Source organism: Pseudomonas sp. LB-090624 (assembly GCF_003205205.1).
Taxonomy (GTDB): Bacteria; Pseudomonadota; Gammaproteobacteria; order Pseudomonadales; family Pseudomonadaceae; genus Aquipseudomonas.
Map to the genome: position 1 here is coordinate 1 of NZ_QJRL01000015.1, position 57,671 is coordinate 57,671.

Genomic DNA, 57,671 nt, shown 5'->3' on the forward strand with positions numbered 1-57,671 from the left:
CGTTGAAGTCAACCAGCACCCGCTGGCGTTCTTCAGCCGGCAACACCGGCAAGCGCTGCACTGGCAGGTCCGGTTCGTGCTCCAGGGCCTCGACCATGGCTTGCAGCAACCGCGCCATCTGCCCGCAAATACGCGCTGCGCCCACTGTTGCCGGGGTCATGGCGACCAGGCGGAAGCCGTCCCCCAAGTCATCCACGTTCAGGCTCAACGGGTAGTTGGTGCGCTCCTGCCCTTCCAGCACTTCGATGCCTTCCCAGCCCCGACGCTGCGTGGCATCGGGCTCGGCGCCGTGGCGGTAGTTGAGCATGGCGCTGAACAGCGGCAACGGTGCAGCAACGCCACTGCAACGCTGGGCCAAGGCCAGCGAGGCATGCTCGTGGACCAGCAGTGCGCTCAGGCGCTGGTGCACGTCCCGAGCCGCGCTGCGCAGGCCACAGTTCGCGAGGTCGACGCGCAGCGGCAAGGTGTTGATGAACATACCCAATGCCCGCTCCGCACCCTCACCGCCCTGGAGGCGGCCGAGCAGCACGGTGCCGAACACCACCCGCTCCTGGCCGCTGGCAGCCGCCAGCAAACGCGCCCAGGCCAAGTGGAACAGGCTGGCGACGCTGATGCCCAACTGCCTGGCCTGCTGCCGCAGGCGCGTGGCAAGTTCGCCCGAGAGCGGCCGCTTGGCCTCTTGCAGGTCGCGGCCGTCGCCTTGTACGTCACCCAGGCCGAACGGCAGGGTGGGTTCGTCGATATCCGCCAGTTGCGCGCGGAAAAACGCCTCGTGATCGGCCTGGCTGATGCCCAGCCGGGCCTGGGCCACGTAGTTGCGGTATGGCACCGGCTTATGGATGGGTGCCGGGCCGCCTTGCAGATAGGCGCTCAGCTCCTCGCCGACCACTTCCAGGGCGGTGTGGTCGAGAACGATGTGGTGGAACTGCAGGGTGGCCTCGATCGGGCCGTCCGCGTCAGTGTACAGCAGGCGGATCAGCGGGGCCTGGGTCAGATCGAGACCTGTATCGGACTCCGCGCGAGCACGGGGCGCTTGCACAACCGGTGCGACTCCGCGCAGGACCACCTGCACAGGTTGCGGCAGGCCTTCCCAGAGCACGGCAGTGCGCAGCACATCGTGGCGGGCGATGACGTGGTCCAGCGCGTCAGCAAACGCTTGCAGGCGCTCACGGCTGGCGAAACGTAGCCGGGAGTACAGCACGTAAGGGTCATGCTCGGCGCTCAGGTGGTGATAGAGGATGCCCTCCTGTAGCGGCGCCAGTGGATAAATGTCTTGTACGTTGGTAACACCGCCCGGTATCTGGGCGACGATGCGCTCAATGGCAGGCTGGTCGAGCTCGATCAGGCTGAGCAACTGCGGGGTAATTTGCGTGCACCCTGGCGGGATTCGGTTTTCGGGTACATCTACCGGCTGGTCGGCGCCCAGGGTGGCGGCAAGCGCAGCAATGGTCGGCTGGCCGAACAGGGTCCGCACATCGGCCTGCAGGCCTTCAAGGCGCAAGCGTGCGGTCAGGCTCACGGCCAGCAGGGAATGACCGCCCAGTTCGAAAAAGTTATCGTGCCGGCCGACCTGCCCGATACCCAGCAACTCGCTCCACAGCCGGGCCAGCAAGGTTTCGGTCGGGCCCGACGGCGCCTCGTAGGGCCGCCCGTGCAGGGCCGCATCCGGTGCTGGCAGCGCCTTGCGGTCGAGCTTGCCATTCGGCGTAAGGGGCAATTGCTCGAGGTGGATGTACAGGGCCGGCACCATGTATTCGGGCAGGTGAGCCTGCAATGCCTGGCGCAGATCGTCTGCGGGCTGCGCAGTGCCGGTGTAGTAGGCCACCAGCCGGGCGTCCTCGACCGCCAGCACAACCGCCTGGCGTACACCCGCCACCCGGCTGAGACAGGCTTCGATTTCACCCGGCTCGATACGCAAGCCACGCAGCTTGATCTGCTGGTCGATACGGCCAAGGAACATCAGGTCGCCGTCCTGGGTCAGGCGCACCAGGTCGCCGCTGCGGTACAACCGTTCGCCTGCGACAAAGGGGCTGGCAATGAAACGCTCGGCCTGTAGCTCGGGCAGGCCCAGGTAACCCCGTGTCACCCCCGCGCCGCCAATGTGCAGTTGCCCGGCGACACCCCACGGCACGAGCTGGTCGTAGGCATCCAGCACATAAAGCCGGGTATTGTCGATTGCCTGGCCGATCGGCAACGCACCTTGGGCCAGGGGGGCGCCGGGCTCAAGTGTCCATACGCTGCAATCCACCGTGGCCTCGGTAGGGCCGTAGACGTTGTGCAAGCGCACCTGCGGCAACTGTTGGCGCACCTGGGCGGCCAAGGCTGCGCTCAGCTCGCCGCCGCCGCACACGATGTCGGTCAGCGACGTGCAGTGGCTGCTCTGGGGCTGTTCGATGAATTGCTGGAGCAACGCCGGCACGAACTGCACCACGCCTACCTGCTGCGCCTGGATCAACTGTGCCAGGTAGGCAGGGTCGTGCTGGCCGTTCGGCCGCGCCAGTACCAGGCGCAACCCGCTGCACAGCGGCCAGAACAGCTCCCAGACCGAGGCGTCGAAACTGATCGGCGTCTTGTGCAGCACGCCGCCCGCGGCCGCTGCCGCTGCCGGGCACAGCCGGCGGCTCCACTGCACCAGGTTGACCACGTTGCGGTGCTCGACCATCACCCCCTTGGGCAGGCCGGTGGAACCGGAGGTGTAGATCACATAGGCCAGGTGCTGTGCGCCGAGCCCGGCAATACCCGGGTTGCTGACTGGCTGTCGCTGCCAGCACGGCTGGTCCAGGTCGATCCGCGGCAGCGCTGCGACAGCTACCACATCACGGGTGGCCGCCTGGACCAGCACTGCCCGCGGGGCACTGTCGGCCAGCATATGGCGCACGCGTTCGGCCGGATAGCCCGGGTCCACCGGCACATAGGCAGCCCCTGCCTTGAGGGTCGCCAGCAGGCCGACCACCAGGTCCAAACCTCGCTCGACGCAGATCGCCACACGATCGTCAGGTTTGACGCCCATGCCGATCAAGTGGTGTGCCAGGCGGTTGGCCTGGTCGTTCAGCTGGCGGTAGCTCAACTGGCCGTCTTCGGCCACCAGGGCAATGCTGTCTGGCGAGCGCCGTACCTGCGCCTCGAACAGGCTGTGCAACGGCTGTTCCACATGTGGCTGCGGCGGATGCCCGGCCAGCAACGCTAGACGCTCGTCGTCTGCAAGCAACGAAAGCTGCTGCACAGGCAGCTGTGGTTGCTGCTCGAGTGCGTCCAGCAGGCCTACAAGCACCTGCTGCAGCTGGCCGCACACGCGCTCGGCGCCCACTTGCGGGGTAACCTGGGCGCTGATGCGCAGGCCGTCGCCCAGGTCATCGACGTTGACGCTGACGGGGTAATTGCCATGCCCGCGTGCGGGCAGCACCTGGATGCCTGCCAGGGCTTGATCGCGCGCCTGCTGCTCGCTTGCGGTGGCGCCGTGGCGGTAGTTGAGCATGGCGCTGAACAGCGGCGCTGGTGCCGCCACCCCACTGCAACGCTGGGCCAGGGCCAGCGAAGCGTGTTCATGCACCAGCAGCGCAGCGAGGCGCTGATGGGCCTGGGTGACCCCTTCGAGCACGCTCACCCCGTGCAGGTCGAGGCGCAATGGCAAGGTATTGATGAACATGCCCAGGCCACGTTCGGCGCCGGCCCCACCTTGCAGCCGGCCAAGCAGCACCGTGCCGAAGACTACGCTGGATTTACCGCTGGTGGCGGCTACCAGCCGGGCCCATGCCAGGTGCAGCAGGCTGGCGGCACTCACACCCAGTTGCCGGGCCTGGCTGCGCAGGCGCTGGTACTGGGTAGCGGGCAACGTCATGCTGGCCAGCTCAAAGTGCTGGGCCTGGCCCTGCAGGTCGGTGAGGCCGTAGGGCAAGGTTGCTTCGTCGATATCGGCAAGTTGGGCGCGGAAGAAGGCTTCGTGCTCTGCTTCGCTGATGCCCAGGCGGGCCTGGGCCACGTAGTTGCGGTATGGCACAGGTGACCGGGCAGGCTGCAGGCCGTGCAGGTGGTCGCGGATTTCGGCCAGCACCACTTTCATTGCGGTGTGGTCCAGGACGATGTGGTGGAATTGCAGCGTGGCTTCGACAGGGCCGGCGGATTCGCTATAGCACAGGCGGATCAGAGGCGGTCGGCTGAGGTCGAGCGTGGTGCCGGGTTCTTCACGGCACAAGGTTGCCCCTGCAGCAGGCAGTGCCAGGCTCGCGTTGCGCAGTACCACCTGGACGGGCTGCGCCAGGCCCTCCCAGAGCACGGCCGTGCGCAGTACATCGTGGCGTTCGATGACGTTGTCCAAGGCAGCTGCGAAGGCCTGCAGGCGTGCCTGGCTGTCAAAAACGATGGGCCATTGCAGCAGATAGGGATCTTCACCAGCGGCACTCAGGTGGTGGTACAAAATACCTTCCTGCAGAGGTGCCAGCGGGTAGATGTCCTGCACATTGGCAGCGCCACCCGGTACCGCTGCGACGATGCGCTCGATAGCGGCCTGGTCGAGCACCAACAATGGCAGCATGTCGGCGGTGATCTGCGTGCACCCGGTTGGAATGCGGTTTTCAGGCACGAGCACTTGCCGGCCTTGGCCCATGGCAGCCGCCAGGGACGCTACCGTAGGCTGGCCGAACAGCACCCGCACGTCGGTAGGCAGGCCCTGCTGACGCAGGCGCTCGATCAGGCTGACCGCCAGCAGCGAGTGGCCGCCCAGCGCGAAGAAGTTATCGTGGCGCCCTACCCGCTCCACACCCAGCACGTCGGCCCATGTCAGGGCCATCGCGGCTTCGGTTTCACCCTGGGGTGCCTCATAGCCCTGCCCGACAAGGTCGGCCGAGGCCGGTTCGGGTAGCGCGCGGCGGTCCAGCTTGCCATGGCTGGTCAGCGGCAGTTCTTCCAGGCAGATAAAGGCTTGCGGCACCATATGCGCCGGCAGGCTGGCCTGCAGCGCCTGGCGCAGGCCCTCGGTCGCGACCGGTGCGGTTGCGGTGAACCAGGCCAGCAGGCGGTCGTCGCGCACCAGTACCACAGCGTCGCGGATGCCCGGCTGGGCAGCCACGGCGGCCTCGATCTCACCCAACTCCACGCGCGCGCCGCGGATCTTCACCTGGTCGTCGTTGCGGCCAAGGTAGTCCAGGGTGCCGTCAGCATTCCAGCGCACCAGGTCGCCGCTGCGGTACATGCGTGCGCCCGGCAGGCGGCTGAACGGGTCGGCAAGGAACCGCTGCTCGGTCAGTTCGGGGCGGTTGAAGTAGCCGCGCGCCACTTGGGCGCCGCCGATGTACAGCTCGCCAGTGACACCTGCCGGCACCGGCTGGAGCCGCTGGTCCAGTACGTAGGCACGGGTGTTGGCGATGGGTTTGCCAATGTGCAGTGCACCGCCCGGCAGCAATACGCCAGAGGTGGCGACGACGGTGGTTTCGGTCGGGCCGTAGTTGTTGACCAGGGCGAACCCGGGGTCGCGGTCAAATTGGCGCAGCCGGTCGCCTCCCACCAGCAAGGTGCGCAAGGTCGGGTGCTGCTGGGCACGGTGCAATGCCTGCTCGGCAACCGGCGTAGGCAGGAAACTGACTGTCAATGGCTGCGCCAGCCACCAGTCCAGCAGCTCTTCGACGTGTTCATTGCCGATGTGTGCGGGCGGCAGGTGCACGGTGGCACCGGCACACAAGGCCGGCCACACCTCCCAGGCCATGGCGTCGAAACCGAAGCCGGCCACGCTCGACGTGCGTGCACCGGCTTCCAGGGCAAAAGCCTGGCAATGCCAGTGCACCAGGTTGGCCAGCATATGGTGCTCGACCATGACGCCTTTGGGCTGACCCGTGGAGCCGGAGGTGTACACCAGGTAAGCCAGTTGGTGGGCATCCAGGCCGGGTACCTGTGGGTTCTCGGCCTGGCTGTGGAATGCCTCTGGCTGATCGAGGTCCAGCCGGGGGATTTCGCCTGGCAGGCCGATGATGTGCGCATCGGCCAGCACCAGTTTCGGCGCACTGTCGCTCAGCAGGTAGGCAATGCGATCGGTCGGATACGCCGGGTCGACCGGTACATACGCCGCACCTGTCTTGAGCACTGCAAGCAGGCCGATGATGCGTTCGGCGTGGCGGCCCGTGCACAGGGCAACCCGGTCACCACACTGCACACCATCGGCGATCAGCCGGTGTGCCAGCTGGTTGGCGCGTCGGTTCAGCTCGCCGTAGCTGAGCGCCCGGTCGCCCTGGGTCACGGCAGTGGCATCGGGCGTACTGGCGGCGCGGGCTTCGATCAGGGCATGTACGGTGTGCCCTTGCGGGTAAGCCTGCGCGGTTGCATTGAAGCGGCCAACCAGCTGTTGAAGGGCCTCATCACCAAGAACCGGCAGGCTGGCGAGGGAGGTAGCCTGGCCTTGTTCCAACGCCTGGACCAACTGCGCCACGGCGTTGGCCATCCACATGGCCACCCGCGCCGCGCCGATCGCCGGCAGGGCCAGCACGCTGAAGGTGAAATCGCGGCCCAGGTCGTTGACGCTGAGGGTCAACGGGTAGTTGCTGCGCTCTTCGCCTCCGAGCAGGCGTACCCCCGCCCAGATGCCCTCGCCTTCCCGCGGCGCATCGTCGGCGCTGTGGCGATAGTTCAGCAAGGCGCTGAACAGCGGTACCGAGGCCGGCACGCTGCTGCAGCGCTGGGCTAGCGCCAGCGGCGCATGTTCATGGGCCAGCAGCGCCGACAGGCTGCGGTGGGTCGCGCGCACGGCAGCCTGTACCTGCACAGTCGTGTCCACCCGCAGCGGCAAGGTGTTGATGAACATGCCCAAGGCCCGGTCAGCGCCCTCGCCGCCTTGCAGACGGCCCATCAGCACGGTGCCGAACACTACGTCATCGCGGCTGGCCAGCACGCCAAGCACACGGGCCCAGGCCAGGTGCATCAGGCTGGCGGCACTGACGCCCAGTTGCCGGGCCTGGTTGCGCAGGCGCAATGCCAGGCCCGGGTCCAGCGCCTGGCTTGCGCTTTCGATATCTCGACCCTCGCCTTGCACATCGGCGTGGCCCAGCGGCAAGGTTGGCTCCGCCACCTCAGCGAGTATTTCGCGGAAGAACGCTTCATGCCCGCCCTGGTCGCTCAGGCAGGCCTGCGCCACGTAATTGCGATACGGCACCGCAGGCGGCAGGGTGTGCCCCTCACCGAACAACAGCGCACGCATTTCCCGGGCGACCACGTCCATGGCGGTGTGGTCGAGGGTCAGATGATGGAACAGCAGAACCGCTACCACCTGGTGGTTGGCGGGGTCCATGCTGTAGTAAAGCCGCGTCAGCGGCGCCTGACCAAGGTCCATGCGGTGATGACGGGCGTCATAACGGGCGTGCAACTGCTCGATGCGGGCGACACCGGGTTGCTCGGGCAGGTCAGTGACTTCGGTGACGCTCAGGTGCGCCTTGCGCCACACCACTTGCACCGGCTGCGGCAGGCCTTCCCAGTGCACAGCGGTACGCAGGATGTCGTGGCGATCGATCACCTGTTGCAAGGCGCCCGCCCAGGCCAGCAGCCGTTCGACGCTGTCGAACGCCAGCCGGGTCTGCAGCAGGTAGGGGTCGCCCTGCCCGGCGCTCAGGTGGTGGTAGAGCACCCCCTGTTGCAGCGGTGCCAATGGGTAGATTTCCTGCACGTTGGCCGCACCACCGGGTACGCTGGCGACCACCCGGTCGATCACGGCCTGATCCAGCCGGATCAGGCTGAGCATGTCCGGGGTGATATGCGCAGCATCGGCGGGTACCCGGTTGACCGGCACTTCGACCGCCTGCCCAGCCCCCACTGCGGCGGCCAGTGCTGCCAGGGTCGGCTGGCCGAACAGTACCCGTACGTCGATGACCAGATCGGCCTTGCGCAGGCGCTCGACCAGGGTCACGGCCAGCAGCGAATGGCCGCCCAGTTCAAAGAAATTGTCGTGTCGCCCTACCCGGTCTACCCCTAGCACGTCGGCCCATACCTGCGCCATGGCTGTCTCGGTTGCACCCTGCGGCGCCTCGTACTGCTGGCCAAACAGCGCGCCCGCCGCTGGCTCAGGGAGTGCGTTACGGTCCAGTTTACCGTGGCCGGTCAGCGGCAGCTCGTCCAGGCGGGTGAACGCCAGCGGCAGCAGGTGCGCCGGCAAGCTCCGCTGCAGGGTTGCGCGCAGGGTGAGCGGGTCGACCGGCGCAGTTTCGGTGTACCAGGCCAGCAGGCGTTCGCCGCGCACCAGCACCACCGCATCGGCAATTTCCGGTTGCGCAGTCATTGCCGCTTCGATCTCGCCAAGCTCCACCCGTACACCGCGGATCTTCACCTGGTCGTCGTTGCGGCCGACGTACTCGAGGGTACCCTCCGCGTTCCAGCGCACCAGGTCACCGCTGCGGTACATGCGGGCGTTGGCCTGGGTGCTGAACGGGTCCGGCAGGAAGCGTTGTTCGGTCAGTTCCGGCCGATTGAAGTAGCCGCGTGCTACCTGCGCCCCGCCGATATACAGCTCGCCGGTAACGCCAACGGGGACGGGCTGCAGCCCTTCGTCCAGCACGTAGGCCCGGGTATTGGCAACCGGCTGGCCGATATGCAGGCTACCGCCGGGGGTGATCTGCCCTGAGGTTGCCACCACCGTGGTTTCGGTCGGGCCATAGTTGTTGACCAGGGCAAAGCCCGGATCACGGTCGAACTGGCGCAGGCGGTCGCCACCGACCAGCAAGGTGCGCAGGGTCGGGTGCTGGTGATCGCGGCGTAGCGCCTGCTCGGCGACCGGGGTAGGCAGGAAGCTCACCGTCAGGGGTTGCTGCAGCCACCAGTCGAGCAACTCTTCGACATGTTCATTGCCGATAGGCTGGGGTGGCAGGTGCAGCGTGGCGCCAGCGCACAGGGCTGGCCACACTTCCCAGGCCATGGCGTCGAAGCCAAAACCGGCGACGCTGGAGGCATGTGTGGCGGCCCCCACGGCAAAGGCCTGGCAGTGCCAATGCACCAGGTTGGCCAAGGCGTGATGTTCGATCATCACGCCCTTGGGCTGGCCGGTGGACCCGGAGGTGTAAACCAGGTAGGCCAGTTGCTGCGCATCCAGGCCAGGTATCAGCGGGTTGCTGTCGTCATCGGCAAAGGCCTCAGCCTGGTCCAGGTCCAGCCGCAGGCGTTCGTCCGGCAAGCCGTCGATGGACGTTTCCGCCAATACCAGCGCGGGGGCGCTGTCGCTCAGCAGGTAGGCGATGCGTTCCGCCGGGTAGCCCGGGTCAACCGGCACGTAGGCAGCGCCGGCCTTGAGCACGCCCAGCAAGCCGACCACCCGGCTGGCGTTGCGCGGCAGGCACAGGGCGACCCGGTCACCCGGCTGAACGCCGCGCGCGATCAACTGGTGAGCCAGCCGGTTGGCCTGGCGATTCAGCGCTGCGTAGCTCAGCGCCTGGCCGTCCTGCGTCACCGCCAGTGCTTCGGGTGCCCGGGCCACCTGGGCTTCGACCAGCGCATGCACGGTCTGGCCTTGCGGGTACTGCCGGCTGCTGTCGTTGAACCGCTGCAGCACCTGCTCGCGCTCTGCCGGCGGCAGTACCGCCAGGGCCTGCAACGGTGTGCCGGGTGCCTGCTCAAGGGCGTCGACCAGGCTGGCCAGCACGTGCTCGAACTGGTTGCACAGGCGTACTGCATTCCATTCGGGCAGGCACTGCACGGTCAGGCGCAGGTCTTCTCCCAGGTCATCGACACTGACGGTCAGTGGGTAATCGGTACGCTCCTCGGCGCCAACGATATCGATGCCGGGGGCCACGGGGATGACTTCGGCGGCATCCCCGGCGTCACTGTGGCGGTAGTTGAGCATGCTGTTGAACAGCGGCGCCGGGGCTGCCACGCCACTGCACCGCTGGGCCAGGGCCAGCGATGCCTGCTCGTGGCCGAGCAAGGCACTGAGCCGGCGATGGGTGGTCAGCAGCCCGTCGTGCACACTGTGCTGGCCCAGGTCGATGCGCAGCGGCAGGGTGTTGATGAACATGCCCAGCGCCTGCTCGCCACCGTCACCGGTGGTCATGCGCCCCAGCAGCACGCTACCGAACACGACCGCCTGGCGCGCCGAAAGCTGGCCGATCAGCCGGGCGAACCCGAGGTGCAGCACGCTGGCAGGGCTGACCCCGAGTAGCCGGGCCTGCTTGCGCAGGCGCTGGCTGAGCGCGGGTTCAAGGGTCAGACGCGCCTGCTGCAGCGGTATGTCGGGTATATCCTGCAAGCCGAAGGCAAGCGTGGGCTCATCGATATCAGCCAGCATCTCGCTGAAAAAGGCCTGGTGTGCCTGTTCGTCGAGGGCCTGGCGGGCGGCCGCGAGCACATTGCGAAACGGCATGGGGGCCGCCAGCTGTGCCGATGTGCCAGCCAGGTGCGCCTGGATTTCACGGCGGACGATATCCAGCGCAGTGTGGTCCATGATCACGTGATGGAACATCAGCAGGGCTACCCACTCGTCGCCCTCCCCTTGGGCATGCATCAACTGCATCAGCGGCGCCTGGCGCAGGTCGAGGCGGTAGTGGCGCGGATCGTAACGCCGGCACAGGCCAGCCAGTGCGCTGCGCCCGTTCAGCGGCACGGCCTCGCGCAGCAGTGCCGCTTCGCGCCAAACCACTTGTACGGGGGCATCCAGGCACTCCCAGTGCAAGGCGGTGCGCAGAATGTCGTGACGCTGAATGACCCATTGCAGCGCCTGGGCGAAGGCTTCCAGGTGGGCCTTGCTGGCAAAGTGCAGTTGCACCTGCGACAGGTACGGGTCGCCGTTGCTGGCGGACAGGTGGTGGTAGAGCATGCCCTGCTGCAACGGGGCCAGCGGGTAGATGTCCTGCACGTTGGCCGCGCCACCTGGCACGCTCTCGACGATACGATCAATGGCCTGTTGATCCAGTGTTACCAGGGGCAGCATGTCGGGTGTGATGCGAAATGCCGGGCTGAGCCAGTCGTCATCCTGTTCGGCGAGCATTTCCAGCAAAGCCGGCTTGTGCCGCGACAGTGCCTCCCACAAATGGTCGTCCAGGGTCTCGTCGTCACCCAGGACGATCAGGTCCTGGTCTTCACGCTGGAGTCGGATCGCACGGGTGGAAAGAGCAGCCATCAGTTCGCTGAAGTGCATCGGTAAGCATCCTGCTTTGCCTGAAAATGGGGATGGTGAACACGCTAATGGATCGTGACCGGGCGGTCTGACATGGGAAGCGGGGACAGGGGTGGAATTGGAAGGTAGGTCGTAAGGGTTTGTGGTGGGGCGAATACCGATGCGACCGCTGAAAGCGGCCGCACGCGAATGCCGCAGAACTGGCCCGCCCGGACCGGGTCGGGCGCGTGTTTCACTCGCGAACAGTGCGGGCGATGCGGGATGCCTGCACCGCCACGCACTCAAGCCAAACCCTTCAGATCCGCCGGCGCTTGCCCAAACTGGGAATCGTCGTTTGCGGTACCACCACTTCGACCCGCTCAAGGCGGGTGCTGGCCGCCAGCCCCGCGAGCGTCGGCTGGCTGAACAGCGTCCGGGCATCCACATGCAGGCCGGCCTGACGCATACGCGCTACCAGGCTGACAGCGAGCAGCGAATGCCCCCCCAGTTCGAAGAAGTTGTCGTCGCGGCCAACCTGCTCGATCTTCAGCACTTCGGTCCAGATCCCGGCCAGGGCTGTTTCCAGCTCACCCTGTGGTGCCTGGTACTCACGGCTGATCACGGCCTCGGCACCGGGTGCCGGCAACGCCTTGCGGTCGACCTTGCCGTTCGGGCTCAAGGGCAGTTCGACCAGGCGCACGAACGCCTGCGGCATCATGTACTCGGGCATACGTGCCAGCAGGTGGCTGCGTAGTGCCTCCAGTGCCGGCGCCTGCCGGCCATCGTTGCAGGTGAAATAGGCCACCAGGCGCTCTTCGCGCATCAGCACCACCACCTGCCCGACCGCAGGGTGCGTGGTTAGCGCGGCCTCGATTTCGCCCAGTTCGACCCGCAAGCCGCGCAACTTGACCTGGAAATCGTTGCGGCCAATGAAGTCCAGTTCACCGTCGGCGCGGTAACGTACCAAGTCGCCGGTACGGTACAAGCGGTCGCCCTCGACAAACGGGCTGGGGATAAAGCGCTCGGCCTCCAGCTGCGGCAAACCCAGGTAGCCTCGCGCCACGCCGACGCCGCCAATGTGCAGCTGCCCCACAGCCCCCAGGGGCACCGGTCGGTCATGGGCATCGAGCACATACAAACGCGTGTTGGCGATCGGCCGGCCAATCGGCGGGGCCTGCGTGGGCAGCGGTGCGTGTGGCGGCAAGGTCCAGGCGGTGCTGTCCACCGTGGCCTCGGTGGGGCCGTAGACATTGTGCAGGCGCACGTTGGGCAAGCACTGTCGCACCCGTTGCACCAGCGCCAGGGTCAGCTCGCCACCGCCACAGAAGATGTCGGTCAAGCTGGTGCAGCGTTCGGCATCTGGCTGTTCGAGAAACTGATGCAGCAACGCCGGCACGAACTTGACGATACTCACCTGCTGCGCCTGAATCAGCTGTACCAGATAGGCCGGGTCGCGGTGCCCATCCGGCCGCGCCAGTACCAGGCGCACACCGGCCGTCAAGGGCCAGAACAACTCCCACACCGAACCGTCGAAGGTAAACGGTGCCCGCTGCAGCAAGGCATCGCCCGGGCGTGGCGGGCAGACCTGCGAGCCCCAGTGCATCAGGTTGCACAACCCGCGGTGCTCGATCATCACCCCCTTCGGCGTACCGGTGGAGCCGGAGGTGTACATCACATAGGCCAACTGCCGTGGTCCCAACCCCGCCACTTGCGGATCGCTAGCCGGGCCGGCCTGCCAGTCGCTGTGGTCAAGGTCGAGCACCGGGCAATGACCGGCAGTAAACAGGCCTTGCGTGGCACCGTGCACCAGCACCATGACCGGTGCGCAATCCTGCAGCAAGTAACGCAGCCGCTCCTGCGGGTAGCCGGGGTCCAGCGGCACGTAGGCGCCGCCGGCCTTGAGCACGCCAAGCAAGGCGATCATCAGCGAGACACCGCGCTCGATGCACACCGCCACCTTGGTGTCTGGGCCTATGCCATGAGCGATCAGGCGGTGAGCCAGGCGATTGGCCTGGGCGTTCAGGGTCGCGTAATCGAGGCTGACCCCATCTGCCTGCAGCGCGATGGCCTGCGGCGAGCGGCGTACCTGCGCCTCGAACAACCCGGGCAGGGTCTGCCCGAGCGGGCTGCTCAGGTCTGCGCTGGCATTGAGGCCTAGCAACAAATGGCGCAACTCGCCCTCGGGCAGGGTGCAGAGTGTGTGCAACCCTGCATCGCTGTGGCTGGCCAGCGCTTCGCCCAGCTGCTGCAAGGCGTTCGACAGATGGTCCAGTACCCGTTGCGCACCGATTGCACGCGGTGCGCGCACAGCCAGTTGCAGCGCAGTTGCCTGCTCGTCCACGGTCAGTACCAGGCCGTGGCTCTGAACCTCGCTGGCCTCGGCCAGCGTTACGCCGGGCAACACCTGACCGAACGGCACGGCCCCCTGGCGATAATTTATCAGGCTGTCGAACAACGCCGTGCCGGCCGGCAGACCACTGCAACGCTGGGCGAGAATCAGCGGCGCATCCTCATGCCCGAGCAAGGCCGCCAGGCCGGCATGGGTTTCGCTCAAGGCCTGGCGCGGCGTGCGCTGCGCCAGCGTGATGCGCAGCGGCAAGCTGTTGATGAACATGCCCATGGCACGATCGGCCCCGAGGCCGGCCAGGCTACGCCCCAGCAGCACGGTGCCGAGGACCACCTCGTCGCGCCCGCCCAAGGTGGCCAGCACCTGCGCCCAGGCCAGGTGCAGCAAGCTGGCCAGGCTAGCCCCATGGTGCCGTGCCTGCTGGCGCAACCAGGTGACCCGTTCGGGGTCCAGGCCCAGCTCACGGCTCTCCAGGTCGATGTCGTCGAACGTAGCGCCACCACCCAGGCCGGGGATGGCTGCCTGAGGCTCGATGCCGGCCAGCTGCGCACGGAAAAACACCTCATGCCCGGCCTGACGTTCGGCACTGGCGCTGGCCGCCACGTAGTCGCGATAAGCGACTGGCCTGGGCAAGTGTTCGCCGCGCCCGGTCATGAAGGCGTCCAGCTCGCCCAAGAGTACTTGCAGGGAAACCGCGTCGTTTACCAGATGATGGAACCGCAGCAGTCCCAGCCAGCACCCGGGCCGGGTGTCTTCGGTACACACCAGCGCCATCAGCGGTGCCCGACGCAGGTCCAATGGCCTTTGCTGCGGGTCAAAATGGCTGCGCAGTTGCTCGGCCGGGCCAGGCCAGTGCTCGACCGGCAGGCGTGCATGGCGCCATACCACCTGCTGGGGTTGCTCCAGCCCCTCCCAGCAAAGGCTGGTACGCAGGATGTCGTGGCGGTCGACCACTTGCTGCAACGCTTCGGTAAAGGCGTGCAACTGCGCGCGGGTGGAAAAGGTAAACAACGCCTGCTGCTGGTAGGGGTCGCGTGCATCGGTGACATGGTGGTACAGCAGCCCTTGCTGCAACGGCGCGAGCGGGTAGATTTCCTGCACGTTGCCGGCCCCGCCCGGCACCGTGGCAACGATATGGTCGATCGCGGCCTGGTCCAGCTCGGTCAGCGCCAACAGGTCGGGGGTGATCCGCTGGCAACCCTGTGGCACACGGTTCTGCGCCACCACCCTGGTATCGACCAACGTCACGCTGGCCGCGACGGTGGCCAGGGTCGACTGGCCGAACAGCACTTGCACATTGGCCTGCAACCCCTGCTGGCGCATGCGCTCGATCAGTTGCACGGCCAGCATCGAGTGGCCACCCAGCTCGAAGAAGTGATCCTGGCGCCCAACCCGCTCGACATGCAGCAACTCGGCCCATAGCCGGGCCAACCGCTGTTCGGTTTCACCCTTGGGCGCTTCGTATTCCTGGCACACCTTGGCGCTTTCGTCGGCCGTCGGCAAGGCGCGACGATCGAGCTTGCCATTGGCCGTCAGTGGCCAGTTGCCAAGCCGCACATACGCACCAGGCAGCAAGGCAACCGGCAGGCGTTGCCGAAGGTGCTCGCGCAACGCACGCGGGGTCACCGGCGGGTCACCGAGGAACCAAGCCTGCAACTGGCCGTCGCGCAGCATTACCACGCACTCGCGTACCGCCGCATGGCTGGCCAGGGCGGCCTCGATCTCAGCCAGCTCAACCCGTACGCCGCGGATCTTCACCTGGTCGTCATTGCGCCCGAGGTACTCCAGCGTACCGTCGGCCAGCCAGCGCACCAGGTCACCGCTGCGGTACATGCGTGCGCCCGGTTCGCTGCTGAATGGGTCTGGCACAAAGCGCTCGGCGGTCAGTTCGGGACGGTTCAGGTAGCCCCTGGCAACCCCCCTGCCACCAATAAAGAGTTCACCCGCCGCACCGAGCGGCAGCGGCTTACGCTGCTCATCGAGCACGTACAGCCGGGTATTGGCCACCGGTCCACCGATATGCAACGGCCCGCCAGCCGTCACTTCCCCGGAGCTGGCCACCACAGTGGTTTCGGTCGGGCCGTAGTTATTGACTACCCGATAGCGCCGCTCGCGTGCCAGCCGGCGCAAGCGGTCACCGCCCACCAGCAGGGTTTGCAGGGTCGGGTGCAGCTCGCCCTGGGCAAACGCATGCTCGGCCACCGGCGTAGGCAGGAAGCTGACATCCAGCGGCTGCGCTCGCCACCAGTCCAGCAAGGCATCGATATCTTCGCCACCCTCGCGCAGAGGCGCCAAGTGCAAGGTTGCACCACTGCACAGGGCAGGCCAGACCTCCCAGGCCATGGCGTCGAACCCGAAGCCGGCCAGGCACGACTGATGGCGCCCAGGGCCCAGGTCGAAGGTGCTGCAGTGCCAGTCGACCAGATTGGCCAGCATGCCCTGCTCGACCATTACCCCCTTGGGCAAGCCGGTCGAGCCGGAGGTATAGATGACATAGGCAAGGTCGCCCGCGGATTGTGCCGCAAACACGAACGCCGGGGCGCAGGTGGCGTGCCAGTCGAAGCGATCCAGCTCGATCTGCGGCAGGCCGTGGGCCGGCAGGCGGTCAACCAGCTGGGAAAGGGTCAACAACACGTCAGGTGCGCTGTCTTCCAGCAGGTAGGCCAAGCGGTCGCGTGGTTGAGCCGGGTCAATTGGCACGTAGGCGGCGCCGGCCTTGAGCACCGCCAATAGCCCCACCAGGGTGTCGAGCCCGCGCTGGGCGATCAGCGCGACTCGGCATTCGGGCTTCACGCCCAGGCCTGCCAGGTGTTGTGCCAGCAGTTCGGCACGCCGCTCAAGCTCGCCATAGCTCAGTGCCTGGCCGTTGTGCAGCGCAGCCACGGCGGTTGGCCGGGCCTCGGCCTGGGCCTGGATCCGGTGCTGAATCACCCCTGTATCAGCCAAGGGTGTTCGCGTCGCATTCCACTGTTCCAGTGCCGCATGTTCACTGCGGGACAGCAGATCGAACGCGCCAAGCAGCGTCTGCGGCTGCTGCACCCCTTGCCCCAGCACGTGCAGCAGGCGATCGGCCAGCGCCCGCGCTTCATCATCGGTGAACCAAGCCCGGTTGTTCACCAGGTGCAGCGTCGCCGCGTCACTGTGGCGGTTGCAACGTAGGTGGATACTCAGCGGCGTCGGTTCGTGGCCGTTGCAGACCATAACCGTGTGGCCAGGCGCGTCAGTGAAGCACAGAGCATTGCTGTCTTCTTCGAACGACACCATCAGCTCGAACAATTGCGGCCGTTCTTCACGCAGCACCCCGAGGCTACGGTTGAGTTCGCTCAGCGCAAAGCGCTGATGGCGAAAGTCCTGTTTCAGCGCATCGCGGATACCCTGCACCAGTGCTGTGAACGAACACGCGCGGCCAAAGCCCATGCGCAGTGCGCTGACCTGGGTGAACAGCCCCAGCGTCGACTTGAAGCGAGCATTGCCGCGGTTGCGCACCGGCAGCCCTACCACCCAGTCGTCACGCTGCCAGGTGCGCGTCACGCACACATGCAACGCGGCCAGTAATACGTGGAACGGCGATGCATGCAGCTCTGCAGCGAGGTGCCGCATGCGCGCCAGCAGGGGGCGATCGAATGATTGCTCCAAGGCACCGCTGGGCAGTGCGTCGCCTGCCAGCAGGCGCTCCCGCGGCGCCAACAGAGCGTCGGGCAACTGCTGGTACCTGGCCAGCCAGTACTCACGATCACGCCCACGGCGCGAGCCCCCCTGATACTGGGCATCGTCCTCGATGAAGGCATGGTAGGAAGGCGCACCGTGTGGCAAAGGCAGGCCTTGTTGCAACAGGCGGTAAAGATCGGCGAGCTGCTTGAACCACTGGTCCACACCCCAGCCGTCAAGCACCAGATGGTGCGCCTGAAGCGCCAGCAAGTAGTGTTGTTCGGCCAGGCGAATCAGCGTTGCCCCCCACAGCGGGCCGGCCTCCAGGCTGTAAGGCGTGCGCATCTGCGCGTGCAGCAGATCCAGCGCGGCAGCGAGGGGGTCGGCGGCATGGCGCAGGTCGTGTGGTGCCAGGCGCACGTCCATCTGCGCGGCGAAATACTGGCGGGCAAGCGCACCTTCAGTCACCACCACTGTGCGCAGGCCATCATGCTCGGTGACCAGGTGCTGCATCGCTTGGCTGATCTGCTCGGCATCCACCCTGCCCCGCAGTTCGACATAGGCGCCGATGTTGTACAGCGGCGAGTTGCCGTGGCTGATCTGGTCCAGCCAGATGTCACGCTGGGCAACGGTCAGGGCAAAGGTTTCGACGGCAGGCATGATTCGACAGGTCCTTCTGGTTGATCATCCGCGGATTCAAGCATTGCTGCCCATGGCCGTATGCCCCATTAAACCCGGACAATCCTCGCCGGGGGCATGCTGCTTAAAAACGTGTAGGACATTTGCCACAGCGTGCTACCCCCGATGGCCTACGGCACACGGTATACGCCACGATCAGGGCGAATTAGCCACGCTTCTGGCGTCAACTTGCTGGCTATTGATCCTTCGGCCCCACTGCCCCCTCGCCCCACGGCAACCCGACAGCTTCGAATCGATGCCATTTTCTGTCCCGGTTTTCCATTACAGACGCCTACCCGGCAGCGGGCTTGAATACGGCACCAGGCCCATGGAGGACTCGACCGCGAGACCACCCGCTGCAATCACCAGAACCGAGGAATACATGGAATGATGCTGACCGACAGCCGCGAGTACCGCCCTGATCCACAGCTGTATCTGCAACTGGGCGAACTGATTGCCAGTACTGGCGCCGCGGGCTTTGCCGATCAGATGTTGCGTCTGGTCGAAGCACAAGTGCCCATCCACCGGCTTGAACTCAGCGAATGGACCCTCGACCCACACCAGGCCCATGCCAGTCAGATCGAAGTGCTGGGCAGCGCCGGTGCGGCCAATGCCCGGCCTGCTGCGCAAAGCCTGCGCCAACCCCTGCTGCAGCGCATCATGCAAATGAAAGACCCGCTGCTGATCGAATTCAGGGCACCGCCCGGCCCACTGCATCCGCGCCAGAATGCTCACCAATGCCACCTGGTGTCCTGCAGTGGCAGCAAGCGCTGGGTGATCAGCTTTCTTCGCTCACCTAGCCAGCGGGCATTCTCCCTGAGCGAGTTGTCGCAACTGAAGAGCTTGTCCGACACCCTGCTGCCCTTGGTCGAGCACCATGGGCAACTGCTGGAGCAAGGGCCTATGCGGCGTAGCGGATCGCCCTTGGCGGAGGTTGAAGCAGGTTCGCTGCGCCAGTCGTTTGGCGAACGCCTTGCGCAGGAAGCCGTGCGGCTGTCGATCCGGGAACAGGAGGTTTGCCTGGGCCTGTTGACCGGCGGCACCGTGCCAGAGATGGCGCAGCGGTTGAATGTGAAAAACAGCTCGGTCGAAACCTACCTCAAGCGAGCCACCGCCAAGCTGGGAGTCAGTGGTCGGCATGGCCTGGCGAAATGGATGGCCAGTGCCTGAAAGCGAGAACCCGCAATGCCCCGACATGCGCTTACTGTATTTGCCGCGCTGCTGTGCGGTTGTTCGCTCACCCCCGCCTACCACCCCCCTGCGCCCCCGGTGCCTGGGCAGTTCCCCCAGGGGCCGGCCTACACTGGCGACTCGCAGGTCCATCAGGCTGCAGACGACTGGCAGCAGGTGTTTCACGATCCGCTGTTGCGTCAGCTGATCGCTAACGCCCTGGTCAACAACCGCGACCTGCGCACTGCCGTGCTGAACGTCCAGGCCTACCAGGCGCAATACCGCATCCAGCGCGCCGACCTGCTGCCTAAGGTTTCTGCTACTGGCCAGGGGGAGCGCGAGTATCTGCCAAGGGGCGTGACCGGCACCGGCCAGGGTGTGATCAGTTCGACCTATGCCGCCACGCTGGGGGTGAGCGCCTACGAGCTTGACCTGTTTGGCCGCGTCCGCAGCCTTAGCGACCAGGCCTTGCTGACTTACCTGGCCAGCGAAGAGGCACGCCGGAGTACCCGTCTGAGCCTGGTGGCCAGTGTCGCCAGCGTGTACCTGACCTGGCGGGCCGACCAGGAACTGCTGACCCTGGCCAAGGAGACCCTGGCGGCGGATGAACGCAGCCTGCGCCTGACCCGCAACCAACGCCGCGCTGGCACGGTTTCGGCCCTGGACCAGATCCAGGCGCGTACCAGTGTCGACAGTACCCGTGCGGCAGTGGCTCGCTACAAACGCCAGGTGGCGCAGGACCTCAACCAGCTGACGCTGCTGGTAGGCGCGCCGGTTTCCGCTGACCTGGCCGCCCTGCCCCTGGCGGCCGAGCAGATTGCCGGGCTGCCCGCCGGGTTGCCCTCCGACCTGCTGCAACGTCGGCCGGACATTCTCCAGGCCGAGTACCAGCTGCGCGCGGCCAATGCCAACATCGGCGCGGCGCGCGCAGCGTTCTTCCCCAGCATCAGCCTGACCGCCAATACCGGCAGCACCAGCCCGCAGCTCAACGGCCTGTTCGATGCCGGCTCTGGCACATGGCTGTTCCAGCCGCAGATCAGTGTGCCTATTTTCACCGCCGGCGGCCTGCACGCCAGCCTTGACTATGCCCGGTTGCAGAAGGACGTACAGGTGGCGCAGTACGAAAAAGCCATCCAGCGCGCCTTCCAGGAGGTGGCCGACGGCCTGGCCGCGCGCAGCACCTACCAGCGGCAACTGCAGGCGCAGCGCGAGCTGGTGGCATCGAGCCAGCGCTATTACGATCTGGCCGACCACCGCTACCGGATTGGCGTGGACAGCAGCCTCACCTTCCTTGACGCGCAGCGCTCGTTGTTCAGTGCCCAGCAGGGGTTGATCAACGACCGCCTGGCGCAGCTGGTGGCGGAGGTGAACCTGTACGCTGCATTGGGTGGCGGGTGGCAGGAGGATGCGGTGACACCACAGACGCTGAGCATGCAGGCTGCGCACCCGCCGCGCAGGGGGCTAGACTGAACAGAACCAGGTAACCGGGGGGCTGCCACACGTGGAGGTGTGCGATGAGCCAGTTCAAACGTCTGTTCGTCATGCTCGGCCCGCAAATGCGTCATACGCCTGCGCTGCAACGCGCGGCGGCGTTGGCGGAATCCAGCGGTGCGTTGCTGGATATCAACGTGTTCGTCGACGACGTCGACACCTTTGGCCTGATGAGCGATGGTCGTGAGCGCGAGCGGCTGCTCAGCGACAACCGCCAATGGCTGGCCGATGAGGCCGAACAGCTGGGCAATGCAGGCCTGGACGTATCCACCGAGCTGTTGCTGACCCGCGACCCGCTGGGCAGCGTGCTGGAGCGCGTCGAACGGCTGGGGTGCGACCTGCTGATCAAGGACGTGCAGCACGAGCCGATACTCAAGCGCCTGCTGGTCACCCCACTGGACTGGCAGTTGCTCAAGGACAGCCCGGTCGCCGTGCACTTGGTTAGCGACATACGCCTGCCCTTGCCGCGGCAGATTGCGGCTGCGGTGGACCTGAACAGCCTGGGTGCAGGCGAACACCTGGACGAGCAGGTGATCCACTGCGCCCATGCCCTGGCCCTGCAGTGCAATGCCGAACTGCACCTGCTGCATGTATGCGACGCGGCCAAGACCCACATGGCCGATTTCGGCGCAGGCACCGTAACCATGCCGGGCTTCGATAGCAGCGTGCGTACGGCGCAGCGGGCGGCGTTCAACCGCTTGGGCGATCACCACCAGATCCCGCTCGAGCGCCGGCACTTCGTCGAAGGGGCCGCGATCAGGGCAATTGCCGAGTTCGTCGGCCACAGCCGGGCCGATGTGATCGTGATGGGCAGCCATCGGCATGACGCCATGCGCACGTTCCTCGGCGGGACCACGGCGCATGTGCTGGAACATCCGCTGTGCAATGTGCTGGCGATCAAGGCTGCCCGCTGATGGTCCGGGTTCTTCGCGGGCATGCCCGTGAAGAACCCGGAACAGATACGGCTGGCTGGTATCTGGTACACCAGTTCTACTTAAAAATAATGCATTTGATAATGATTCGTAGTAGTTTCGCGGCGCGTCTCCACCCTATCCCTCAGCGCCCTACTCCAGGATCGTACCGTCGATGCGTCGCACGTTCGTTTCGCTTTGTGTGCTTCATGCTGTCTCCCCGCTGGCCTTTGCCGAGCCTGAAACGCTCGGCGACCCGGCCCAGATCGAACTCCAGGCCCTGAGCATCACCAGTACAGCCGACAGCGAGCGCGCCGATGGCCCGGTAGTGGGCTACAAGGCCAGCCGCTCGGCCAGCGCAACCCGCACCGACACGGCGCTGCACGAAACACCGCAATCGGTCAGCGTGGTGCCCAAGACCGTACTTGAAGACACAGGTGCCACACGCCTGCAGGACGGCCTGGATTACGCCGGTGGCGTCGGCCGCGCCAACAATTTCGGCGGCCAGGGCCTGACCACCTTCACCGTGCGTGGTTTCACCACCGGTGAGTTCTACCGCAACGGCTTCCCGATCAACCGCGGCTACCCCAACGCACCGGATGCCAACACCGTCGAGCGCCTGGAAGTGATCCGTGGCCCGGCCAGCAGCCTGTATGGTCGGGGTGACCCGGGCGGTACGTTCAACGTGGTCAGCAAGCAGCCACTGCCCGAGTCCAAGGTCACCCTCGGCAGCCAGCTCGATGACCAGGGCATGCACCGCGCTACCCTCGACGCCACCGGGCCGCTCAACCAGGACGGCTCGCTGGCCTACCGTCTGAACCTGCTTGGTGAAGGGGGTGACAGCTTCCGCGATGACGTGGAAAGCGAGCGCTATGATGTGGCGCCAGTGGTCAGCTGGCAGGTCAACGACAGCACGAAGATCGTCTTCGAAGGCGACTTCATGCGCAACAACCACCCGCTGGACCGCGGCCTGACCCGCTATGCCACTCAAACCGGCAGCGCCTCGCGCGACACCTACATCTGGGAAAAAGGCAGCGACAACCTGCTGCATAACGACAATAACATGGCGCAGCTGCGTTTCGAGCACCTACTCAATGACAACTGGTCGCTGGCGGGCGGGTTCCAGTTCCTCGATGGCTCGCTCAAGGGCAACGCTGTCGAAGCCGACGGCGCACCGGCAGATGGACGCACGCTGCAGCGCAACTTCAACTACCGCAAGCTGGAGTGGACCGACCGCGACTGGCAGCTGAACCTGACCGGGCATTTCGACACCGGCAATTTCAGCCATACGTTGTTGACCGGGGTCGAATACGAGAACTACGACTACAACTCGATCATCCAGCGTTCCTCGGCCGCCTACCCGATCGACATCTACAACCCGGTACTGGGCCAGCCCCGTCCCGCCCTGAACCGTACCACCACCTGGGACAAGGAAAACCTGCAGACCTGGGCGGTGTTCATCCAGGACCAAGTGGCCCTGACCGAGCGGTTGAAGGCATTGGCAGGCGTGCGCTTCGAGCGTTTCGAGCATGACTATGACAACAAGCTGAACAATGCAGGCGATTTCAGCAAGGGCGAAAACGGCGTCACACCCCGCCTTGGCTTGATCTACGACCTGACCGATACCCTGGCGGTGTACGCCAACACCGCACGTTCGTTCAAACCCAATACGGGCACGCCCGCCAGTGGCGGTGGTTTCGACCCGGAGAAGGGCAAATCCTATGAGCTGGGGGTGAAATGGGAGTCACTCGACCGCCAGTTAAGTGTCGACGCGGCGATCTACCACATCGTCAAGGAGAACGTCCTGACGCGCGATCCGGTGAACACCAACTACAGCCTCGCCGCCGGGGAAGTCCGCAGCCGCGGGCTGGATATCAACATCGCCGGCAATATCACGCCTGAGTGGCGAGTAATCGGTGGCTACGCTTATGTCGACGCCGAGGTCACCAAGGACAACCGCCTGCCGACCGGAACGCGCCTGGCCAACATCCCGCGCAACAGCTTCAGCCTGCTCAACACTTATGAGTTTCAGGACGGTTTCGCCAAAGGCGTTGGGCTAGGCCTGGGGGTGAAGTATGTGGATGACCGCAATGGCCAGACCGAGGCGGTCACCTACAACATGGACCAGTACACCGTGGTTGACCTGCTGACGTTCTACAAGGTCAACGAGCATGTGCGGTTGAACCTGGACGTCAAGAACCTGTTCAACGAAGCGTATGACGAAGGGGCGTTCAACCTGTACGCCTATCCCGGGGCGCCTCGCACGGTGCAGGCCGGCGTTTCCTATACCTTCTGAATTGCCGGGGCCGCGCTGCGGCCCCGTCATGTCAGAAAGCTCTGCTGTAGAACAGCGAGTACGACTCGATGCCGTCGTTTGGCTGCTTTATCCCGGCGTTGGAGTAGTGCATGGCGCGGATGCCTACCTTCTGTTCTCCCGGCAACTTCAGGCCAAAGCCGATACGGTCTTCGAAGTTGACCGCCGACCCCAGTTGCTGGTCGCCCACGTCAGTCTTTGAAAATGCGGCCAGGCCAATACCCGCTTCGATGTAAGGCGTGTAGGTGAAGCCGCTGAACTCATACGTGAACACCGGGCTGAACGACAGCGAATGGGCACCGCTGGCATCGCCACCTTCCCAATAGGTGTAGGCCGCGTCCCAGTAACCGCTTACATGGCCAGTGCTGCTTTCCAGCCATTTCTTGTCCCAGTCGAACGACATGCCGATACGGTAGGTCATGTCACCTTGGCTAGTGGCGCCCACAGCGCCTGATATCTGCGCAGCCTGGACCAGATCGGCCCCGGCAAAGGCCAGCACTGCAACGGCCAGCGAAGCAGCTAGACGGGTTTTCATCAACGACTCTCCTGATGGTCTACACGGCAAGCGGGGGCTTGTACCCCTCGATGTTTTACGCTGACCGGTGCATCCAGCCCGGTCATACGAAGTAATACTTTTCTGATTATTGTCCAGATAATCAGAAAGTTGAAAGTGAAATGCCACTATTGGCTAAAACACTGGGTAAAGATGTGCCGTGCCGGGCACAGGCATTCGCGAGGCGTGGCCTTATCTCAGGCAGGAGCACACCTGTACTCCTGCCCGTCTATTCGTCAACGCCAATTGAGGTTGACGGTCGTGGGGGCCTTGCCTGACACAGCCACCCATTGCTGCACTGCCTGGCCCTGGGCATTGCCGATGACCTTGTATTTGCCGGGCGGCAGTTGCACGTAAAGCAGTGGCCCGGCATCGCTGACGCTGAGCACGGGCTGGCCTTGCGCATTCTGGATGTCGACTGAAGCCCCGCTCTGGAACTTGCCTTCAGGCCCGGTCGAAAGCTCCACGTGCAGGTCATAACCGGTAGTTTTACGCAGGGCATTGGCCTCGTCCTGGCCGATACCGCCCTGCAGGTAGCGCACGCCATTTTGCTCCTGCGGTTGCAACTGCACCGCCTGCATGTCAATGGGGGCATTGAGGTCGGCGGCGGCGGCCAGGGTCCATGGCAGGGCTAGGGTGATCAGCAAGGCGGCGCCGAGGGCATAGTGATGGTGACGCATGGTACGACCCTCCTTTCGAGGATGGCTTACCTCTTATTTGATCCTCCCAGCGAAGGGGCGTTCGTGCTGACGCCCGGTCAAGTAGATGAAATTCACTTAAGCACCACACTTATCCAGCAAAAACATCAGCTTGCACGGCCTTCTTCAAGCAACTTCACGAACATGCTCAAGCTGCGCGAGACCGTACCCCGGCGCCATACCAGCCAGGTTTTCAGGTAGCGGAAATCCTCCGACATGGGCCAGGCGCTGACTGTGCTGCAACCTGGCATATTGTCGAGCATGCTGCGTGGCAGCATGGCCAGGCCGGCGCCGGCGCTGACGCAGGCCAGCATGCCGTGATACGACTCCATTTCGTGGATCTTGCCGGGCACTGCCTGGTCCTGCACGAACCAGCGCTCGAAGTGATGGCGGTACGAGCAGTTGGCGCGGAAGGCGTAGATGCTCTCGCCATTGACGTCCTGGGCACGGGTAACCGGCGCGTGGTTCAGCGGCGCGATGACCATCATCTCTTCCTCGAACACGGGCATGCCTTCCAGCGTCGGGTGCAGCACCGGCCCATCGACGAACGCAGCGACCAGGCGGCCCGCCAGTACGCCTTCCAGCATGGTGCCCGAAGGGCCAGTGGACAGGTCCAGGTCAACCTTGGGGTAGCGCTGGTTGTAGGCCGCCAGCAGTGCCGGAATGCGTACCGCTGCCGTGCTTTCCAGCGACCCGAGGGCAAAAGTGCCCTGGGGGTCTTCCCCGGCCACGGTCAACCGCGCTTCGTGCACCAGCTCGAGGATACGCCGTGTGTACTCGAGAAAATTCCAGCCGGCCGGCGACAGGCGCAGGCGGCTTTTCTCGCGGATGAACAGCTCGACGCCCAAGTCTTCTTCCAGCTGTTTGATACGCGTGGTCAGGTTCGAAGGCACCCGATGGATGTGCTGGGCAGCGGCACTGATGCTGCCCTGCTCTGCCACGGCCTTGAAGATCTCCAGTTGCACCAAGTCCACAGCCTTTCTCCAAACGTGAATGTTTCGCTCATTATTATTCAGTTTTCATTAAGGCCATAGCCCACTAGTCTGGCGTGACTCACTAACAACGACGAGAGTGCCCCGCCATGAGTGCGATCAGCAGCCTGACACACGCCATCTCCCTCGACCCGTACAGCGGCGAGCAGATCGGCGCCTACCCGTTCGACACCGACGCCGCACTGGAAGCGGCGCTGCAACGCGCCAAGGTTGGCTACCGCCAGTGGCGCCAAGTGTCGCTGGGTCAGCGCAGCGAGTACCTGCTGGCCCTGGCCGGCACCCTCGAAGCCAAGGCAGAAGCTTTCGCGCACATGATCAGCCGTGAAATCGGCAAGCCGATCGCCCAGGCCCGTGGTGAAGTCGCCAAATGCGTTGGCCTGTGCCGCTGGTACGCTGAGCACGGCCCGGCCATGCTCGCCGCCGAGCCAACACAGGTCGAAAAAGCCCGCATCGAATACCGCCCGCTGGGCCCGATCCTGGCGGTGATGCCGTGGAACTTCCCGGTTTGGCAGGTATTGCGCGGCGCCGTGCCGGCGATCCTGGCGGGTAACACCTACGTGCTCAAGCATGCGCCGAACGTGATGGGCAGTGCGTACCTGATGGCTGAGCTGTTCAAGGATGCCGGCCTGCCGCAAGGCGTGTTCGAAGTCCTGAACGTGACCCCGGACGGTGTCACCCGCGCCATCAACGACCCGCGCATCGCCGCCGTCACCCTGACTGGCAGCGTGCGCGCCGGCATGGCCATTGGTGCCCAGGCGGGTGCCGCGCTGAAGAAGTGCGTGCTGGAGCTGGGGGGATCCGATCCGTTCATCGTGCTGGCTGACGCCGACCTGGACGCCGCCGTCAAGGCTGCCGTCATCGGCCGTTACCAGAACACCGGCCAGGTCTGCGCCGCCGCCAAGCGCCTGATCGTGGAAGCGAGCATTGCCGATGAATTCACCCGCAAGTTCGTCGAAGCCACGCGCCAGCTGAAAGTGGGCAACCCGCTGGAAGACGACACCTACATCGGCCCGATGGCCCGCTACGACCTGCGCGACGAGCTGGACGGCCAGGTTCAGGCAACCCTGGCCGAAGGCGCTACCCTGCTGCTGGGCGGCCACAAGGTCGAAGGCGTGGCCAACGTCTACGCGCCGACCGTGTTCGCCAATGTGACCCCGGACATGACCGCGTTCAAGCAGGAACTGTTCGGGCCGGTAGCGGCGATCATCACTGCACGTGACGCCGAGCATGCGGTAGAGCTGGCCAACGACAGCGAATTCGGCCTGGCCTCGACCATCTACACGGCCGACTACGCGCTGGCCGAGCGCATGACTGCAGCGCTGGATACCGGTGGCGTGTTCATCAACGGCTACTGCGCTTCCGACCCCCGCGTGGCGTTCGGCGGCGTGAAGAAGAGCGGCTTCGGCCGTGAGCTGTCGCACTTTGGTGTGCGTGAGTTCACCAATGCCCAGACCGTGTGGCTGGACCGTAACTGATCCGATGCCCTGGGGCTGCGCAGCAGCCCCAAACGATCAATCCCGAACCTGGTCCTTGACCCAGTCGAGCATACCCCCCGGCACGATCAGTTCATGCCGCGCCCGCGAACAGGCGGTGTACAACCCCGCCAGCATGCGCGCCCGCTCATTGCGGTTACCCGCCACCTGCGGCGCCACCATCAGCTCCGGCGATACCATCACCCGGGCGAACTCCATGTTCTTCACATCCCGCACCCGCCCCAGGAACAGCTTCGGCGCCTTGTCCCAGCGATAACGGCTCTTGGCCTTGGCGAAATGCTCCGGCGTGTAGCCCTTGCGCAGCATGCTGGCCACCGCGAGGAATGCCTTGTCGTCACCCTTGTCCTGCTCCAGCGCCTGCCAACTGCCGTAACGAAACAGCATGGGATGGCGTGCCCGGGTGCCGTAGCGGTATAGCTCGATGCAGTCCTCGACGAACAGTTCGAAGTCCTTGCGTGCACTTTTCAGCAAGATGAACGGCACCCCTTGGTGCGTCAGGCGCTGGAACCAGCCGAACAGCCCCCATTCGTCATCGACTATCAGCGCCGTGGGCTGTTCCGGCACCGTGACCGCATCGAAGAAGCTGACCCGGGTGTAATGCTCGGCGCTGCCACTGAAGGCTGCCTGGATAGACGCCGGGTGCGCCTGGATCAACGGATTGAGCACGTTGTCCATCGCTGGCCCGGCGCGCAACGAATGGTCGATGCAACGCTGGCGGATGAAGCTGCCGTGGTGCGGGCTGAGACCATTGAGGTTCTGCAACTCGTCACCCAGGGCAATGATCGATTGCGGGCTGCGGTCGAGCACGGCAAGCATCGGTGCCGACAGCTCGTGCGCCTCGTCGACGATGACATGGGTGTAGCGGTTGCCGATCACGTAGTCTGTCAGCGACAGCAACTTGACCCGGTGGTAATCGCGCACCGGAAGCTGGATTTCCCGGGCTGAGGGGCGAATCAGTTCTTGCCAGTACAGTCGCGCCTTTTCCAGCAGTACTTCCTGGTCGAGCGGCGAAGTGCCAGGCCCGGCCCAAGGCAGGTGGTGCAGCTGCAGCTGAGTGTCGGCAGTGTGGCAAAAGGTACGCACGGCGCGGATGCACAAGCCAACCACGTCACGGGCGGCAAGCGGGCCAATGTCCGGGATCGCCAACCAGCGCACTACCTGCGCATCCTGCGGGCGCCATGAGCGTTTGGTGCGGTACGCGTCGCGCAGGCGCCAGCCATTGCTGGTGAGGTCGAGGTTGAGCAGCTCGTCCGCCAGTTGGCCGAACGTCAGCGCGGTGTAGGCGGCTGCGTCCTTCACGCGCGCCTGCAACGCGCGCAACTGGCCTTCGGTCAAGGCCAGCAGCAAGGTGCGCTGGGGCTCCAGCAGGCGGGCGAACTGGTGAATCAGGAAAGTCTTGCCAGTGCCGGCGAAGCCCTGCACGGCCACCGACTCGTCAATGCCACTGAGGAATTCGCGCAGCAGGCGGTTCTGCTGGTCGCTGAGCATCAGGTCACTGGCCAGCGCTGGCAGGTACACCGGGTGCAGTGGCGTGGCCCGCTGGCGGTAGGTTTCGGCAAACTGGAAATTCCACTGGCCCTCGGCATCCTGCAGTTCGTCGGCCTGGTATTCCACTTCGCTGGTCAGCAAGGCGATACCGTTTTCGCCAAGCATACCCAGGCCCATGGCGAAGGCTTCATGGTCGAAATGCTGTGCCACCTGGCCCTGGAAGCGCCCCGGGGCGGCGTTTTCCACTTCATTGGCAATGCGCACGATTTCGGCGAAGCGCCGTTCTTGCGCGTCTGCCGAAGCCGTTGCTGGCTGGCGTGGCAGGTTTTGCACGAACAGCACGGCGGCGGCTTCGAGGATGCTGGCGCTGCTGAAAAAGTCGGTGGTGGGCGCGCTGGCGAGGCGGTCGGCCTGGTCGCTGGGCAAAGGCAGGTAGAACATCGTCACCTCGGGTGGAAACAGGGCGGCACGATAGCAACTTTTGGCGTGCGATGCTGGGGTCAGTGTGACCTGGGCTGCTCAGTTCACGCGCTGGCGCGCTCGCACCTCAACCCTTTGCGACGCTTCAAGGTTTCACTTGGAAACTCCTTGAACAACTGCCGGTAACTCTCTGAAAACCTTCCCAAATGCCAAAAAGACCAGCGCATCGCCACCTCGGCCACGGTCACCTCGCCACCTCGCAGCAGATCACGCCGGGCGCCGTTGAGCCGGCGCAGGCGCAGCCAGTGTGCCGGCGGCATGCCGGTAAACGCCTTGAACGCCTGCTGCAACTGGCGCAAGGAAACCCCGGCCACGTCTGCCAGCTCAAGCAGGTTCAGCGTCTCTTCCGGGCAATCGGCCGCCCATTCGCTGACCCGGTGCATGATCGCCCTTTCCTCGTCCCGCCGCCCCAGGGCCACGCCTTGCAAACGCTGGCTGGCGTTGTCGAGGATGAACAGGCAGTCCTCCAGCAGTTGCTCAGCCAGGGCTTGCCCTTGCAATGGGCTACCCGCCTCGCCCAGGCGGGTCAAGGTGGCGCTGAGCCAGCTGCCGAACAGCGCATTCTGGCCGCTACCCAGTGGCACCATGAACAGCCCCTCCAGGCGCTGAGGGTCCAGGCCATGGCTGGCGAGAAAGGCCTGGTCGAACACGACCGCCACTTCCTGGTAGTTCTCTGGGGTGATCCAGATGTTGCGGCTCTGCTCATTCAGCAGATAAAGGCTGTTCTCGCTCTGGTCGAAGCAGAATGCCAGCGAACCGCTGGGCGCGCGAAAGAACTGCTCGACGCGGGTATTGAGCCGTTCCTCGTAAACATCCACCCCCCCAAGCCCCAGGCAGCGCAGCTGGCCACTGAAGTGCCCTGGCGACATCTGCCGGTATTGCTGTTGCCAACCCGGGGTGGCGCGGACTTGCTCGGTTACATCCGAAGTGTGGAAAGCCTGAACCTGCAAGGCATTGGGCGTTGTCACGCTGTGTCCTAGTTGCACTCTTTTGGTGCATTGCTTGCCGAAGAAAGTGGATAGATGGCGTTGCTCGCCTCGGACCAAGATAGTCTCCAGCGCGTCACCTGGGAAGTCACCGGCACCTGCCGCGCACACAAAAACCCAACCAAGAGGTCTGTATGAACGCCCCCTTCGATCAGCTGTCCACCTGGCTGAAAGAACACCGGATCACCGAAGTCGAATGCGTGATCAGCGACCTGACCGGCATCGCCCGCGGCAAGATCGCGCCGACCGCCAAGTTCCTCCACGAGCGTGGCATGCGCCTGCCCGAGAGTGTGCTGCTGCAGACGGTCACCGGCGACTACGTTGACGACGACATCTACTACAACCTGCTCGATGCCGCCGACATCGACATGGTCTGCCGCCCTGACCCCACGGCCGTGTACCAGATCCCATGGGCAATCGAGCCAACCGCGATCGTGATCCACGATACCTTCGACAAGCAAGGCAACCCCATCGAGCTGTCGCCGCGCAACGTCCTCAAGAAGGTGCTCAAACTCTATGCCGACAAGGGCTGGCAGCCGATCGTGGCCCCCGAGATGGAGTTCTACCTGACCAAGCGCTGCGAAGATCCGGACTTGCCACTGCAAGTGCCGCTGGGGCGCTCCGGCCGTGCCGAAAGTGGCCGTCAGTCGTTCTCGATCGATGCCGCCAACGAATTCGACCCGTTGTTCGAAGACGTCTATGACTGGTGCGAAATCCAGGGCCTGGACCTGGATACGCTGATCCACGAAGACGGCCCGGCGCAGATGGAAATCAATTTCCGTCACGGCGACGCGCTGGACCTGGCCGACCAGATCACGGTGTTCAAGCGCACCATGCGTGAGGCCGCGCTCAAGCACAACGTGGCTGCCACGTTCATGGCCAAGCCGATCACCGACGAACCTGGCAGTGCCATGCACCTGCACCAGAGCGTGGTCGACATCACCACCGGCAAGCCAATCTTCGCCAACGAAGACGGCAGCATGAGCCAGCTGTTCCTGCACCACATAGGTGGTTTGCAGAAGTACATCCCCAAGCTGTTGCCGATGTTCGCGCCCAACGTCAACTCGTTCCGCCGTTTCCTGCCGGACACCTCGGCCCCGGTCAACGTCGAGTGGGGTGAGGAAAACCGCACGGCTGGCCTACGCGTGCCCACCTCCGGCCCGGAAGCCATGCGCGTGGAAAACCGCTTGCCGGGTGCCGATGCCAACCCGTACCTGGCCATCGCTGCCAGCCTGTTGTGCGGCTACCTGGGCATGGTCGAGCAGATCGACCCTAGCGCACCGGTACAGGGCCGCGCCTATGAACGACGCAACCTGCGCCTGCCGATCACCATCGAAGATGCGCTGCAGCACATGGAAGACTGCGAAACCGTGCAGCAGTACCTGGGCAAGCAATTCGTCCAGGGCTACGTGGCGGTCAAGCGCGCCGAGCACGAGAACTACAAGCGCGTCATCAGTTCGTGGGAGCGTGAATTCCTGATGCTGAGTGTCTGAACCACCGCGGGGGTGCTTTGCACCCCCTGCACAGGCAAGCCTGCACCCAACTCGAAGAACAAGACCAACGAGGTGTCCCCATGCGTCATCTGCAAGCCCTGATCCCCGCTGCATTCACCCTGCTGTTCGCCACCACAAGCCACGCCAGCCCCACTGTCAGCGTGTACAACTGGACCGACTACATCGGTGACACCACCCTGGCCGACTTCCAGGCCAGCAGCGGCATCAAGGTGGTCTATGACGTTTTCGACTCCAACGAAACCCTTGAAGGCAAGCTACTGGCCGGGCGCACCGGCTATGACGTGGTGGTGCCCTCCAACCATTTCCTCGCCCGCCAGGCCCAGGCCGGTGCGTTCCTGCCGCTGGACCGCAGCAAGCTGCCGAACTGGCAGCATCTGGACCCCAAGCTGCTCAAGCAGCTGGAACAGAACGACCCCGGCAACCGGTACGCCGTGCCCTACCTGTGGGGTACCAATGGCATCGGCTACAACGTCGACAAGGTCAAGGCGGCACTGGGCGTGGACCATATCGATTCCTGGGCCGTGCTGTTCGAGCCCGAGAACCTGAAAAAGCTCAAGCAATGTGGCGTGGCCTTCATGGACTCGCCAGACGAGCTGTTCCCGGCCGTGCTCAACTACCTGGGCCTGGACCCGCGCAGCGAAAAAGCCGCCGACTACGCCAAGGCCGAGGCCCGCATGCTGGAGCTACGCCCCTATATCACTTACTTCCACTCCTCCAAGTACGTCTCCGACCTTGCCAACGGCGATGTCTGCGTGGCTTTCGGCTATTCCGGCGACGTGTTCCAGGCGGCCAACCGCGCCGTGGAAGCGAAGAACGGCGTGAAGGTCGCCTACAGCATTCCCAAGGAAGGCAGCAACCTGTGGTTCGACCTGCTGGCTATCCCCAAGGATGCCAACAACCCCGAGCAGGCCCTGGCGTTCATCAACTACCTGCTCGACCCCAAGGTGATCGCCAAGGTCAGCGCTACGGTCGGCTATGCCAACGCCAACCCGGACGCCAAGGCGTACATGGATGCATCACTGGTGAACAACCCCGAGATCTACCCGCCCCAGGACGTGCTGGACAAACTGTACATCTCCAGCACCCCGAGCCCGAAGATCATGCGCGTCATGACCCGCTCCTGGAGCAAGATCAAGTCCAACCGCTGAGCCGAGAGCGCCCATGCCTTTGAATACCCAACACACCGCCTCGTACTACGCCGCCACGGCACGCGACGCAGCCCCCTACCCCAGCCTGGACGGCGACCTGACGGCCGACGTATGCGTGGTCGGCGGCGGGCTGACCGGGGTCAATACCGCGCTGGAACTGGCCGAGCGCGGTTTGTCGGTGGTCCTGCTGGAAGGCCGACGCATTGGCTGGGGTGCCAGCGGTCGCAATGGCGGCCAGCTGATACGCGGCATTGGCCATGATGTCAGCGGCTTCGCCCGGCATGTCGGCCAGGACGGCGTGCGCTACCTCAAGCAGGCCGGCATCGATTCAGTGGCGCTGGTGGCCAACCGCATTGCCCGCCATGACATTGCCTGCGACCTGCGCTGGGGCTTCTGTGAACTGGCCAATACCCCAGCCCAGTTCGCCGCCTTCAAGGATGAACAGGATGACCTGGCAGCGTTGGGCTATCGCCATGAAACCCGCCTGGTCGGCGCCGCGCAGCTGCATGAAATTGTTGCCAGCGACCAGTATGCCGGCGGCTTGGTCGACATGGGCTCGGGCCACCTGCACCCGCTCGACCTGGTCCAGGGCGAAGCCCGCGCCGCCCACAGCCTGGGCGTGCAGATTTTCGAGCAAAGCCCGGTACTGCGCATCGAGCACGGCCCCAGCGTGACGCTGCACACCGCGCGCGGCAAGGTACGCGCCAGCAGCCTGGTACTGGGCTGCAATGCCCACCTCGACGAACTGGAGCCGCGGCTGAGCGGCAAGGTGTTACCGGCCGGCAGCTATGTGGTAGCCACCGAGCCTTTGCCCGAAGCACTGGCCAGCAGCCTGATCCCGCAGAACATGGCGCTGTGCGACCAGAAGGTCGGCCTGGACTACTATCGCCTCACGGCCGACCGCCGCCTGCTGTTCGGCGGTGCCTGCCACTATTCCGGGCGCGACCCCAAAGACATCGCCGGCTACATGCGGCCCAAGGTACTGAAGGTATTCCCACAACTGGCCAGTGTGCGCATCGACTACCAATGGGGCGGCATGATCGGCATCACTGCCAATCGCTTCCCCCAGGTCGGGCGCTTGAACCAGCACCCCAACGTGTATTACGCCCAGGGCTATTCAGGCCACGGGCTGAACGTGACGCACTGGACGGCGAAACTGCTGGCCGAAAGCATCGCCCTCGGCCACAGCCACGGCCTGGACGTGTTCAGCGCCGTGCCGCACCTGACCTTCCCCGGCGGCAAGGCCCTGCGCTCACCGCTGCTGGCATTGGGCATGTTGTGGTACCGCTTGCGTGAGGCCCTGGGTTGAGTGGGCAGCAACGTTTGCAGCGCCCCTCAGGGCGAGCCACCAACCGTGTTCTTTTCAAAGAGGATTGCCCCGTCCACTAGCCAACTGCCTCGCACCTGCTAGCGTTGTTGAGGCCGACCTCTCACGGATGCCTTTTCATCATGAAATCATTGCCTCGCATTACCCTGTTGTGCGCCGCGCTGCTTGCCGTGGCCGCCTGCTCCAGCAACCGCGTGGACCCCAAGGATTACTCCGGCTTCCTCAAAGACTACAGCCGGCTGCAAGAGGCCAAGAGCCCGTCGGGCGACCCGGTAATGCGCTGGATCGACCCCAAGGTCAACATCAACCAGTACAGCCAGGTGTTCATCGAGCCCAGCCAGTTCTACCCCAAACCGCAGCCGACCCCGGTCATCTCCGCGCAGACCCTGGGGGAAATCACCCGCTACTTCAACGAAGCGCTGCGGCGTGAAATGGGTGGCGTCATGCCGCTGGCCAAGGGGCCTGGCCCCGGCGTGATCGTGGTGCGCCCGGCGATTACGGCGGTGTCTACCAGTAACGAAGGCCTCAAACCCTATGAGGTGATCCCCATCGCGTTGATCGCCGCGGGTGTGAACACCGCCACGGGCGGCCGTGACCAGGACGTGGATGTGGGCGTGGAAGCGGCCTTCCTCGATGGTGCCAACCAGAAGGTACTGGCCCAGGTGGTGCGCAAAGGCGCTGGTCAGGAACTGGAGAACGACACCCAGAAGCTGACCTTGAACGACGTCAAGCCGGTGCTGGATGGCTGGGCCAAGGACATGCGTGCGAGCTTCCTGGCAGCGAAGCAGAAAGGCCGCTGAGTCAGAGCTGACCCAACAGGTCAACGCAACCTGGGTAAGGAGCGGCCCATCGAGACACAAGGCCGCTCCAGTTGACCGCGTTCAACATCAGCACTCGACAAAAGCGACTGCCAAACCGCCGCGCGAGGTTTCCTTGTAGTTGGCATGCATGTCTGCCCCGGTATCACGCATGGTGCGGATCACCCGGTCGAGCGAGATGAAGTGCTCACCATCCCCTCGCAACGCCATTTGCACGGCGTTGATCGCTTTCACCGCAGCAATGGCGTTGCGCTCGATGCAGGGCACCTGCACCAGGCCGCCTACGGGGTCGCAAGTGAGCCCGAGGTTGTGCTCCAGGGCAATCTCGGCCGCGTTCTCCAGTTGCGGCGGCGTCGCTCCCAGCACCTGAGCCAAGCCGGCGGCAGCCATCGAACAGGCCGATCCCACCTCGCCCTGGCAGCCTACCTCAGCCCCCGAAATCGACGCATTCTTTTTGCACAGAATACCCACCGCCGCTGCCGCCAGCAGGAAATCGACTACATCGGCATCGCAAACGGTGGGGTTGAACTTCATGTAGTAATGCAGCACAGCCGGGATAATGCCAGCAGCGCCGTTGGTAGGGGCGGTGACCATGCGCCCGCCTGCCGCGTTCTCCTCATTCACCGCCAGGGCGAACAGGTTCACCCACTCCATGGCGCTGAGGGTTGAGCCGATCACGTTGGGCTTGCCCAGCTCCTGCAGGCTCCGGTGCAGCCGCGCAGCGCGTCGCTTGACATGCAGGCCGCCAGGCAGAATGCCTTCGTTGCGCAGACCGTTCTCCACGCACTCACGCATAGCAGCCCAGATGCGCAGCAAACCTTCACGCACCTCGGCCTCCGGTCGCCAGGCACATTCGTTGGCCATCATCAGTTGGGCCACGCTCAACCCGTGAGCCTTGCACAAGCCCAGCAACTGGGCGCCACTGTCGAACTCATAGGGCAGCACCACCTCATCCACGCTACGGGTCGGCGTATCGATCTGCGCTTGCTCGACGATGAAGCCACCGCCAACCGAATAGTAGGTCTGGCACAACAGGCTACCCTGCCCGTCCATGGCTTCCAGGCTCATGGCATTAGGGTGATAGGCCAGGTTCTCGTCGAGGAACAGCACGTCACGGGTATAGTCGAAAGCCAGCGGGTGGCTGCCATCGAGCATCAGGCAGTGTTCCTGCAGCACCTGGCCAATGCGTGACTCGATGGTGGCCGGGTCGATACGGTCCGGCCACTGGCCCATCAGCCCGAGCAGGCAAGCACGGTCAGTGGCATGGCCTACCCCGGTAGCGGACAACGAGCCGTACAGCCGCACCTCCACACGTGTTACCCGCGCCAGCAGGCCTTGCTCGCGCAGGGCCTGGGCAAAGGTCGCAGCGGCCCGCATGGGGCCGACGGTGTGGGAGCTCGAAGGGCCGATGCCGATTTTGAAAAGGTCGAAAACACTGATAGCCATACTAATGCCTGACCGTGAGCAGCAATACCGCTGCCACACGGTTATCTGAAGAAATTGAGCGCTGATGCGATTCTGCGCGATACTGACGCGCAGACTCATGAATGACCAACGAAACTTCCTAAGCAAGGCTTTAGCGGTACTAAACGATGCGACGACAATTGAATGGGCAGATGTTCGTCTGGCTGCATGTATTTGCCTGTGCAGCCCGGCACCTGTCCTTTACCCGCTGCGCCGAAGAGCTGCACATTACCCCGGGCGCAGTCAGCCAACAGATGCGCCAGCTGGAAGAACGCCTGGGCTATCGGCTGTTCCTGCGCAGGGCGCGCGGCGTCGAGCTGAGTGCCGAGGGCCAACGCCTGGCGCAGACGGTGGCCGAGGCCTACGGCAGTATCGAAGCCGAACTGCTGCGCCTGGACGCCGGTGAAATCCGCGGCACCTTGCGTGTGCGCTCGATCCCCTCGTTCCTGGCCAAATGGCTCACGCCGCGCTTGCCGCGCTTTCAGCAACGCTACCCGGACATCGAGTTGCGCCTGGTGGCTGAAGACAGTGCCCAGGCGCTGACGCCGGGCGACTTCGACCTGGCCATCGACCTGAACGATGGCAGCTACCCAGGCATGCTCTCGACGCCGCTGCTGGACGAGCAGATTTTCCCCGTGTGCTCACCTGCCTTGCTACGTGGGCGCCCACCCCTGCACGGGCCAGGCGATCTGGTGCACTACCCGTTGCTGCACGACATCACCGCCTGGCGTGGCAGTTCGGAGTATGCCGAGTGGGAATTCTACCTGGACGGCATCGGCGCCACCGGGCTGGATGTACGCCGTGGGCACACCTTCAACCGTAACCACCTGACCATCGAGGCGGCGATTGCCGGTATTGGCGTGGCGATTGCCCGGCGCACGCTGCTCAATGACGAACTGGAGCGTGGCGCCCTGATCGTGCCGTTTGGTGTGCCCATCGCCAACCACAAACGCTATGTGGTGCATTACCCGCCGGGTGGCCTGAACCAGCCAGGGGCGCGAGCAGTGCATGACTGGCTGGTGGAGGAAGCGCGCGGGTTCAGGGAGTTGCATCCATTGATCAAGGACTCGCCTGCAGGCCCCGCAGCCCCGAGGCATCGTCAATAGGCGTGCTTGCCGGTAAACGCATTCAGCGTCCGCACCAGGATCACGAAGTCCAGCCACAGGGACCAGTTGTTGATGTACTCGATATCCGAGTCCACCCGTTGGATCATCTGCTCGATGTCCTTGGTCTCGCCCCGGAACCCGCGTACCTGGGCCAGGCCGGTCATGCCCGGCTTGATATTGTGGCGGGCAAAGTAGTCAACGATGTCCTGGGAATACAAGGTGTCATGTTGCAGGGCATGCGGCCGCGGCCCGACCAGCGACATCTCCCCCGTCAGCACATTGAACAACTGTGGCAACTCATCGAGGCTGGTACGCCGGATAAAGGCACCCACCCGGGTCAACCGCGGGTCATTCTTCTGCGCCTGAACCACCACGCCATGCTCCGGCTGGTGTACATGCATGCTGCGGAATTTCCAGATGCGAAACGATTCGCCAGTCCAGCCCGTGCGTTCCTGGCGGAAGAATACCGGGCCACGGCTGTCGATCTTGATGGCCAAGGCCACTGCCAGCAGCACAGGTGACGCACAGAGCAGGATCAACGCTGCCAGCACCCGGTCCTCAAGGTTTTTCAGGAACAGGCTCATGCCCGTCAGCGGCGTCTCCGACAAGGTCAGCACTGGAATACCGGCGATTTCCCGCACGCTGTGGTTGATCAGGCGCAACGAGAAGATGTCGGGCACCCAGTTGACGGCAATGCACTTGTCGAGCAACTTGAAATACACATCGTTGATGACTTCGGACCCCCCCAGCGGGGTCACCAGGTACACCGTGCGGATAGCGTGCCGGGCGACCAGCGCGTCGAGGTCGCCAATATGCCCGAGCACCGGCAGGCGCTGTTTGCCCTCGGCAGTCTCCAGCCCCTGCTCATCATCCTTGTCGAGCAGCACGCACCCAAGCACCCGCTCGCCAAACCACGGGTTGTTGCTGATTTTCTGATACAGGAAGTTAGCCAGGTCACCGTTGCCGATGATGAGGGCATTGTCCAGCCGCGCGTGTGCGGTAAAGCGTTTTTGCAGTTCACGCACGGCAAAGTGCAAGAACAACTGCGCGACATAACCAATGACGAACAACTGCCCCATCAGCAAGCGTGAATAGGTTTCGCTTTGCTTGGTCAGAAAGGCCATGACCACCAGGAAGCAGAAGGTCGCCGACCAGGCCTTGAACAGGCGGAACGCCTTGATCGAAAGCCCGACGTTGGTGCGGTAGATCGCGTAATGATCGTAAATGACCGCCAGGGCGCCAATCAGCAGCAGCAGCATGATCACGTAATCGGCGGTGATGTAGCCAAACTGGTCGTAGATCAGGTACCAGGCGATACCGGTCACGGCAATACCATCGAGGCCGGCCTGGATGGCGTTGCTGACACTGCTTCGTCTCTGGAGCAAGGAACGACTGCTTCTGGGTTCGAAAACCATTTCAGGCCTCATCAGTTAGAGCGTAGCCAGTGCCATCCAGCAAACATCACGTCTTGAAAACAACTTATGCAAAGCCCGTGCTGCAGAATCGTTCAGCCCCCAAGCCGTTGATATCACTGTAGCAGCCACCCGCCAGCGACGTGCCCGCAATCACTCCACTCGGCGATTTTGGCCGATTCACACCGTACGGCTGGTGGAAACGGCCGCTCGCCGTAACAGCAGGGTGCGCAACAGGAATAACGGATTGCCCACGACATACCGTATGAACAAGCGCTTGGGTTCACGCAGCAGACGGTACAACCACTCCCCTCCCAGACGCCGCAACCAACCAGGTGCGCGGCTGACTTTGCCTCCCAGAAAGTCGAGGATGGCCCCGCCACACACGATCAGGCATGGCCCGCCGATGGCTGCAAGCTGTGCCGCAACGGCTTCCTGCTTGGGCATGCCCATGCCCAGCACGATCAGCTCAGGTTGCTGCTCGCGCGCCAGCCGCAGGTAGGTTTCGACACGGGCAAAACCGTCGTGAACGGACACCGGTACTACCCCGAACGCGCTTTCACAGCGTCGGACTGCGTGGTTCAGGTAGGGTTGCCGGGTCCCCCAGAAAGCAACCTTGCGCCCACGGTAGGCCGCCAACAGCCGGGGAATGAAGTCGGTGCCGTTCATATTCAACCCAGGTTCGAGGCCCAGGCGGCGATAGAGGATCGCCATGCCGGAGCCATCACGCAGCAGCACGTCGGCGGCCGACAGTGCCTGGCAGTAGGCACCATCGCGCACCACCAGGTTCATCGCATGGGCATTGACAAAGCCCAGTACGGTGGCTGTTTCCGGAGTGGCCAGGCGTTCGAGCAGGTGCTGCGCTGCGCTGCCGTCCTCGACGACTGCCATTTGCTCGATAATCCGCGTCCAGCGTTGCTGCCATAGCCACTGAGCCATCAGTCATCATCCCGTTTTGATCGCACCCATTCGACCTGGCGCCTGATCAGGAAGCCCAGGTACAAAGGAATCTTCCTCGCGGCGTAGAACGGCGCATACAGCAACACCGAAAACGGTATCAGCTCACGGCAGAACCGCGCCCAGGCCAGCACCACCGCAAAGCCCAGCAAGGCCAGCCCGGCAAGGGCCAGCCACGCAGGCGCCGACAGGTCGAACAGCAGGAATGCCAGCCACGTCACCAGGTTGAGCCCGAGCAAGGTCAACGTCAGCAATGCCAGGGGGGATACCACCAGGTCCAGGGTCATGGCCGCGAGGCTGCCGTTGCGCTGGGTAATGGCGGCCAGTACGCGCTTGGGTGCATCGCCCAGCATCAAGCCCAGGTGACCATGCTCCCAGCGGGTGCGCTGGCTGTTGAGCCCTTGCTGGCTCAGCGGGAACTGACTGGTAACCAGGGCTTCGGGACAGAACAGCGGGGGCTTGCCCTGCTGACAGAGGTCCAGCCCCAGCTTCACGTCCTCTACGAGGTGGCCGTTGGCGAGGTTGATCATGCTCAGATCGTGCCAGCCGAACGCCATGCCCGCACCCATCAACTGGCAAGGCAGGCCCAGCCGCGACCAGCCCCGTGGACGCACCAGGTTCTTGACCCGCCAGGCAAACTCGGCAACCTGTACTTTCAGCCCGGCACCGGCGGGTGCGCGCATCAGGTACAGCGATTGCACCGGGCGCTGGGCTGCATGGCAACGACGTGCCAGGGTGTCGATCGCACCCTCGCCCACCTGGCAATCGGCATCCACCACGATCACCACCTCGGGTGGCTGACGGGCCAGGTGGCGTACACCGAAGTCCAGTGCGTAGCCTTTGCCGCGCAACTGTGCATCGTACCGCTCGACCACTTCGGCGCCTGACTCGCGCGCCAGTTGTGCCGTGGTGTCAGAACAGTTGTCGGCGACCACCAGCAGGCGGTCGCCTTCGAGCAGTTGCGGGGTAATGGTCGCCAAGGTGGCCTGGATGATCGAGGCCTCGTCGTGAGCAGGTACCAGCACCGCGACCCGAGGCCGGGCACCGCTGCCCGGCAGCGGCGCCCGTGCAGGCAGACAGGCCATTAGCACCTGAAGCGAAAACACCAACACCGGTACCAGGACGATGACCGTCAACAGGCCCAGCAGCCAACCCAATACACTAATCATGCGAATGCCTTGAAGTAGTCGGCCAGCCTGGCCGCCTCGGTGTCGATATCGTGCCGTTGCAATACCCGCTGGCACGCCGCATCACCCATGCGTTGCAGCACCTCGACCGGTTGCGCCAGGCAGTCGGCCATGGCGGTCACCAGCTCGTCGACCGCCCCGGCGGGAAACAGCCAGCCATTCTCACCAGGCCTCACCAGTTCAGGGATACCTGCCACATAAGTGGTGAGTACCGGTCGGCGCAAGGCCATGGCCTCCATGATGACCACCGGCAGGCCTTCGGCAAAACTAGGCAGTACCAAGGCGCGGGCCGCCAGGATTTCCTCGCGGACCTGCGCGCTGCTGATCCAGCCGGTAATGCGCACCCACTGCTGCAGACCGTGTTGGGTAACCAGCGCCTCGATCTGCCCGCGCATTTCGCCGTCACCGGCCAGCACCAGCTCAAAGGCGACCGACTGGGCAGCAAGACGGCGCGCGGCTTCCATCAGCAAAAGCTGACCTTTCTGCTCGCACAGGCGCCCGACGCATAGCAACCGTGGCGCCGACGGCACAGCAACCGGCGCCACCTCATGAAAACTCCGTTCCAGGCCGCAGTGCACCACCTTAACCTTGCTCCACTGCTCGTGCGCCACCCAGCGAAACAGTTGGCTGCGCCCGTACGAACTCACCGCCACGACAAAGGCGGCACGCCGCACCTTCTCCCCCATGTGCAGGAACTGCGGCTTGTCGAACTCCTCCGGCCCGTGCACGGTAAAGCTGTACGCCGGCCCGCCCAGGACGTTGGCCAGCATGACCACTTCGGTAGAATTGGTGCCGAAGTGCGCGTGCACGTGGTCCGCCTTGGCGACCTGCAGCCACTGCAGTAGCTGGCAGGCCTCAGCCAGGTAGACCAGGTGGTAGGGCCAGGGGCGGTCGGCACGCAGGCCTAGGCGTAGCGCCAGCCACAGAGCCTGGCCAAAGCGCCGTGGCTGCGCGCGCAGCACCTGCCAGGTCGGCCCTAGCAACCCCTTCAGCCCGTCTTTCAGCACGTAGCGGGTCGTGTCCCGTTCTGTCGCGTCCTCGGCATCCTGCACCTCGGCGTCCCACCCGCGCAGCGCCATGCGTTGCACCTCTACCCCCTGACGCTCCAGCGCCAGGATTTCGCGACGGATGAAACTGTGACTGACTTTCGGGTACTGATTGATGAAGTAAGCAATGCGCATACGAATCCAGATCCAAACCCGCTTGATGACCAACCTGCCCTGGCAACCTTCATTTCAGGCTGTCGACTACGGGCGGTTTGCCTACTGCTGATGCACTCACAGCAAATGCATCCCCCTGTTTTCCTTGTAGTCCAAGGTTGTGACCAGCGCCTGGCAATGCAGCCTGCAAACGCTTAAAAACATCGTCGAGCAACGCTTGGCGGCGCCGGTACATTGCCCGTTTCTTCGCCGGAATATCGGCTTCGGCACGTTGCGCGGGGGCTAGCGGCAGGTTGCAGAAATCTTCCCGCGCAGACGCCATGGCACCATGCTCTTGCCAGATTGCATCGTAGTTGGCCGCAAGGTCCTGGCCCTTGTCGCTGCCGAAATAGGGGTGGCGATGATGCCGGCTGGCATCGCTGACGGCGTACAGCTGCGTCACACCCAGGGTCCTGGCCAGGCACTTCAAGGCTTCCAGCAACAGGCTGCGTGGGCGCAGCCCTTCGAAGTCCTTGGTCAGCTCGCGGTAGATGGCCAGCGAGGTTTCACTGTCGACGCCCTTGTGTATGCCCTGCACGGCGCCGATGAGCAGGCTGAGCTCACCCTGACCATGGCACAGGACGAAAGCCAGCGAAGCCACACGCAGGTCATGCTGGAACAGGTTCAGCACCAGCTCCCCCTCGCGCTTGAACCAGATCGGCCGGTCCAGCACCAGCCTGCAGCCTGGCGAGTGCCTGGACAGGTCACACAGCGTCAGGCTTTCATCGCGCCCCAGCAGCAGCAACGCGGGATACTGCCTGGCCACCAGTTCAAAGTGCGAGGCCACTGCGTCCAGGCGCTGCGGGGCATCCCAGGACTGGCTGAGGTAAGGCCATTGCACCACACCGATACAATCCACGCCCAGCCGCTGCAAACCCTGCGGGCCAAGCGCCGCGGTCATGCGCTGCATGAACGTGCTCAGCTCACGGCGGTGCCTGGCGATCTCCAGCATCAATTTGTACTTGTTGTGCAACGCCCGCAACGAGTAGCCCGGTTGCAAGATGAACACGCTTTTCACGAGGGTGCCGAGCATCATGGTTCTCTCTCACTTGTACTCGATCAAAGCCGATTTGCCGGCCGCCAGGCGGTGGCGCAAGAACTTCAGCTGGCCCAGCATTTCCGGGAATTTGCCCAGCACCAGAAACCCCGCCTGCAGCCAGTTCTCGCGCGTTGGCTTGCCACCACGACGCGCCAGGCGCGCCGCCTGCAAGGGGTAGATCAACAGCAGTAACAGGCCCCAGCCGCCTACCAGCAGGCAGGCCAGCACGATCACCACAGGGATGCCCAGGCCCCACAACCAGGCCCGCCGCGACTCGCGCAGCCAGTGTCGCTCTGGTGGCTGGCCATGCAAGTAGGCGCCCTCGGCATAAGCGTGCCCGGCGCGCAGGCTGCGCTGCCACCATTGGCTGAAACGGGTCATGGCAGCGTCATGCAGGGTCATTTCGGCGGCCAGGCGCCAGACTTTCCAGCCTTTGGCGCGCAGGCGCACGCATAACTCCGGCTCCTCGCCGGCAATCAGGTCGGGGCGAAAGCCTCCCACTGCAGCAAAGGCGTCGACGCGCATCAGCGCATCCCCACCGCAGGCCTTGGCCTGACCAATGGGGGTATCCCATTCCAGGTCGCACAACAAGTTGTACACCGACCTTTGCGGGAAGCGTTCGCGCCGGCGGCCACACACCACCGCCACCTCGGGGTGTTCGTCGAGAAACGCCTGGGCCGTGGGTAGCCAGCGGGCATCCACTTCACAATCCCCGTCGACGAACTGCACCCGTTGCATCGACGGCAATAGCCGCAGCAAGGCGGCGAAACCTTCATTGCGTGCGCGTGCGGCGGTAAACGGGGTGCTCAGGTCCAGCGCCAGTACTTCCACCCCTAGGCTGCGGGCAAGCGCCAGCGAGCCGTCGGTGGAGCCCGAATCGACATACATGACCTTGTCGGCGGCATGCACCAGCGAACGCAGGCAGCGCTCCAGGCGCTGGCCTTCGTTCCGGCCGATCACCACCACGCCGATCACGGTCGTCATGGGCTTCACTCGACCGGGGCCGTGGCGGCTGGCTGACGGGACTTGATGGTGGCGGGCACCCCAACTGCCAGAGAGTTGTCCGGCACATCCACCAGCACCACCGCATTGGCGCCGATGATCACGTTGTTACCGATGCGGATGCTGCCCAGCACCTTGGCCCCGGTGCCGATATCGACGTTGTTGCCAAACACGGGGGCAATTGGCTCGTCCACATTCTTCAAGCCCACCACCACGCCGTTGCGGATACGGCAGTCATCGCCAAAGCGGGCGTAGCCACTGACCACGATGCCGCCAAAATGGTCGATGACGAAGTTACGGCCGATCACCGCTTCGCATGGCAGTTCGACGCCGGTAATGATCTGCACGAACTTGAACAATACCTTGTACAGCAACGAGCACAGTTTGCGCAGCAATGCCGGGCGCACGCTGTAACGCCAGCGACCGAAGCGGTACACCAGCAGCACCCAGAAACCCTGGGCGCCCCAGTCACCGCCATGGGCTCGCAGGTCAGCACGAATATTTTCGAACATGGTTCCACCTACCTTGTCGGTTGGCTGGCGTAGCGGGTCTTGAACAGCAGTGACCAGGTCGCCCGGCAATGACGCCAGCAGGCCAGAATCGCGCCGCGGCCGCGTCGTTTCAACAGTGCCTTGAGTGCCAGCACCAGGTCACCCAAGGTGACCAGCAGCATGTGCAGGGCCAGCCCCGCCATCCCATGGTGCTTGCGAAAGTACAGCAACTCGCTCTCGATCTGGTAGGCAGAGATCTGGCGGCTGGCCGCCTCCAGCTCGGCCACCGACTTCGAGCTTTCGCCACCGATGTGCACCACCGTGGTGTAGGGGTAGAACACCACCTTCCAGCCCGCCTGCTTGACCCGTTTGCAGTGGTCGACCTCCTCGTAGTAGAGGAAGTAGCGCGGATCGAACAGGCCTACCTGCTCAAGCACTTCACGGCGCACCAGGTAGAAACAGCCGGGCAACCAGTCACACTCGCGCACCGAGGCATGGTCCCAGTTCATTTCGTCGACCATCTTCAGGCCGGGGAAGAACCGCTTCAGCCCGGTACGGCCGACAAACACGTTGAGCGGTGTGGGGAAGTAGCGGCAACTGGGTTGCAGGTCGCCATCCCGGCCTTCCAGGCGTACGCCCAGCACACCGCAGTCGGGGTGGGCGTCCATGTAGTCGATGGTTTTCTGCAATGAGTCGGTGGCGACGAACGCGTCGGTGTTGAGCAACAAGGCGTACCTGCCTTTCAGGTGCGCCAGCAACTGGTTGTTTGCCCGGCCAAAGCCGATGTTCTGCTTGTTGCTCAGCAGCAAGGCCTGCGGGCATACCTCGGCCATGCGCTGCACCGAATCGTCGACCGAGGCGTTGTCCACCACCAGGTAGCTGGCCAGCCGCTCGCTGTCAGCCCGGCGCAGGGCATCGAACATCGGCTGCAACAACCCGGCGGTGTTGAAGTTGACCACCATCACGTCGACCGGTTTAGCCATTGTTGCTGTCTCCGAAGAAGTACTGGCGCCTCTGCGCCATCAGCAGCGGCTCTACCTCGGGGTCATAGGCACCATTGCGCTGTTTGACCAGGTCGATCCATGGGTAGGACTCGCAGCGTGCCTCGACCCGCTTGATCAACGCTTCGGTGGTACAGATGAACACCGCCGGGTTGCCGCCGTACACCGTACCCGGCGGCACATCCTTGGTGACCACCGCGCCTGCGGCGACGATCGACTCAGGCCCGATGGTCACCCGCGGCATGATGATTGCGCCATGGCCAATGAAGCAGTTGTCCTTGATGTCGATATAGCCCACCGAATCAAGGTGCTTGCCAAAGCGATGCTCTATCAACAACACCACACCGTCATGCCCGATCAGCGTGCAGTCCGACAGCCCGACACTGTTACCAATGCGCACCAGTGAAGGGTCCAGGAACTTGCAGCCGGTGTTGACAAAAAAGTTGGTCCCTACCGAATGGAAGTTGCCCCAACGCGTGAGCCAGGCGCCCCACTCCAGCCCTGAAGGTTTGCAAAACCTCCTGTAGAACGTGCCTGCTCGCCCGGTTGCATGGGCATAGTGCATCACTGCCTTGCGTATCCATCCCTTCATACTGCCTGGCCTCGCGATCTGTACCGCTGGATGTGTCCCTGAGGCGATGCGGTCTCGTTCTTCTAGGTGCTGACCGCTGCGCACTCACCCTGTCTACAACGTCTTCTACGCTGCGGCTCCGCTAGCCGCTCTCATCTTCGCGTCAAGGTGATCGGCCAGCCGTACGGCAAACTGCAGCAGCGGCATGGTCGGGTTGGAAGCGCCGCCCTTGGCGAAAATGCTGCTGCCGGCGACATAGAGGTTTTCGGTGCCGAAAACCCTGCAATTGGCATCGACAACGCCGGCCTGCGGCGAAGCGGCCATGCGCGTGGTGCCCATGTGGTGTGCATGTGGCGCCATTATCAGTGGAATGGACGTGTCGTAGACGAAGTCATTGAGCTTGACGAAACCCAGGCCCATATCGGCGAACTGCTTGGCCAGCTCCGTACCAATGCACTTGATGGTGTGCCGGTCATCAGCACTCAGTGCCCAGTTGACATTGACCTTGGCCACACCCAGCGCATCCTTCTCGTCCAGCAACGAAATACGGCTTTGCAGGTTGGGGAACTGTTCGATCATGGTGCTGATGACGCCATCGCCAGGGCAACTGAACTTGGCGACGAATTCGATCTTGCTGGAAATCCCCATGTCGCAGGCCAGGTTCTCGAGAAAATGCTTGACCTCGGCAGTGCGCCCGTAGGTTTGCACATCCGCCAACAAGGCCGCCGTGACGTTGCCTTTACCCGCCTTGTACGCGTCGACGAAGGCGTCGGTAGTGTAGTACTGGCGCGGCTCAGGGTCCTGCCCGGACTTGAGGATGAAGGTACCCATATCGATGTTCAGGTGCTCCATGAAACACCCGCCGACCAACCCCTGCCGGCTTACCACGCCTGCCGCCACCAGCGTCTCACTGTTCAACAACTGCCGGGCATTCTCGATGGCACCCGTGGCCAGGATGAAATTCCTCGCCACCAGGCGCTGGCGATTGCGTTCGTAGTCGGACAACACCACCGCCGCCAGGTGGCCGGAAGCCTTGTCGAACTCAAGGTCGACACAGTTGCAGTTGATGAACACGTCCAGGCCTTTGGTCTGCTCCAGCGCCGTGGCGTACTTCTGCGCAAAGCGGGTCGGTGTGCTGAGCAGAAAACGGTCTGCCTCGAACTCACCGCCAGCGAGGCCGGTATTCATCGCACGGAAATCCACACCCGGCGGCAAGTCGACGATATCCATCGCTGCCGGCAGGTAGCCTTCGATCTCTGAATAGGGGATCGGCCAGCCTGGCAAGTCACCTGGCGGGGCGAAGGTGAAGTCCGATGCGGTGAATGGCCGGCAGCGGCCCGCCCAGTGGTTGGATGTGCCGCCCAGATAGCGCAGGCGGGTTTCCTCGGCATACAGCTCCAGACCCGTGGATGCGCAGGCATACAGGGCTTGCGAGTGCGGCGCGTACTCGCGCCCCCCGCCTTCGGCGATCAGCACGTTCCAGCCAGCGCTCGCCAGACGCAGGCCCAGGGTGATACCCGCCGGGCCGGCACCGATGATGCAGAAATCATAGTTGTCGCGCAGCGCCTTCTGCTGCTGGTAATCGCTGATCATGCTGGCTCGTTCCGAAAATAACGGGACGGCAATACCCAACCGTTGATCACCACGAACGCAGGCCGTTCGACAGGTTTGCCGGCAACGGCTGGCAAGACACCACACACCGCGCTACCCACGCCGAGCAACACACAACTGTGAAGAAAGCTTCTCCGACCCAACTGCGCAGTGCAAAAAGTGAGCTTCCCCATAATCCCGTGACCTGTACCCATAAAATTACACCAAGCGACCTGCATCACAGCCAGTTGAAAAAGGCCGTCAGCAGCGCCCCGCACAGCGCCCCGACCAGCAGCATCGGCAGCACCACCAGTTCACGTTTGAGGCTGAACATATCCAGCTTGCGGTTCACGTACACCACCAGCACCACCGTTGGCACGGTATGCAGGGCAACCCCCCAGATCGCCCACTCGACACCGCCAATGGCCAGCAGCAGTGGCAGCAGCCCCCACAGCGAGACCAGGCGGATGATGTTGTCCATGGCCTGGTACTTGGTCAGGCCCAGGGCAATCCACACCTGATGAGCCAAGGTATAGCGCAATACGATGAACGACAGCGAAAGAATTGCCAGCATCGGGCCAGCTTCACGGTAGCGATCGTCGTACATCCAGCCGATCAGCAGCGGGCTGGCGGTCAGGAAGCCACCACAAATGAACAGCACCAGCAGGTCGACCAGCAGGCGAAAGCGGTAGTACAGCGCTTTCAGGCGCTCCTTGTCGTCGGCCCGCGCCGCCTCGCTGAAGGCAGGCAGTGCCACGGCGCCGACAATTTTCATCAGCGCAGTCTGGACAGCACCCAGGATCAGTACCGCAATGGAGTACACCCCCAGCTGGGCCGCCGACATGCTGGCGCCGAACCATATACGGTCACCGTACATGGCCAGCACGCCGACCATCGACGAAAGCAGGATCCAGCGGCCAAACACGATCAGTTCGGTCAGTGCCGTGCGGTCCCAGCGCAAGCGGTTGTTCGGCCCTTCGAGTGCGGTGTGCCCCAGCACGGTCCAGGCCACGGCCGACACCACGCCAGCGATCACCAGCGCCCAGATGGAATGCGTGAGCAAACCCAGCACCAGCATCACCACCAGCCCCGCCAGTTGGGACGCCAGGTCGACCAGCACCACGCGCTTCTGTTGGAAAGTGCGTACCGCGACATCTATCTTGGTGGACTGGAAACCCCAGATGACCGCCGACAGCCCGGTGACCGCCAGCACCATCGGCAATACCGGTGCGGCATAGGTAGAGTCCGTCGGCCACAGTTCTTCCACCTGAGCCACCCAGGCGGCAAGGGCCAGCAACAGGGTCAGGGCAAACAGCACGAAGCCGCGGATGATCTGCACGGTCCACGCAGTATTGAGAAAGTCCGGATCGTCGCCGCGATGGCTCTGGATGATGTTCTGGCGCAGCCCTACATCCGACAGCAAATGCAGCAGGACCGACACGGTGGTGGCAATGACCATCACCCCGAACATTTCCGGCAGCAGCAGACGGGCCATGATCAGATTGCCGCCAAGGCGCATCACCTGTGACGCCACCTGTGACAGCAGGTTCCACGAACCGGCCCTCATGGCCCGCTGGCGCAGGCTCGCGGCGGCTGACACATCAATCGACGGCATGACTTCAATCTCTGACTGATCGGCTAAAGTCACTATAGTTTCAATTAGCCACGATGCTAGCCGTTGCCCACCGAGGGAAAGGTGTACATAGCCGATGCCTGAACATTTTCGTGCGTTGATCGTCATCCTGTTCCTGGCGAGCGTGGTCTTCCTGCTGGCGCGGCGGCCTGCTACCGACCTGATCCCGCCAAGCGACTACAAGCGCCGGCGCAACCTGTGGTTCCTGCTGACCGTGCTGGCCTTTGTCTCGCACAGTTTCTGGCTGTACCTGGGCGCAGGCGCGGTGATCCTGTGGCTGGCCGGGCGCCGCGAACACAACCCCATGGCGCTGTTCTACATGCTGCTGTTCCTGATCCCTCCAGCGTCGGTGCAAGTGCCCGGTTTCGGCGTGGTCAACTACCTGGTCGACCTTAACCACATCCGCCTGCTGGCCCTGTGCGTACTGCTGCCGGCCGCGCTGCAACTCCGTCGCCAGGGCGACACGCTGCGCTTTGGCCGCACCTGGGCCGACCGGTTGCTGGCCGCCGGGCTGGTGCTGATGAGCGTGCTGTACCTGCGCGAAACCACCCTCACCGACACCCTGCGCCAGGCGCTGTACCTGTATGTCGACGTCTTCCTGCCGTATTACGTGGCCAGCCGGGGCCTGCGTCAGATCAGCGACTTCAAGGACGCCATGCTGGCCTTCGTACTCACCTCGTTCGTCATGGCGCTGATCGCCGTGGCCGAATATGTACGCCACTGGCTGCTGTACAGCGCCCTCGTCGACGCCATGGGCGTGCCGTGGAGCATGTCCGGCTACCTGAGCCGTGGCGGCGCGTTGCGGGCCAGCGTCACCACGGGCCAGGCAATTGCCCTGGGGTACGTGATGAGCGTGGCCATTGGCCTGTTCCTGTTCGTTCAGGGCTATGTGCAACGCCCGCTGCACCGGGCCATGGGCGCCCTGTTGCTGGCCGCCGGGTTGTTCGCCCCTTTGTCCCGTGGCCCGTGGATTGGCGCGGTAGTCATCGTGGTGGTGTTCATCGCCCTGGGCAAAGGTGCCGTGAAGCGCCTGGCGTTGCTGGCTGCTGCCGGCATGCTGGCGCTGCCCCTGCTGACCGTGGTGCCCGGTGGCGACAAGGTGCTGGACCTGTTGCCCTACATCGGCAACATCGAGAAAGAGAACATCACCTACCGCGAGCGGCTGATGGACAACTCGTGGATCGTCATCCAGCGCAACCCGCTGTTCGGCTCGTTCGACTTCCGCAACACCCCGGAAATGCAATCGATGATCCAAGGCGAAGGCATCATCGACATCGTCAACACCTACATCAACCTGGCACTGCGAGTCGGCCTGGTCGGTCTCGGCCTGTTCGTGGCGTTCTTCGCCGTGGTGCTGCAGGGTATCCGCAAGGCCATGCTCAGCTTTCCCGACAAGAGCGACGAACGAAGGCAGCTGGGCCGGGCCTTGCTGGCGACCTTGATCGGCATTCTGGTGATCATCTTCACCGTCAGCAGCATCACCTTCATCCCGGTGGTGTACTGGTCCATCGCCGGACTTGGCGTGGCCTACACCCAGATGGTGCGACGGCTGCACAACAGCGAGGCCACGCAACTGGCCGGCCCCGACCTACAACCCAGGTAATGTTCATGAATGTGCTTGCCCTGCGTCATCTCGTGCGCCTTTCAGGCATTGCCGGCCTGGCCCTGCTGCCATTGACCGGTTGGGGGTCGGCCTGGCAGGTCAGTGTCGATGAGCAAAATGGCCTGCCCAGCGTGACACGCGGCGGCGGGCCGGTGATGCAAGCCAAGTTCGACTTCTGGGCTGGCAACTGGAGCTGGACCGGTTTCCAGACCGAGTTCAAGGTCAACGGCCCTTACCACTACACGCTGCGTGGCAAGAACAAGGAACTGGACTTCGACCTGGCCGCCGATATCCGCAAGGAGCAGGCGCAAACCCTGACTTGGGCCATCGACCTCGATGCCCACAGCCGCCAGGCGGGGGTAATGGGCGGCGGCATGGTGTTCCAGTTCGACCCGGCACAAATCGCCGGTGACATGGGGGCCCCGCAATTGCTGCCCGACAACCGCGGCTGGTGGTGGGGCAAGGCCGACCAGGGCCGGCGCATCGAAATGCGCTTCGACCCGCCATTGGCCAAGGTGTATTTCGAGCGCGGCAACCCGTCCGAACTGCGTGCGTTTCTATACAAGGACCCGATCAATGCCGGCAAGCAACAGATCAGGGCCGTACTCAACGTTACCGGCGACATCGACCTGGGCCCGACCCCGACCGAACGTTTCGGCCTGGCCGACCCTGCCAGCTGGCCCGATGACCAGCTGGACTGGCGCACCTCGCCGGTGGACCTGTCGTTCCTCAACGCGGCGGAGAAACCTGCCGGCAAGCGTGGCTTCGTCAAGGCCGTTGGCGAGCAACTGATGTTCGCCGACAACACCCCGGTGCGCTTCTGGGGCACCAACCTGTCCGCCTATTCACTGTTCAAAACCCCCGACGAAGAAATTCGCCAGCAGGCCAAGCGCCTGTCGGCCCTTGGCTTCAACCTGGTGCGCCTGCATCACCACGACTCGCCCTGGGTCAACCCCAATGTGTTCGGCGACGGCACCTTGGTGAGTGATACCCAGCAGCTGGGCACCGAGTCGCTGCGCAAGCTGGACCTGTGGATCAAGGCGCTCAAGGACGAAGGGGTGTACATCTGGCTGGACATGCACGTACAGCGCGCGCTCACCGCCAACGACAGCATCGACGACTTCAAGGAGCTGGCCAAGGGCGAAGCGCGCATCGACCTGAAGGGCTATGCCTACGTCAACAGCAGCATCCAGCAGGCAATGAAGCGCTTCGCCGAGCAGTACCTGACCCATGTGAATGCGTACACCGGCCTGGCCTACAAGGATGACCCGGCTATCGCTGCAGTGCTGATCACCAACGAGAACGACCTGACCCAGCATTATGGCAACGCCCTGATGCCGAACAAGGATGTGCCACGCCACAGCGAGCGCTACATGGCTGCGGCGAAAGCTTTCGCCAAACAGTATGACCTGCCCGCGGACCTTACCTGGCGTGCCTGGGAACACGGCCCGTCGAAGCTGTTCCTCAACGAACTGGAACATCGCTTCAACGCCGACATGATCGCCCACCTGCGCACCGTCGGGGTGAAAGTGCCGATCGCCACCACCAGCACCTGGGGCGGCAATGGCCTGAGCGCGCTGCCCGCCCTGACGGCCGGTGACGTGATCGACGCCCACAGCTATGGTGCCATTGGCCAACTGGAGAAGAACCCGCTGACCAGCGACGGCATGATCGACTGGATCGCAGCCGCTCAGGTAGTCGGCAAGCCGCTGACGGTCACCGAGTGGAACGCCGAGCCCTTCCCACTGCCCGACCGTCACGCGTTGCCGTTGTACGTGGCCGGCACCGCCGCCCACCAGGGCTGGGACGCCATGCTGCAATATGCCTACAGCCAGCAGGCGTTCAACCCGGGTTGGCGTACGGCGGACAACTGGCACGCGTACAACGACCCGGCAATGCTCGCCACCCTGCCCGCTGCCGCCCTGCTGTACCGCCGTGCAGACGTGAAGCCGGCTACCACTCACTATGTATTCGCCCCCACGCCCGCCACCCTGTACAACCAGGAAATCACCCCGCGCAACTCACCCCTGTTGCGCACGGCCATGGAAAAGGGCCAACTGCAGATCGCCCTGCCGCAAACACCCGAACTGCCGTGGCTGAGGCCCGCTGACATCGCTGCCGATGCGCAGGTGCTGCGGGACCCGGGGCAGTCACTGCTGGCTGCCGATGCCAGCGAGTCGGTGACCGACACCGGCGAACTCAAGCGCAACTGGCAACTGGGCATCTACACCATCGACACAGCACTGACCCAGGCCGCCAGCGGCTGGCTGGGTGGCCGCAAGATCAACCTGGGTGCCATTCAGGTAGAAACCCGCACGCCCTACGCCAGCGTCGTGGTGCAGAGCCTGGACGGCAAGCCGCTGGGCGTTTCGCGCGACCTGCTGCTATCACTGGGCACGCGGGCCATGCCCAAGGCCGATGACAAGACGCCGTTCAATGTCGAACCCCTTGAAGGGAGCCTGACCATCAAGGCACCGGCCGGCCTGCAGCTGTTCGCCCGCGATGCGCAGGCGCAGCTGAAAGCATTGCCCGCAGCCTACAAGGATGGGCACTACACGATCACCTTCGACAACCGCTACATGTCGAACTGGCTGTTCTTGAAATAGGGCATGTGGCCATCTACGCTCGGTTCACTGCGTCGGTAAAACAGCGGGTCACAGGAGGTGCGGATGAAATTCCTGGTTGTCGGTGGCGCAGGCTATATTGGCTCGCACATGGTCAAACACCTGCTGGGCGCCGGCCACGAAGTGGTGGTGGCCGACCTGGTATCACCCGGCCCCGGTATCCAGTGGGCCAGGCTCGACATTGCCGACGAAGCTGCGCTGGATGTGCTGTTTGGCGTGTTTCACTTCGATGCAGTGTTCCACTTTGCCTCGTTTATCCAGGTGGGTGAGTCGGTCACCGCACCTGGCAAGTATTACCAGAACAACGTCGCCGCTACCCTTTCCCTGCTGCAGGCCATGGTCAATGCGGGTATCAGGCACTTGGTGTTTTCCTCCACTGCCGCGGTTTACGGCAACCCGCAGTACGTACCCATCGACGAAGCCCACGGCAAAGGGCCGATCAACCCGTATGGGTTGAGCAAATGGATGGTCGAACAGATTCTGGAGGACTTCGATCGGGCCTATGGCCTGAAGTCTGTGAGCCTGCGCTACTTCAATGCAGCGGGTGCCGACCCGGAAGGCCAGCTGGGCGAGCGTCATGACCCGGAAACCCATCTGATCCCGTTGATTCTGCAGGCTGCCTCCGGGCGACGTGAGGCCGTGACGGTGTTTGGCCGCGACTACGATACGCCCGACGGCACCTGCATCCGCGATTACGTACACGTAGCTGACCTGGCGGCAGCCCATGCGCTGGCGGTGGATTACCTGTTGGCAGGTGGAGAGCGTACCGCGTTCAACCTGGGCAATGGGCTGGGCTTTTCGGTGCAGGAGGTGATCGATACGGCCCGTGCGGTGACCGGTCGGCAAATCAATGCGCTGGATGCACCACGCCGAGCCGGCGACCCGCCGCGGCTGGTGGCCGATGCGCAAAAAGCCCAGCAGGTGCTGGGCTGGCGGCCAGAGTTCGCGTCGCTGGAGCAGATCGTACGGCATGCCTGGCAGTGGGAGTTGCAGTATCCCTGGGCGCGCTGAGGCCTACCCTGATGCCTCGCAGGCGCAGCGTTGTGCTGCGCTCCCAGGGCTGGCCGTGATTCAGTAATACGTCCGCGGTTGCTCGTCAGCCTTGTTCAACACCGTCCCGATCAGGTTCACCGTCGCCAGGTGATGCAGGCAATCCTCGATTTCCTTCTTGTTGTTCATGCCGTTGGCCACCACCAGCAATACGCAATCCAACTTGGGTATCACGGTGATCGCATCGTCCGAACTGAGCAACGGGGGCAAATCGAAAATGCAGATGCGCGAATCGTAACGGTTGCGCAACTCGCCGATCAGGTTGTTGACCTTGGGCGAGGACAACATCTCGGTCGACAGCGGTACCGGTACCCGCGTCGGCAGGACCACGAAGCGCGGCAAGGTCGGGTTGACCAGGCAGTCCTGCAACTCGGCCTTGTCGGTCAGAAACTCGTTCAGCGCCTGGTCCATGGGCAAGCCCAAGGTACTGCCGACCTTGGGCCTGCGCAGGTCGAAGTCCACCAGCAACGCGGTCTTGGTGGTGTGGTGGGCGATGCTCATGGCCAGGTTGACCGCCAGCACCGTCTTGCCCGCTTCTGGCGTGGGTGAAGTAATGCCAAGGGTACGCCAGCCGTTCTCATCCATCAGCCTGAGCACCTGCGTGCGCAACAGGTCGATCGGCCCGTTCATGTTGGAATTCTTGTTGTAAGCGACGATACGGTGGCGCTCGAGGTGGTCCGGCCGCAACGGCACCACCTTGGTGTTCACGTAGTCGAACTGGCCTGGCACTTCGGCCAGTGCGGTCCCGGGTGCGGGTGACAAGGCCTGCGGGGTGCCCGGGGTAACCTGATGAAGATTGTTGCCAACAGCCGGCTTGGTCCTGTCCATCACTGCTTTCCCTATGCAAACCGAGATATGACCTTGAACAACAGCACATCCAGTGGCATGTAGAACACGTGCACCAGCACTACCATGATAGCCGCCAGCGCCAGCGCCGCCAGGATCAGCCAGTTACGCCAGCGCTTGCGCCTGGCCACGTCGGCCCGGGTGTCGATATAGGGCAGCGCCACCAGCACCCGCTTGCCCAGCAGGCTTTCCAGTGCGCCAACGCCGCGCACGCGCTGGTTGAGCATTTCCAGCAGCATCACCAGCGCACCGCCACCGGCAGGTGCCAGCACCAGGCCCAGTGCAGCGATTTTCTTGCGGTTGGGCTTGATCGGCTTCTCAGGCAGCAGCGGTGGCTCCAGCAGCACAAAGCGTTCGGCCTTGTTTTCCTGCTCCAGGCTTTCGGTAATCTTCGCGCCCATTTCCTTGGCGCGGATTTCTTCGTACTTCTTGCGGGCGTTGTCGTGGTCGCGCATCAAGGTCACCAGCCCACGCTCGACCTGCGGCGCCTCTAGAATCTCGGCCTCGTAGCCTTCCATCTTTCGGGTCAGCTCGCGCTTCTGCTGGGCCAGCGAAGCGATGCGTTCCTGGGCGGCGCTCATCTTGGCGCGCACCCGGGCCGCATCGAGGCTGACCGTGGATGCGGCCGACGTACGACCACCCGTGGCTTCCAGCGCCTGGATCTTGCGTTTTAGCGCCACCACATCCGGGTGGGCATCCTTGTAGCGGGTCAGCAGCCGGGCGTACTCGGCCTTCAGGCTTGCCAGGTCCTGGGGCTGATCGGCACTGCTTGGGCGTGCACCCTCCACTGCCTTGGTCGCCAGGCCGGCATTGGCCGCAGACAGCTCCAGCTCCAGGTAACGCAGTTCTTCCTGGGCAGCCTTGTAGTCGCGGTCGACCTCGCGGAACTCCAGCTCCGAGCGCGACAGCATGTTCATGCGCAGGGTCTGGTGCTCGGGCAGGGCATTCGCATGGGCTTGCTTGAAATCAGCCAGCTGGTTTTCCAGGCTGGCCAGTTCAGCGCCGAGCTTGTTGGCCTCCTGGGTGAGGAATTCGGTGGTTTCATTGGCCCGCTCGGTACGCTGCTTGAGGTTTTCGTTGAGGAACAGCGTCACCAGTTCATCGGCGACTTCCTTGGCCACCTGCGCCTGCTTGTGCTCGAACGACACGTTGAAGGCCACGGTCGCTTCACCCCGCCCGCGCACGAAGGTGGTGAGGGTTTCGACCACGATGGCGCTGCGCATCTGGTCGATCTTGTCGCTTTCGCTAAGGCGCTTGTCGGCGAACAGGTCGTACTTGCCAATGATCCGCAGCAGGTTTTCACGGGTCATCACCCGCTGGCGGATCACCTCGATGCGTTCATCGGCGAAGCTGGTGGTGTTGGTCGACACCAGTTCGGGCGAAATCTGCTGCGACTCCACCAGGATGGTGCCGGTCGACTGGTAAATCGGCGGCACCATCAAGGCGACCGCCACGGTCGCGGCAAGAATGACTGCGGCACTGACCCCTAACACCAGGGCTCTGTCCTTGATAATGGCGATGTAATCTCTGAGGGACAGCTCGTAGTCAGACTTCATGGGGCCACCTGCCTGAAGTTCAGATGTCGGGGTACCTGTACGTCAACGTCAAACCAACGATCGTAGCGGTCGCATCAGCTTCGCGGTCCTGCTGCCGTTCCTTGTACATCAGCGACAGGCGCAGGTCCCAATACGGCGAAAACTCGCGGCTGGCCCACACGCTGTAAGTCTGCAACGTGTTGGGTGACTGGCCTTTGCTGTCCTGCCAGGCGGCGTCGGCACCCACCCGGG

The 57,671-nt window shown here is 63.9% G+C and carries 35 protein-coding genes (1 of these 35 running past the window's edge); 13 read left to right on the forward strand and 22 right to left on the reverse strand.

Annotated features, from left to right (window positions below):
• Both DMX11_RS15405 and DMX11_RS15410 read right to left on the reverse strand, forming a co-directional pair.
• Window positions 1-11,095, reverse strand: an 11,095-nt coding sequence (locus DMX11_RS15405; RefSeq protein WP_256590621.1) for a non-ribosomal peptide synthetase, incomplete at its 3' end; no start/stop codon positions are given.
• Window positions 11,096-11,369: 274 nt separating this feature from the next.
• Entirely contained in the window at window positions 11,370-17,708 is a 6,339-nt protein-coding gene (locus DMX11_RS15410) for a non-ribosomal peptide synthetase (protein ID WP_110745269.1), read from the reverse strand.
• A gap of 405 nt (window positions 17,709-18,113) precedes the next feature.
• Between DMX11_RS15410 and DMX11_RS15415 the strand changes: the two genes are divergently transcribed.
• From DMX11_RS15415 to DMX11_RS15430, 4 genes are all read left to right on the forward strand, one after another.
• Window positions 18,114-18,896, forward strand: a complete 783-nt coding sequence (locus DMX11_RS15415) for a helix-turn-helix transcriptional regulator (RefSeq protein ID WP_110745270.1) — start codon at window positions 18,114-18,116, stop codon at window positions 18,894-18,896.
• 15 nt (window positions 18,897-18,911) lie between these two features.
• Entirely contained in the window at window positions 18,912-20,366 is a 1,455-nt protein-coding gene (locus DMX11_RS15420) for an efflux transporter outer membrane subunit (RefSeq protein ID WP_110745271.1), read from the forward strand.
• Window positions 20,367-20,410: 44 nt separating this feature from the next.
• A complete protein-coding gene (locus tag DMX11_RS15425; RefSeq protein ID WP_110745272.1) occupies window positions 20,411-21,301 on the forward strand; it encodes a universal stress protein in 891 nt (296 codons plus the stop codon).
• Window positions 21,302-21,473: 172 nt separating this feature from the next.
• On the forward strand, window positions 21,474-23,594 hold the full coding sequence (locus tag DMX11_RS15430; protein ID WP_110745273.1) for a TonB-dependent siderophore receptor: 2,121 nt from the start codon (window positions 21,474-21,476) through the stop codon (window positions 23,592-23,594).
• A 31-nt stretch (window positions 23,595-23,625) separates the two neighbouring features.
• On the opposite strand, the gene DMX11_RS15435 is transcribed toward DMX11_RS15430, so the two are convergent.
• From DMX11_RS15435 to DMX11_RS15445, 3 genes are all read right to left on the reverse strand, one after another.
• Window positions 23,626-24,147: an acyloxyacyl hydrolase gene (locus DMX11_RS15435; RefSeq protein ID WP_110745274.1), complete on the reverse strand. Its 522-nt coding sequence runs from the start codon at window positions 24,145-24,147 to the stop codon at window positions 23,626-23,628.
• Window positions 24,148-24,401: 254 nt separating this feature from the next.
• A complete protein-coding gene (locus DMX11_RS15440; protein WP_110745275.1) occupies window positions 24,402-24,845 on the reverse strand; it encodes a carboxypeptidase regulatory-like domain-containing protein in 444 nt (147 codons plus the stop codon).
• 125 nt (window positions 24,846-24,970) lie between these two features.
• Window positions 24,971-25,837, reverse strand: coding sequence for a LysR family transcriptional regulator (locus tag DMX11_RS15445; RefSeq protein ID WP_110745276.1), 867 nt, complete (start codon window positions 25,835-25,837; stop codon window positions 24,971-24,973).
• 107 nt (window positions 25,838-25,944) lie between these two features.
• Here DMX11_RS15445 and DMX11_RS15450 point away from each other — a divergent pair, with 107 nt between their 5' ends.
• Entirely contained in the window at window positions 25,945-27,330 is a 1,386-nt protein-coding gene (locus tag DMX11_RS15450; RefSeq protein WP_110745277.1) for an aldehyde dehydrogenase family protein, read from the forward strand.
• A gap of 36 nt (window positions 27,331-27,366) precedes the next feature.
• On the opposite strand, the gene DMX11_RS15455 is transcribed toward DMX11_RS15450, so the two are convergent.
• Window positions 27,367-29,277 (reverse strand): AAA family ATPase, encoded by a 1,911-nt coding sequence (locus tag DMX11_RS15455; RefSeq protein WP_110745278.1) that lies wholly within the window; start codon window positions 29,275-29,277, stop codon window positions 27,367-27,369.
• 83 nt (window positions 29,278-29,360) lie between these two features.
• Entirely contained in the window at window positions 29,361-30,284 is a 924-nt protein-coding gene (locus DMX11_RS15460) for a helix-turn-helix domain-containing protein (protein ID WP_110745279.1), read from the reverse strand.
• A gap of 152 nt (window positions 30,285-30,436) precedes the next feature.
• Between DMX11_RS15460 and DMX11_RS15465 the strand changes: the two genes are divergently transcribed.
• The 4 genes from DMX11_RS15465 (at window position 30,437) to DMX11_RS15480 (ending at window position 35,091) form a co-directional block, all read left to right on the forward strand.
• Window positions 30,437-31,795: a glutamine synthetase family protein gene (locus tag DMX11_RS15465; protein WP_110745280.1), complete on the forward strand. Its 1,359-nt coding sequence runs from the start codon at window positions 30,437-30,439 to the stop codon at window positions 31,793-31,795.
• Window positions 31,796-31,875: 80 nt separating this feature from the next.
• Window positions 31,876-32,964, forward strand: a complete 1,089-nt coding sequence (locus DMX11_RS15470; protein ID WP_110745281.1) for a polyamine ABC transporter substrate-binding protein — start codon at window positions 31,876-31,878, stop codon at window positions 32,962-32,964.
• A 13-nt stretch (window positions 32,965-32,977) separates the two neighbouring features.
• Window positions 32,978-34,273, forward strand: a complete 1,296-nt coding sequence (locus tag DMX11_RS15475) for an FAD-binding oxidoreductase (protein ID WP_110745282.1) — start codon at window positions 32,978-32,980, stop codon at window positions 34,271-34,273.
• 140 nt (window positions 34,274-34,413) lie between these two features.
• Window positions 34,414-35,091 (forward strand): DUF3313 domain-containing protein, encoded by a 678-nt coding sequence (locus DMX11_RS15480; protein WP_110745283.1) that lies wholly within the window; start codon window positions 34,414-34,416, stop codon window positions 35,089-35,091.
• A gap of 87 nt (window positions 35,092-35,178) precedes the next feature.
• Here DMX11_RS15480 and DMX11_RS15485 read toward each other — a convergent pair whose 3' ends face one another.
• Window positions 35,179-36,555 carry an L-serine ammonia-lyase gene (locus DMX11_RS15485; protein WP_110745284.1) on the reverse strand — a complete coding sequence of 459 codons (1,377 nt, stop codon included), beginning with the start codon at window positions 36,553-36,555 and terminating at the stop codon, window positions 35,179-35,181.
• A gap of 146 nt (window positions 36,556-36,701) precedes the next feature.
• Here DMX11_RS15485 and DMX11_RS15490 point away from each other — a divergent pair, with 146 nt between their 5' ends.
• A complete protein-coding gene (locus tag DMX11_RS15490) occupies window positions 36,702-37,679 on the forward strand; it encodes a LysR substrate-binding domain-containing protein (protein WP_110745285.1) in 978 nt (325 codons plus the stop codon).
• Here DMX11_RS15490 and DMX11_RS15495 read toward each other — a convergent pair.
• From DMX11_RS15495 to DMX11_RS15550, 11 genes are all read right to left on the reverse strand, one after another.
• On the reverse strand, window positions 37,673-39,094 hold the full coding sequence (locus DMX11_RS15495; RefSeq protein ID WP_110745286.1) for an undecaprenyl-phosphate glucose phosphotransferase: 1,422 nt from the start codon (window positions 39,092-39,094) through the stop codon (window positions 37,673-37,675). The two genes, DMX11_RS15490 and DMX11_RS15495, sit on opposite strands and share 7 nt — an antisense overlap.
• A 177-nt stretch (window positions 39,095-39,271) precedes the next feature.
• Window positions 39,272-40,030, reverse strand: a complete 759-nt coding sequence (locus DMX11_RS15500) for a WecB/TagA/CpsF family glycosyltransferase (RefSeq protein WP_110745287.1) — start codon at window positions 40,028-40,030, stop codon at window positions 39,272-39,274.
• Window positions 40,030-41,217, reverse strand: a complete 1,188-nt coding sequence (locus DMX11_RS15505; RefSeq protein ID WP_110745288.1) for a glycosyltransferase family 2 protein — start codon at window positions 41,215-41,217, stop codon at window positions 40,030-40,032. Before DMX11_RS15505 ends, DMX11_RS15500 begins: the two co-directional genes overlap by 1 nt.
• Window positions 41,214-42,416 (reverse strand): glycosyltransferase family 4 protein, encoded by a 1,203-nt coding sequence (locus DMX11_RS15510; RefSeq protein WP_110745289.1) that lies wholly within the window; start codon window positions 42,414-42,416, stop codon window positions 41,214-41,216. Before DMX11_RS15510 ends, DMX11_RS15505 begins: the two co-directional genes overlap by 4 nt.
• Before the next feature lie 49 nt (window positions 42,417-42,465).
• Window positions 42,466-43,470, reverse strand: a complete 1,005-nt coding sequence (locus DMX11_RS15515; protein ID WP_110745290.1) for a VirK/YbjX family protein — start codon at window positions 43,468-43,470, stop codon at window positions 42,466-42,468.
• Window positions 43,471-43,479: 9 nt separating this feature from the next.
• Window positions 43,480-44,457, reverse strand: a complete 978-nt coding sequence (locus DMX11_RS15520; RefSeq protein WP_110745291.1) for a glycosyltransferase family 2 protein — start codon at window positions 44,455-44,457, stop codon at window positions 43,480-43,482.
• Between the two features lie 5 nt (window positions 44,458-44,462).
• Window positions 44,463-44,987: a serine O-acetyltransferase gene (locus DMX11_RS15525; protein WP_110745292.1), complete on the reverse strand. Its 525-nt coding sequence runs from the start codon at window positions 44,985-44,987 to the stop codon at window positions 44,463-44,465.
• An 8-nt stretch (window positions 44,988-44,995) separates the two neighbouring features.
• Window positions 44,996-45,949, reverse strand: coding sequence for a glycosyltransferase family 2 protein (locus tag DMX11_RS15530; RefSeq protein WP_110745293.1), 954 nt, complete (start codon window positions 45,947-45,949; stop codon window positions 44,996-44,998).
• Window positions 45,942-46,559 (reverse strand): acyltransferase, encoded by a 618-nt coding sequence (locus DMX11_RS15535; protein WP_110745294.1) that lies wholly within the window; start codon window positions 46,557-46,559, stop codon window positions 45,942-45,944. The genes DMX11_RS15530 and DMX11_RS15535 overlap by 8 nt, the downstream gene beginning before the upstream one ends.
• Before the next feature lie 105 nt (window positions 46,560-46,664).
• Window positions 46,665-48,131, reverse strand: a complete 1,467-nt coding sequence (locus DMX11_RS15540) for a GMC oxidoreductase (protein WP_110745295.1) — start codon at window positions 48,129-48,131, stop codon at window positions 46,665-46,667.
• A 235-nt stretch (window positions 48,132-48,366) separates the two neighbouring features.
• The gene (locus tag DMX11_RS15550; protein ID WP_110745297.1) at window positions 48,367-49,743 is read right to left on the reverse strand and encodes an oligosaccharide flippase family protein; all 1,377 of its coding nucleotides are present in this window, start codon (window positions 49,741-49,743) and stop codon (window positions 48,367-48,369) included.
• A 94-nt stretch (window positions 49,744-49,837) separates the two neighbouring features.
• On the opposite strand from DMX11_RS15550, the gene DMX11_RS15555 reads away from it, so the two are divergent.
• The 3 genes from DMX11_RS15555 to galE all read left to right on the forward strand — a co-directional run bounded on the left by DMX11_RS15555 (window position 49,838) and on the right by galE (window position 54,999).
• The gene (locus DMX11_RS15555; protein WP_110745298.1) at window positions 49,838-51,364 is read left to right on the forward strand and encodes an O-antigen ligase family protein; all 1,527 of its coding nucleotides are present in this window, start codon (window positions 49,838-49,840) and stop codon (window positions 51,362-51,364) included.
• A 5-nt stretch (window positions 51,365-51,369) separates the two neighbouring features.
• Window positions 51,370-53,970, forward strand: a complete 2,601-nt coding sequence (locus DMX11_RS15560; protein ID WP_110745355.1) for a cellulase family glycosylhydrolase — start codon at window positions 51,370-51,372, stop codon at window positions 53,968-53,970.
• Window positions 53,971-54,033: 63 nt separating this feature from the next.
• A complete protein-coding gene (gene galE / locus DMX11_RS15565) occupies window positions 54,034-54,999 on the forward strand; it encodes a UDP-glucose 4-epimerase GalE (protein WP_110745299.1) in 966 nt (321 codons plus the stop codon).
• A 60-nt stretch (window positions 55,000-55,059) separates the two neighbouring features.
• Here the strand turns inward: galE and DMX11_RS15570 are convergent, their stop codons facing one another.
• The 3 genes in view from DMX11_RS15570 to DMX11_RS15580 are tightly spaced (at most 19 nt apart) and all read right to left on the reverse strand, a layout consistent with a single transcriptional unit that may run on beyond the window.
• The gene (locus tag DMX11_RS15570; RefSeq protein ID WP_110745300.1) at window positions 55,060-55,866 is read right to left on the reverse strand and encodes a CpsD/CapB family tyrosine-protein kinase; all 807 of its coding nucleotides are present in this window, start codon (window positions 55,864-55,866) and stop codon (window positions 55,060-55,062) included.
• Between the two features lie 11 nt (window positions 55,867-55,877).
• Window positions 55,878-57,440 (reverse strand): Wzz/FepE/Etk N-terminal domain-containing protein, encoded by a 1,563-nt coding sequence (locus DMX11_RS15575; RefSeq protein ID WP_110745301.1) that lies wholly within the window; start codon window positions 57,438-57,440, stop codon window positions 55,878-55,880.
• Between the two features lie 19 nt (window positions 57,441-57,459).
• A protein-coding gene (locus tag DMX11_RS15580) for a hypothetical protein (RefSeq protein WP_110745302.1) crosses the window boundary here: on the reverse strand, window positions 57,460-57,671 show its final stretch. It continues 904 nt past the right edge of the window; the window shows 212 of its 1,116 coding nt (coding positions 905-1,116); its start codon lies off the right edge, out of view; its stop codon occupies window positions 57,460-57,462.

Coding starts and splice junctions, on each gene's coding strand:
- DMX11_RS15410 (WP_110745269.1), bottom strand. CDS start 17,708: ATGCCTGCCGTCGAAACCTTTGCCCTGACCGTTGCCCAGCGTGACATC.
- DMX11_RS15465 (WP_110745280.1), top strand. CDS start 30,437: ATGAACGCCCCCTTCGATCAGCTGTCCACCTGGCTGAAAGAACACCGG.
- DMX11_RS15535 (WP_110745294.1), bottom strand. CDS start 46,559: ATGAAGGGATGGATACGCAAGGCAGTGATGCACTATGCCCATGCAACC.
- DMX11_RS15550 (WP_110745297.1), bottom strand. CDS start 49,743: ATGCCGTCGATTGATGTGTCAGCCGCCGCGAGCCTGCGCCAGCGGGCC.
- DMX11_RS15570 (WP_110745300.1), bottom strand. CDS start 55,866: ATGGACAGGACCAAGCCGGCTGTTGGCAACAATCTTCATCAGGTTACC.
- DMX11_RS15430 (WP_110745273.1), top strand. CDS start 21,474: ATGCGTCGCACGTTCGTTTCGCTTTGTGTGCTTCATGCTGTCTCCCCG.
- DMX11_RS15475 (WP_110745282.1), top strand. CDS start 32,978: ATGCCTTTGAATACCCAACACACCGCCTCGTACTACGCCGCCACGGCA.
- galE (WP_110745299.1), top strand. CDS start 54,034: ATGAAATTCCTGGTTGTCGGTGGCGCAGGCTATATTGGCTCGCACATG.
- DMX11_RS15555 (WP_110745298.1), top strand. CDS start 49,838: ATGCCTGAACATTTTCGTGCGTTGATCGTCATCCTGTTCCTGGCGAGC.
- DMX11_RS15450 (WP_110745277.1), top strand. CDS start 25,945: ATGAGTGCGATCAGCAGCCTGACACACGCCATCTCCCTCGACCCGTAC.
- DMX11_RS15470 (WP_110745281.1), top strand. CDS start 31,876: ATGCGTCATCTGCAAGCCCTGATCCCCGCTGCATTCACCCTGCTGTTC.
- DMX11_RS15490 (WP_110745285.1), top strand. CDS start 36,702: ATGCGACGACAATTGAATGGGCAGATGTTCGTCTGGCTGCATGTATTT.
- DMX11_RS15520 (WP_110745291.1), bottom strand. CDS start 44,457: ATGACGACCGTGATCGGCGTGGTGGTGATCGGCCGGAACGAAGGCCAG.
- DMX11_RS15485 (WP_110745284.1), bottom strand. CDS start 36,555: ATGGCTATCAGTGTTTTCGACCTTTTCAAAATCGGCATCGGCCCTTCG.
- DMX11_RS15525 (WP_110745292.1), bottom strand. CDS start 44,987: ATGTTCGAAAATATTCGTGCTGACCTGCGAGCCCATGGCGGTGACTGG.
- DMX11_RS15515 (WP_110745290.1), bottom strand. CDS start 43,470: ATGATGCTCGGCACCCTCGTGAAAAGCGTGTTCATCTTGCAACCGGGC.
- DMX11_RS15505 (WP_110745288.1), bottom strand. CDS start 41,217: ATGATTAGTGTATTGGGTTGGCTGCTGGGCCTGTTGACGGTCATCGTC.
- DMX11_RS15425 (WP_110745272.1), top strand. CDS start 20,411: ATGAGCCAGTTCAAACGTCTGTTCGTCATGCTCGGCCCGCAAATGCGT.
- DMX11_RS15510 (WP_110745289.1), bottom strand. CDS start 42,416: ATGCGCATTGCTTACTTCATCAATCAGTACCCGAAAGTCAGTCACAGT.
- DMX11_RS15435 (WP_110745274.1), bottom strand. CDS start 24,147: ATGAAAACCCGTCTAGCTGCTTCGCTGGCCGTTGCAGTGCTGGCCTTT.
- DMX11_RS15420 (WP_110745271.1), top strand. CDS start 18,912: ATGCCCCGACATGCGCTTACTGTATTTGCCGCGCTGCTGTGCGGTTGT.
- DMX11_RS15495 (WP_110745286.1), bottom strand. CDS start 39,094: ATGGTTTTCGAACCCAGAAGCAGTCGTTCCTTGCTCCAGAGACGAAGC.
- DMX11_RS15540 (WP_110745295.1), bottom strand. CDS start 48,131: ATGATCAGCGATTACCAGCAGCAGAAGGCGCTGCGCGACAACTATGAT.
- DMX11_RS15480 (WP_110745283.1), top strand. CDS start 34,414: ATGAAATCATTGCCTCGCATTACCCTGTTGTGCGCCGCGCTGCTTGCC.
- DMX11_RS15455 (WP_110745278.1), bottom strand. CDS start 29,277: ATGTTCTACCTGCCTTTGCCCAGCGACCAGGCCGACCGCCTCGCCAGC.
- DMX11_RS15500 (WP_110745287.1), bottom strand. CDS start 40,030: ATGGCTCAGTGGCTATGGCAGCAACGCTGGACGCGGATTATCGAGCAA.
- DMX11_RS15530 (WP_110745293.1), bottom strand. CDS start 45,949: ATGGCTAAACCGGTCGACGTGATGGTGGTCAACTTCAACACCGCCGGG.
- DMX11_RS15440 (WP_110745275.1), bottom strand. CDS start 24,845: ATGCGTCACCATCACTATGCCCTCGGCGCCGCCTTGCTGATCACCCTA.
- DMX11_RS15560 (WP_110745355.1), top strand. CDS start 51,370: ATGAATGTGCTTGCCCTGCGTCATCTCGTGCGCCTTTCAGGCATTGCC.
- DMX11_RS15575 (WP_110745301.1), bottom strand. CDS start 57,440: ATGAAGTCTGACTACGAGCTGTCCCTCAGAGATTACATCGCCATTATC.
- DMX11_RS15415 (WP_110745270.1), top strand. CDS start 18,114: ATGATGCTGACCGACAGCCGCGAGTACCGCCCTGATCCACAGCTGTAT.